We start from the raw sequence: 53634 nt of genomic DNA on the forward strand, positions 1-53634 counted from the left end.
CCGCCGTGGTGAACATCGAGCCGAGGAACAGCCACGACCCGAACGCGCGGCTGACGAGATTGGTATGCTTGCCCTGCCAGCCGAGCCCTGCCGCACCCGCCAGCGGCTTTTCCATGACCGGCGCGGTATCGACGAAGACTTTGACGTCCTCCTTCGAACGCGCGGCGAAGCGGGTGGCGATTTCCTTCAGCCGTCCCTTGATGACGTCGTGATAGTCGCGGTTTCGCGCATAAACGGAAATCGCGGCCTTGTCCTTTTTCTCCAGAATGGCACGAGGATCTTCGTCCGGGCCGTAGTTGAGGCCGAAGACGACGATGGAGCGGGTTTCGCTCCAGAGCACGCGCGGATCGCCCCTGCGGTCGCGCGTCTCCTCCATCCAGCTCATCGTGCCGTGACGGCCCCTGTCGAGAAACTGGCCGAGCCGGACGGCAGCCTCCGGAATGGCGCCCGGTGTCGTGATGCGACAGAGATCGAAGCCCTGGGCGCGTGCCTCTTCCCGCAGGAAAGCGGTCAACGCGCTTCGTCGCTTGTCAGCTTTTTCCGCTTCACGGTCATCGGGCATAGCGAGCCCTCGTCTGGGCAATTCCAGGAAAAATGCGTTCGCGGTTTTCCGTCCGGAATTGCGTGAAAAAAGATATAGGGCGCTTTCGCCGTTCGAAGAAAAGCGAAAGTGCTCTAGAAATCCAGATCGGCGTAGTGGGAGACCGGAGTGACGCCGCGCACGCGCTCCGCCAGGATCGGCCGGAAAGAGGGGCGCGATTTCAGCCGCTGATACCATTCCTTGGCGACCGGCGATTCCGTCCAGTCGATCTCGCCGAGATAGTCGAGGACGGAAACCGAGGCGGCCGCCGCGAGGTCGGCATAGCTCAGCCGCTCGCCCGCAAGCCATTGCCGCGATCCGGCAAGCCAGGACAGGTATTTCATGTGCTGGCGGATATTGCCGCGCGCCATGCGCATCACCTTGGAATCGGGCGCACCGCCACCCTGGTCGGCGGGCATCTGCAGTTTGAAGACCCGCTCGCGCGTCAAGGGCCGCGTGACATCCTGCTCCATCTTCTGCATGAACCATTCCGTCAGCCGGCGGATTTCGGCGCGCTGGAAGGGGTCTTCGGCAAGAAGCCGGCGGTCGCGCTTCAAAACACCATGGGTCTCGTCGAGATATTCGGAGATGACGGTCGCGCCGCACAGCGCCCGCATGCTGTCGTCGACATAGACAGGCAGGGTGCCGGCGGGATTGAGCGCCAGGAAATCGCGTCGCTTTTCCCAGATCTGCTCCTCTATCAATTCGGTCTGATAACCGTACTCGGTCAGGATCAGACGAACGAACCGTGAGGAAGATGACATCGGGTGGTGATACAGCGTCGGCATTGATACTCGGTGTTTTGATTGAGGCTACGGAGTTTCTGGAGTCGCGATCCTGCGGCCCTAGTCATGTGTCATCGGTTGAAGCTATAGGATCTTGGCCTAGTTTGCACAAGCGAATCGGGCCGCCCTGCCGTTTGACAAAGGACACGATATGGCTGAACAAATTATTATCGCGCTGGTTTTAGGCCTTGTGGAGGGGCTTACGGAGTTCATTCCCGTCTCCTCCACCGGCCATCTTATATTGCTCGGACATTTTCTCGGCTTCAAGGAAGCCGCCACTTTCGACGTTCTGATCCAGCTCGGTGCGATTCTCGCCATCCTGCTTGTCTATTTCAATCGCCTCGTTCAGATTGCCAAAGCACTCCCCGTCAGCGTCAAGGCCCGCCACTTCGTTCTCGCCGTCCTCTTCGGCTTTCTGCCGGCTGCCGTCATCGGCGCGCTGGCGCATGATTTCATCAAGACGGTTCTGTTCGACTCGCCGAAGGTCATCTGTATTTCGCTGATCCTCGGCGGCATCGTCCTGCTCGTCATCGACAGGATCGAGTTCAAGCCGAAATATAACAGCGCCTATGAATTCTCGTGGCCGATGGCGGTCAAGATCGGCTTCTTCCAGTGCCTGGCAATGATCCCCGGAACGTCGCGTTCAGGCTCCACCATCGTCGGCGCCCTGCTGCTCGGCGCCGACAAGCGTTCGGCCGCGGAATTTTCCTTCTTCCTCGCCATGCCGACGATGGCAGGCGCCTTTACGCTCGATCTCTGGAAGAGCCGCCACGATCTCAGCATGGACCAGGGCCTGCTGATCGTCATCGGCTTCGTCATGGCCTTCATATCGGCGCTGTTCGTCGTGCGCGCGCTGCTCGATTTCGTGTCGCGCCGCGGCTACGCCCCCTTCGCATGGTGGCGCATCATCGTCGGCGTGCTCGGCCTGATCGGCCTTTACACGATCGGCTGAGGCGGAACGCCTGCGTCGCGATGCTGAAGAAAGCGAAGGCCGGTGAAAACCGGCCTTTTCCATGCCCGATCAGTTCGGGGAGGAGGTGTCGATGGAACCGGTGGTGCAGGGATCGACGCCGTAGGTCGGCGCACATTCGCCCTTTATCGAGGCGATGCTGCCGCGGGCCACGAAAGAGCCGGCGAGAATCACCAATGCCGCGCACGCAAACAAAAGCGCGATAGACTTGCCCATCGAAGAATGCCTTTCCGCAGAAGTGTGAAGCGCGCCGCGGACCGGGTTCATTGTCCAAGCCTGAGACGCGCGGCTGTGTTAGTCAGTGGAATGAGCAATAGCAATAAATGTTCATATTAAATTTGACGTTAATGCTACTATTTCCGCAGTGCGTCTTTTGAGCAACGCTGAGCTGTGAATGACGGGGCTTTGCCGGCGTCTCGAGGGCTTCATTTCCCGTCTCTGTCGGACAATAAAAAACGCCGCTCGACATGGCCGGGCGGCGTGTGATTTCCGTGAGCTGCCGAATCGTCAGGCAGCCTTGCCGGAACCGGTGAACTGGCCTTGCGGACGATAGCGGACCAGATAGGACGGCAGCACCGAGACGAGCAGCGTCGGCAGCAGGCCGATGCCCTTCAGGGTACGTCCTTCGGCTTCGGCCTGCTTGGAAACGACGTTGTCGCTCTTCAGCAGCGTCACCTGGTCCGCGGTGATCGGCGGCTTGACGAGCGGCACCAGCGAGGCGACGGAGCCGATCAGCGAGGCAAGGCCGAACGGAATGGAGACGAGCGGCTTCTTCCGGTTGATGACGGACAGCGTGGTTTCGAGACATTCGCGGAAGGACAGCACTTCCGGGCCGCCCAGCTCATAGGTCGTGCCGGCCTTCAGCTTGCCGTCGACGCTGCGGGCAACCGCTTCGGCGATGTCTTCGACATAGACGGGCTGGAACTTCGTGTTGCCGCCGCCGATCAGCGGCAGGAAGGGCGCCGTGCGCGACATGTCGGCAAACTTGTTGAAGAACTCGTCTTCCGGTCCGAAGACGATCGAGGGGCGCAGGATGATGGCATCCGGCTTGATCGAGTGGATCGCCGTTTCGGCTCGGGCCTTGGTGCGGGCATAGGTCGAAGGGGAATTGGCATCGGCACCGAGCGCCGAAAGATGCGTCAGCGAAGCACCGACGCCGCGTGCCGCCTCAGCTATGGCCTTGGCGCCGAATTCCTGCACGGCTTCGAACGTGTTGCGGCCGCTTGCGGTCAGGATGCCGACGCAGTTGACGACATGCTGCGCACCTTCGACGGCGCGGTCGATGGAGTTGCGGTAGCGCACATTGGCCTGAACGATCGAAATCTGGCCGAGATTGCCGAGCGGCACCAGGAAGCCGGCAAGATCGGGACGGCGTACGGCGACACGGATGCGATAACCGCGCTTGGCGAGCGAACGCACGACGTGCCGCCCGATGAAACCTGATCCCCCAAACACGGTCACGAGCGGCGGGAGGTTGGACAGGGTCATGGCAGGCTCCTCGAAAGGCTTTGATTGGCTGATCTGGTTTCGTCTTAGCCGATCCGCGCGCCGAGGTGAAGTGCTATCGCGCTGCGTTGCAGCGTCGCGTTTTCGAAGGGCTCAGACCCCTTCGACGACGACCATTTCCGCATCCGCCACCTGCTGGCGGATTTTTGCGGCGATCTGGTATTCCGGCGAATTGTAGCAATCGACGGCATGCTGCAGCGACGGAAACTCGATGATGACATTGCGGCCGCGCGCCTGTCCCTCGAGCGGCGTGAACGCACCGCCGCGGGCAAGGAAGTTCGCGCCGTATTTCTCGAAGGCCGGCTTGGCGGCGGCAACGTAGTCCTTGTAGCGCTCCGGGTCGCGGACATCCACGCGTGCGATCCAATATCCCTTTGCCATACGTTCCTCCCTGCTTGTTCGAGTTTCTTGGAGCTTTTCCGCTTTTCTTCGAATCGCGAAAGCGCTCCGTCCTTTTGTCTTCACGCAATTCCGAACGGAAAACCGCTGCGCACTTTTCCTGGAATTGTTTTAGAGTGCGGCGTCCATCTCGGCGAGGATGGCGCGGGCAGCCTCTTTCGGATCGGCCGCCTTGACGATCGGCCTTGCGACGACGAGATGGCTCGACCCCGCCCTGATCGCATCGGCCGGCGTCATCACCCGTTTCTGGTCGCCCTTGTCGCTGCCGGCCGGCCGGATGCCGGGAGTTACCAGCGCCATCTCCGGGCCGATGATCTTGCGAACCGCGGCGGATTCCTCAGCCGAGCAGACGATGCCGCCCATGCCGGCCAGATGCGCCTGTTCGGCCCGGCGCAGCACCAGCGTATGCGGATCGTATTCATAGCCGGCGGCGATCAGGTCTCCCTCGTCCATCGAGGTCAGCACGGTGACGCCGAGCAGGCAGAGGTCCGAGCCCTTCGCAGCCTCGACGGCTGCCTTCATGGCCTTCGGATAGGCATGCAGCGTCAGCATCGACATGCCCATCTTGACGATGTTCTCCACGCCGGAGGCCACGGTATTGTCGATGTCGAGCAGCTTCATGTCGAGAAAGATCTTCTTGCCGCTGGCGGCGAGTTCGCGGGCAAACTCCAGGCCGCCGGCAAAGGCGAGCTGATAGCCGATCTTGTAATAGAGGATATCGTCGCCGAGGGCGCCGACCACTTTTTCGGCCTCCTGAAGGTTTGGAACATCCAGTCCAACGATCAAGCGGTCGCGTGCGGTCATATCAAGCCCATCCCATCCAGTCTTCCATCGCTGTCCAGTCGCATGAGACGGCGCGCTTCGCAAGATCGAAACAGAAAAGATTGCCGCCGCCCGGCGGTTGATCGCCCTGCCGCGCGATCGGCTTTCCTTCCAGATGGCATTTCAGCAGGGTGCCGACACCACCATGGCCGACGAAAGCAATCGGCACTTGCGAATCGTGCCGCGAAAGAACGGCCTCGACATGAGAGACGATTCTCGCCTGCGCGTCGATGGCGCGCTCCCAGCCCCTGAAGCTTTCATGCGGGTTGGCGAAGAACCAGTCCGCCGCCTTTTCGAATTCCGGCGGCGGCATAAAACCCGTGGCGCTGCGATCGTTTTCGTGCATGGCTTCGATGATATCGATCGGCGCATTGCTTGCTGCCGCCAGGATTTCGGCCGTCTCTATCGCCTTGCGCTCGCCGCTCGAAACGATCAGGCCAAGCTGATGCGCCCAGGGGCGGTTTGCCGCCACGCGCGCCCTCTTCGCGCCAATCTCCGAAAGCCCCCATTGCGGCACGGGGACATCGGCATCGATCCGTACCTGCGGGTGCGTAATATAAAGAGCGTACATGGATTGTCTCAGCCGCGGCTGTAGACCCAGAGCTGGGCCGGCGGAATATTGCGGACGATGAAATCGAAGTGGCGGATGTGGTAACGATCCGGCCGCGCGATGATCGGCGAAACCGGGCCGTAGGAAATCTGCACCACGGGCCGGCCGGGCGGCATGCGGTCCAGCAGGCTTTCCAGCAATGCGACGCGCGCCTTCATGGGGAAATTGAGAAGCGGAATGCCCGAGACCACCGAATCGAAAGTCTGGCCGCGCAGCACGCCGAGGGTCTTGTCGAGATCGAAAGCGTCGCCATTGATGAAATGCACGCCCGGATAGAGCTTGACGAGGTGATTGTAGAAATCGGTGGAATATTCGACGGCGACGAGGTTTTGCGGTTCGATGCCGCGTGCCAGGATGGCCTTTGTGATGGCGCCCGTGCCTGGCCCGAGCTCCAGGATGGGCAGGCCGGATTGGGTGTTGATGACGCTTGCCATCTTCCGGGCCGTGATCGAAGAGGTCGGGACGATCGACCCCACGGTCTTCGGCCCTTGCATCATGCCCTTGAAGAAACGGATCTCCTCGTCGAATTTCTTGCCAAGCCGTTCCTTGAGACGCAGCGCCATGCTCTCCCCCACCAGATGTTACGGTCGCGACCTACATACCGCTTAACTGAAAACTTGCAATGCAATGACGCAATAACAAGAGAAAATGTCGCAATCCGCAAAGGACCAAATAAAAGCGCCCTCGCCAGAAAAAAACGCATGAGAGGGCGCTTTGGTTTCGCCGGAGCCGGAGTGATTTTAGGCCGTACGGACCTCAAATCACTCCGGCTCCGGAATTGAAGAAGCAGAGCATGATGTCGTCCGAAAACCGCTCACGCGTTTCGGCATCATCCTCTAGACGCGCATCGGCATCAGCACGTAGAGCGCGTCGTCGCCGGCCGTGTCGCGGATAAGCGTCGGCGAACCCGCATCCGCCAGCAGGAACACGGCTGCATCGCCGGAAAGCTGCGCGGTGATGTCGAGCAGGTACTTGGCGTTGAAGCCGATTTCCATCGGGTCCATCTCGTAGCCGACGGCAACTTCTTCGGTCGCGCTGCCCGAATCCGGGTTGTTGACCGTCAAGAGCAGCTGTCCGTCCGACAGGGCCAGCTTCACGGCGCGGCCGCGTTCCGACGAGATCGTCGACACGCGGTCGACGGCCTGCGCGAAGGTCTGGCAATCGACGCGCATTTCCTTGTCGTTGCTGGTCGGGATGACGCGCTGGTAATCGGGGAAGGTGCCGTCGATCAGCTTCGAGGTCATGACGATGGAGCCGATCGTCAGGCGGATCTTGGCGTCGGAAACCTCGACGGTGACGATCGTATCCGGCGAATCCACCAGCTTCTGCAATTCACCCACCGTCTTGCGGGGAATGATGATGCCGGGCATGCCCTCGGAGCCGGAAGGCGCGTCGACATCGGCTCGGGCGAGGCGGTGGCCGTCGGTGGCGACGGCGCGCAGCTTCAGGTCGCCCTTGCTCTCGATCGTATGGAAGAAAATGCCGTTGAGGTAATAACGGGTTTCCTCGGTCGAGATCGCGAACTGCGTCCGGTCGATCAGCATCTTCAGATCGGCGGCCTTCAGCTTGAAAGAATGGCTGAAGCTGCCGGCCGTGAGATCCGGGAAGTCCGATTCCGGCAGGCATTGCAGCGAGAATTTCGAGCGGCCGGAGGCGACCGTCATCGAACTGCCGTCTGTATTGGTGGCAAGAAGCACTTCCGAACCGTCGGGCAGCTTGCGCACGATGTCGTAAAGCAGATGCGCCGGGACGGTGGTTGCTCCCGCCTGCTCGACATTGGCGGGCGTCGCCTCGGTGATTTCCAGGTCGAGGTCGGTCGCCTTCATGTCGAGGCTGGTGCCGTCGGCCTTCAGCAGCACGTTGGAAAGGATCGGGATCGTATTGCGACGCTCGACCACGCGATGGACGTGGTTCAGCGACTTCAGGAGGTTCGACCGCTCAATTGTTATACGCATGGATGCTACCGCTTTCGACCGTGACTTGCCGGGCGGCCCGAGGCGCCCGAGCGACATGTTTTCGGACGAGGCCCGAAAGATTGGACAGGCAACTTGGCAGACTTCTCCATCCGAATGCAAGAGGCATAGGCGATTTGCCGGACGTCAATTCGCCATTTCGGCGGCAATGCTCCACAGGAATTGCACCGCTCTTGCCGTCTGCCCGCGCCTCGCCCATAAAGGCGGAGAATCCGTGGCGAACTCAGGACCGGCATGAACGAAGACCAATCAGGCGGCGGGGCGCGCAGTTTCCGCCTGCACAACACCCAGATTCCGGCCCGGCCCCTCGAACCGGCGCTTTATCTCGTTGCGACCCCCATCGGCAATCTCGGCGACATCACTTTGCGCGCGCTCGAAACGCTTGCCGGCGCAGACGTGCTGGCCTGCGAGGATACGCGCGTCACCCGCGTTCTGCTCGATCGCTACGGCATCCAGAACAAACCTTACGCCTACCACGAGCACAATGCCGATGCGGCAGGTCCTCGGCTGCTGCAGGCTTTGGAGGCCGGGCGGTCGGTGGCTCTGGTTTCCGATGCCGGAACGCCGCTGGTCTCCGACCCCGGTTACCGGCTCGCGGTGCAGGCGATCGAGGCGGGATACAAGGTCGTTCCCATTCCGGGTGCCTCGGCGCCGCTTGCAGCCCTCGTCGGCTCCGGCCTGCCGAACGATGCCTTCTTCTTTGCCGGCTTCCTGCCCGCCAAGGACAAGGGCCGGCGCGACAGGCTTGCCGAACTCGCAGGCATCCCCGCGACCCTCATTTTCTTTGAATCACCGCATCGCATCGCCGCGACCCTTGCCGCCGCCGCCGATGTGCTGGGCGGCGAGCGAGCCGGTGCCGTGTGCCGCGAACTGACGAAGACTTTCGAAGAGTTCCGCCGCGGGACGCTTTCCGAACTCGCGGCATTCTATGATGCCGTTGATCATGTTAAGGGCGAGATCGTCTGGCTTGTCGGCCCGCCGGCGGAAAGCGTTGCGGCGGAGGCCGATGTCGATGCCGTCCTGGCCGATCTCGCCGGGACGATGCCGACCGCCAAGGCGGCAACGGAAGCCGCCCGTCTTACCGGACTGCCGCGAAAAGAGCTCTACCAGCGTCTGCTCGATATGAAGGGGCGCCATGCCTGATCCGGAGCCTGCGACGGGCGAGAAGCTGAAACGGCGAAAGGCCTGGCGGCGCGGCCATGTAGCAGAATATCTCGCAGCCGCCTTCCTGATGCTCAAGGGCTATCGCATCCTGGCCATCCGTCACCGCACCAAGCTCGGCGAAATCGACATCATTGCCCGCAAGGGCGATCTCGCCGTCTTCGTCGAGGTCAAATCGAGGCGCGGCGCGCAGGAGGCGATCGACGCGGTTTCCTTCTCGTCGCAGAATCGCATCCGCGCTGCCAGCGATCTCTGGCTCGCCCGGCAACCGGATTTCGTCCGCCTGTCGCAACGTTATGACATCGTCGCCATGCTGCCCGGCCGCTGGCCGCAGCATTTTCCCGATGCATTTTGAGGGCGGCGTTACAGCGCCGTCACAAAATCAGCCTATTGCCGGGCGACCGGCGCCTCCGATTTTTCCACCCGCGCGCATAATCTCGTTTCGACAGGCCACATCATGATCCGCAACACAGTTTCCGCCTTCACCATTCCCTCTCATGAACAGCGCAAGAGCTTCGTTTCGCTCGAAAAGACCCCGGCCGTTCATGCCGCCACGCTGACATCGCTCGTCTGCATGAATACGCTGCGTGTCGGCGGCGCCGAAGCCGAGGTGGAGGTATTGTCCTTCCCCTTCACGGTCGCCGCCTGGAATCTCGAACGTTGCCTGTTTCCCGAGGAAAGTGCCGCCAAGCTGCGGGCGACCGGCGCTCCGCTGGTGCTGCTGTCGGAAATGGACGAGGGCATGGCCCGCACCGAGCAGCGTGATCCGACCGCTGTCGTCGCCGGCGAGCTCGGCATGAACTACGCCTATGGTGTCGAGTTTCTCGAACTCAGCCTCGGTTCGGAAATCGAGCATTCCTTCTGCCGCGACGATTTCAACGAAAAGGGCTTTCACGGCAATGCGCTCATGGCTTCCGTCGCCTTGAAGGATGCCTTCCTTTTCCGCCTGCCGGGCGAAGCCGTTTGGTTCAAGGACAGCAACGAGCAGCCGCGCGTAGGCGAGCGCTGCGCCATCGGCGCCATCGTTGAAACCGAGGCCGGCCCTTTCGTTGCCGTTTCGGTTCACCTCGAAAGCGTCGCGACCGCTGCCTATCGCGAGCGGCAGATGGCGGCATTGATCGATGCCGTCGAAGCCTTCGCGCCCGGTCTGCCGATCCTGATCGGCGGCGATCTCAATACCGGCAACCACACAGGCGGCGATTTTTCGGCCGATACGCTGTTTGCCATGGTTGAAGCGCGCGGCTTCCGGTGCCACGGCGGACCGCTGGATCAGGCGAGCACGCGCCCGAGCCTGATCACGCGCTTTCCCGCGCGCGCCATGAAGCTCGACTGGTTCGTGAGCCGCGGCTTGGCGATCGGCGAAAGCCATCTTGTTTCCTCTCTGAATGAAGAGGGCAAGCCCCTGTCCGACCACGATATGGTCGTCTGCACAATCGAAGGTTTTTCCACCTGATTTTTGCAATCGTTAAAATGCGCGGGATTTCATGAACCCCGCCGTTACCCCTTCCATGCGATGAGGTGCCGGACTCGCATGGAATTTGGGGGATTGCATGGTCTTGAAAATGATGTTGGCGAGCATGGCGGCCTTTGCCGCGCGTGCCGTCCCGGTCGTCGTGGCGTTGCCGCAGTCGAAAAGCTTCGTGGCCGGTGCCAGCGACAAAATGGAAATGAAGCCGTCGCCGATCGAACCGTCGTGGATTCTGGCCGGCAATCCGGTGGCTCGTATCGCCGAGCATTCGCGCGGGCAGGACGATGCCGCGATGACCGCGCTGTGGGATTGCACGGCGGGCGAGTTCCGCTGGTATTTCGGCTGGGACGAAACGGTGATGATCCTCGAGGGCGAGGTGCATATCACCACGGAAGACGGCGTCGAGCGCACGCTGAGCGCCGGCGATGTCGCCTATTTTGCCGGCGGCACCTGGGCGACATGGCGCATCGACCGCTATCTGCGCAAGGTCGCATTCCTGCGCAAGCCGTTCCCCAAGCCTTTGACCATGGCTTACCGCCTGCGCAACATGGTCCGCCAGGGCGGCGCGCAGGGCCTTGCCGCCTGAGCGCGGCAGGCGGCTTGCCGGAAGTCCTTGAATAGCCGTTGCGTTTGCATGCGGGCCGACCTACATCTGTCCGCAAATTCGAGCGAGGGCTGATTATGGCTGGTATCAAGAACGTCGCGGTCCAGATGGACCATGTCCGGAGCATCAACATCGCGGGCGACTCGACCTTCGCCATGAGCCTGGAGGCGCAGAACCGCGGCTACAAGCTCTTCCACTATACGCCCGAGCGGCTGAGCATGCGCGACGGCAAGGTCTACGCCTCCGTCGAGCCGATGATCCTGCGCGACGTCAAGGGCGACCATTTCGAGCTCGGCGAGCCGGAGCGCGTCGACCTCTCGACCATGGACGTGGTGCTGCTGCGCCAGGACCCGCCCTTCGACATGGCCTATATCACCTCCACGCATCTGCTGGAGCGCATCCACCCGAAGACCCTGGTGGTCAACGATCCGGCCTGGGTGCGCAATTCGCCGGAAAAGATCTTCGTCACCGAATTTGCCGATCTCATGCCGAAGACGCTGATTACCCGCGATCCGGCCGAAATCCGCCGCTTCCGCGACGAGATGGGCGATATCATCCTGAAGCCGCTCTACGGCAATGGCGGCGCCGGCGTCTTCCATTCGACGCGCGACGACCGCAATCTCTCGTCCCTGCTTGAAATGTTCGGCCAGCTCTTCCGCGAGCCCTTCATCGCACAGCAATACCTGCCTGACGTGCGCAAGGGCGACAAGCGCATCATTCTTGTCGATGGCGAGGCCGTCGGCGCGATCAACCGCGTGCCGGCCGAACATGACGCCCGCTCCAACATGCATGTCGGCGGCCGCGCCGAAGCCACCGAGCTGACGGCGCGCGAGAAGGAAATCTGCGCCCGCATCGGGCCGGCGCTGAGGGAGCGCGGCTTCCTGCTCGTCGGCATCGATGTCATCGGCGACTACATGACCGAGATCAATGTGACATCGCCGACCGGCATCCGCGAAGTCAAGCGCTTCGGCGGCGCCGATATCGCCAGCCTGCTCTGGGATGCGATCGAAGCCAAGCGCGCCTGATCGGCAGGTTTGCCTTCGGCTTTACCTGAAAACACGGCATTCGCTTCGGCATATCGATGAATTTGATGTGTCGAAGGCGGTATTTGTTCGTTTATTGTTCTTGTTTCATTCCTTGTCCTGTGCCAGATTGCAACCCGAGGTTTGCCGAGCGTGACAAATAGCGGCAAGCGGGTTCGGTGACAGGGGCAGGGCATGGTGGCGCGCGTCAGTACGGTTGCGTTTCAGGGTATCGAGGGCGTTCCCGTCGAGGTTCAGGTGATGATCGCGCCGGGCAAGGTGCTGATGCATATCGTCGGCCTGCCCGACAAGGCCGTCGCCGAAAGCCGCGAGCGGGTTCAGGCGGCGCTTCATGCCTCGGGTCTCGCCCTGCCGCCGAAGAAGGTTACGGTCAATCTTGCGCCCGCGGACTTGCCCAAGGAGGGCAGCCACTTCGATCTTGCGATCGCGCTCGGCCTGATGGCGGCGCTCGGTGCGATCCCGGCCGATGCCCTGTCTTCCTATACCGTCATCGGCGAACTCAATCTCGACGGCACCATCGCGCCCGTTGCCGGAGCGTTGCCTGCGGCCATCGCTGCCAATGCCATGGGCAAGGGGCTGATCTGCCCGGCCGAAAGCGGACCGGAAGCCGCCTGGGCCGGCAGGGAAATCGACATTCTGGCGCCGCGCAGCCTGATCGCGCTTGCCAATCATTTTCGCGGCACGCAGGTCCTGTCGCGGCCGGAGCCGTCGGTTCGCGCCAATGCCGCCAATCTGCCCGATCTTGGCGACATCAAGGGGCAGGAGAGTGCCAAGCGCGCCCTGGAAGTGGCCGCGGCTGGCGGGCACAATCTGCTTTTCGTCGGGCCGCCGGGTTCCGGTAAATCGATGCTGGCTTCGCGCCTGCCGTCGATTTTGCCGCCATTGTCGACCAACGAATTGCTTGAGGTGTCGATGATCCATTCGGTTGCCGGCCAGCTTTCCGGCGGCAAGCTCTCCGATCGGCGGCCCTATCGTGCGCCGCACCACTCCGCCACCATGGCGGCGCTTGTCGGCGGTGGCCTGCGCGCCCGGCCGGGCGAGGTCTCGCTCGCCCATCACGGCATTCTGTTTCTCGACGAGCTGCCGGAGTTTTCGCCGCAGGCGCTGGATGCGCTGCGCCAGCCTCTGGAAACCGGCGAATGCGTGATCGCCAGGGCAAACCATCGGGTTTCCTATCCAGCCGGCATTCAGCTCGTGGCGGCGATGAACCCGTGCCGCTGCGGCATGGCCGGCGAACCGGGCCACACCTGCGCCCGGGGGCCGCGTTGCGCGTCCGATTATCAGGGTCGGATCTCGGGTCCCTTGCTGGATCGTATCGATATCCGCATCGACGTGCCGGCAGTGTCGGCCGCCGACCTGATTAGGCCCACGACGGCGGAAAAGAGTGCCGACGTCGCTTTGCGCGTCGCCCGCGCGCGCGAACGGCAGCGCGAGCGTTTCGAAAGCGCCGGCTTGAAGGACATCGCCACCAATGCCCGCTGCTCGACCGCGATGATCGAAGCCATCGCGGAGCCCGATGCCGCCGGGCTGCAATTGCTGCGTGACGCAGCCGAGAAGATGAAGTTCTCCGCCCGCGGCTATCATCGAATCCTCAAGGTGGCGCGCACGCTTGCCGATCTCGACGACAAGCCCACGGTCGGGCGCATCCATCTGGCCGAAGCCATTTCCTATCGCGTAGCCGGCGAACGTTTGGCAGCGCATGCCTGAACCGTATCGATCGTCACGTCTCCGGCTTGCCTGCCGGCCCCAGAGCCGGCAAGCCTGCGAGGCCGCCGATCGAACCGGAGTGTCGCTCACCGCATGGCTGCAGAACTGACCATCGATCCCGCTAGAGCAGTTCCTCGTTTCACGGAATCGATGAACCGCTCTATCCCTTTGTTTTTACGCGATTCCGGACGGAAAACCGCTGCGCACTTTTCCTGGAATTGCTCTAGTGGCGCGATATGTATCGGCGACAGGCTTCGCCTCGTGGCGTTGCAGGAAAAATCGAATATCGAGGCGCTCGCTTCACAATGGCTGGGCGGCTCGCGCGATTTGCAGAACGGCTATGAGTAGCTGAAGCTTCGTGACCCGACCTTCGGAAAGCAGCTTGCCGGGCTTTCGCTGTGCCTTCATGAGAGGAAATTGGTCAGCGCCCATTGGGGTGTCTCTCTTCCGGGCGCGGTCACGGAAGAGGGCTGGCCGACCCAGCAGGCGATCAATCAGGAGATCAAATTCGCGCGCCGTATTCTGGTTGCCATGTTCCAAACCGAGTTGACGGACGGTGGACTTGTGTTTCCTTGGGGCACGGTCTGGAGCAGGTTTGATCCGAAAGGTTTCTGCGCCAGCCATGGCGTGAGCTATCGTCAGACCTGAGCCGCGCCTGAATGAGAAAGGGGCGCGGCAGCACCCCTTTCCAGATCAAGCGGCGATCTGACGTCTCAGCCGCCCAGCCCCTCGAACAGCGCCGTCGAGAGATAGCGTTCGGCGAAAGATGGGATGATGACGACGATGGTCTTGCCCTCGTTTTCCGGCCGCTGGCCGACCTTGATGGCCGCCGCCAGCGCCGCGCCCGAGGAAATGCCGACCGGCACGCCTTCCAGCTTGGCGACGAGGCGTGCCTGCTGGAACGCCTCGTCATTGGTGATGGTGACAACCTCGTCATAGACATGGGTGTCGAGAACCTTCGGCGCGAAGCCGGCGCCAATGCCCTGGATCTTGTGCGGGCCGGGATTGCCGCCGGAAAGGACCGGCGAGTCCGTCGGCTCGACGGCAACGACCTTGATATCGGGCTTGCGGGCCTTCAGCACCTGGCCGACGCCCGTGATCGTGCCGCCGGTGCCGATGCCGGCAACGAAGATATCGACCTTGCCCTCGGTGTCGTTCCAGATTTCCTCGGCCGTGGTCTTGCGGTGGATTTCCGGATTGGCGGGGTTTTCGAACTGCTGCGGAATGATGGCATCCGGCAAGGTCGAGGCCAGTTCCTCCGCCTTGGCGATGGCGCCCTTCATGCCCTTCGGCCCCTCGGTCAGCACCAGCTCCGCGCCGAGCAAGGCCAGCATCTTGCGGCGCTCGATCGACATGGTCTCCGGCATGGTGAGGATCAGCCTGTAACCCTTGGCGGCGGCGGCAAAAGCAAGCGCGATGCCGGTATTGCCGGAGGTCGGCTCGATAAGCACGGTTCTGCCGGGCGCGATCTTGCCCTGCGCTTCCAGGCTCTCGATCATGGCGACGCCGATACGGTCCTTCACGGAGGCGATGGGATTGAAGAACTCGAGCTTTGCCAGGAGATTGGCCTTGACGCCCTTCTCCTTCGCCAGCTTGTCGAGACGGACGATCGGCGTGTCGCCGATGGTCTCGGTGATCGAGGCATAGACGCGGCCGCGGCCGGGTTTGCGGGTGTCGGACATGGGTAGCTCTCCCTACATTTGAATTGTGCGGTGACAATAGAATCAAACGCTTGCGGAAACCAGAGTGGGCGGGCATTCGCCGCCCGTGGTGCGTGAGAAAAGAATCTCACGAGGAGCCGCTTTATGGAAGTTTTTTTCAGGCGGTGCGTGCCGCGATGAAGGCGGCGGTGGCGGCAAGGATGCTTGCGGCGACCCTGTTCAATATCCGCAATGCTCTCGGCTTTTTCAGGAACTGGCGCGCACGCGAGGCAAGCAGCATGTAGGGGACGAGAACGGTCAGCAGAACGGCGAAAGTCGCCATCAGCAAAATGGCGTATTCGCGCAGGCCGATGCTGCCGATGTCGATCAGCGTCGGCACCAGCGCGATGTAGAAAAGCATGGTCTTGGGATTGCCGAGCGTCACCAGCAGGCCGGAGAGAAAGGACATGCCCGGGCTGTTGGTTTTCTTCGCCGCGATATCGGCCGCCAGCAGGCCCGTTGTCCAGAGTTTCCAGGCGATATAGCCGAGATAGAGGACGCCGGCGATCTTGACGACCAGAAAAACCTCGGTAAATGCCTGTGCCACGAAGGCAAGACCGAGAATGACGGCCGTCAGGTAGAGCGTGTCGCCGGCCACGAGGCCGAGGCCCATGAAGAAGGTTTCGCGAAAGCCGGAGCCGAGGGCGCGCGCCACGATCGCCGTAACGCCGGGGCCGGGAATGACCGCCGCGATGAAGAGGGCGCCGCAATAGGCAAGCAGGGCCGCAAGCGTCATGAAGGGTTCCTCCGCAGATGGTGGTTTTTCTATCGCGCCACCTTTAGGTTTTCAAGCGATTGCGCCGGCGGCGGGAACATATTACCAAGGTGTTAACGGCCCGTCGAAACCGCTTTGCCCAAGGATATCATGACGTCTGCATTGCTCCTGATCGATCTTCAGAATTCCATCCTGACCGGCCTCGGCACGCCGGATCGCCAGCCTGCCATCGATGCCGCGCTGGAGGCTGTCGTCGCCAGGCTTGCGGCGCTGAAGCACAGCGCCCGCGCCGCCGGCATCCCGGCCTTCATCGTCCAGCATGACGGCAGTCCTGTGCATCGCCTGGCAAAGCGCGGCGAGGGATGGCAGCTGCGCCGGGAAATCGCGCCCGAGGCCGGCGATGTCGTGGTGCACAAGACGAGCTGCGATTCCTTCTTCGAAACGGATCTGGAAGCACGGCTGCGGGCGCGCGGCGTCACCCATCTTTTCGTCGGCGGCTGCATGACACACTTCTGCGTCGATACGACCGTGCGCCGCGCCGTTTCGCTCGGTTTCGACGTGACGCTGATTTCCGACGGCCACACTACGGCCGACATGGGCAGGCTGAGCTTCGAGGACATTGTCTCCCATCACAATATGCTGCTTGACGGCTTCGATGCCGGGCCTCATGAAATCAGGATCGCTGCATCCAGCGAGATTGCTTTCTGATCTTCCCGCCGCCGGAGGACTTATGCCGCATCTGACCAGCATGATCGCCTTTGCCCTGATCGCTCTCGGCATGGTGCTGACACCCGGGCCGAACATGATCTATCTGGTATCGCGGTCGATCTCGCAGGGGCCGGCGGCCGGGTTGATCTCGCTCGGCGGCGTCGCCTGCGGCTTTCTTTTCTACATGCTCTCCGCCGCGCTCGGCATCACGGCTTTCGTTCTTGCCGTTCCCTTCGCCTATGATGCCTTGCGGCTGGCGGGTGCGGCCTATCTCGCCTGGCTGGCCTGGAATGCGCTGAAGCCCGGCGGCCGCTCCGCTTTTCAGCTGCGCGAGCTGCCGAAGGACAGCAAGCGCCGGCTCTTCTCCATGGGGCTCGTCACCAGCCTGCTCAATCCGAAGGTTGCCGTCCTCTATCTTTCTCTGCTGCCGCAGTTCATCGATCCTGCCGCCGGCAGCGTTTTCACCCAATCGCTTGTTCTCGGCTTTGCGCAGATCCTCATCAGCGTGACATTCAACGCCATTTTCGCGCTTAGCGCAGGCTGGATCGCGATGTTCCTCACCCGCCGCCCGTCCTTCGCGCTGCTGCAGCGCTGGCTGATGGGCACGGTGCTGGCCGGGCTTGCCGTTCGCATGGCTTTCGAGGCGCAACGTTGAGACGGAACGCTTCACAGGCGCTCGCCGCCGGCCTTCTGGCAATCGCCTCGCTTTCGGGCTCGGCGCCGATCGTTTCGGCGGCTGAAACCGGTGCGCGCACCATCGTTTTCCTGCGTCACGGAGAAAAGCCGGAGGCAGGGCTTGGCCAGCTCAGCTGCCAGGGCCTCAACCGGGCTCTGGCCCTGCCGCCGGTGCTGACACGGCTCTTCGGCACTCCTGCGGCCATCTTCGCGCCCGATCCGTCTAAGCGAAAGAAGGATTCCGGGGTTTCCTACGATTATATCCGCCCGCTCGCGACCATCGAACCCACGGCAATCGCTCTTGGGCTGCCGGTCGATACCAGCTTCGGCTATGACGACGTCGACGATTTGAAAGCCGAGTTGAAGAAGCCGGATTATGCCGGCAAGCTGATCTTCGTCGCCTGGGAGCACAAGCAGATCGTCGATCTCGCCCGCCAATTGATGAGCGAGAATGGCGGCGACGCAAAGGCGGTGCCGAAATGGCACGGCAAGGATTTCGACAGCCTCTATGTGCTGCATATCGGCGCCAGCAAGGCCGGCGCCGGCGCAACGTTCGAGCGAATGGCCGAAGGCCTCGATGGCCGGCCTGAAGCCTGTCCGAATCCGGCTAAGTAAGCCTTAGAAGACCGGTCGCATGAAGCTGCGCTCGTAGCTCACGATGCAGCGCGTTTCCTCGCCATAGGCAAATGCGGCGCGGCATTCCGCATCGTCGGCCATTCTGCTTCGATAGTCTTCGTAAGCGGCAAGGCTTGGAAAGCTGAAGAGCGCCAATGCGATGTTATTGGCGCCTTCATGCGGCAGAAAGTAGCCGTGATGCGTGCCGCCCAGCCGGTTGACCAGCGGAATCCAGAGGCTGGCGTAGTGCTCGAACTCGGCAAGCTTGTAGGGATCGATGACATAGCGCAGATAGCAGGTGATCATTCGGCGGTCTCCCTGGAAAGTTGCCCGTTCCTATGCCGGGGCAGGGCAATCGTCCAGCCGAGGTTCATGCCGGCCGCAGCTGCCAGGATGATGACGGCGCCGACGATTTGCGCGATGCCGAGCACATGGCCGAAAGCGAGGCGATCGACCACGATGGCGGCGATCGGGTAGATGAAGGACAACGCGCCGGTCAGATGCGTCGGCAGCTTCTGGATGGCGCCGTAGAGCAGCACATACATCAGGCCGGTGTGCACGACACCCATGGTCATGAGGATCGACCAGCCGCCGGCATCCGGCGGCACGGCAGAGAAATCGGTGAAGGGCGCCAGCATCAGGATGCCTGTCGAAACCTGGATGAGCGCGATCAGATGCGGTGGTGTGCCCTTCAGCCACTTTGCGGCCAGGGCGGCCAGCGCATAGAAGAAAGCCGCTCCCAGCGAAAGCAGGATGCCGGCCGCATAGCTTCCGGCACCCGTAGCCTCGGCCGGTTTGCCTTCCACGATGATCGCCATGCCGGCAAAGGCCAGGCCCAGCCAGAAGAGCTTGGCAAGGGTTATCCGCTCGCCGAGGAACAGCGTCCCAAGCCCCAGCAGCATGAAGGGCTGTGTGTTGTAGACCGTCGTGGCGATCGAGATGGAGGCGTGCGAATAGGCCGCGAAAAGCAGCAGCCAGTTGAGGACGATGGCAATCCCGCCGCCGACCGCGATGGAAAACGTCTTCCGGTTCAGGATGCCGGGGCGCAGCAGGCCCATGGCCGCGCAAATGACAAGCAGGGTTAGCGCGCCGAAGAAACAGCGCCAGAAGACGACGCCGGTGACGGCCTGTCCGGACATCAGCACGAACCAGCCGATCGTGCCCGAAATCAGCATTGCCGCCGTCATTTCCACCGTGCCGCGTCTTATCTCGCTCATCGCCTTGGCTCCCGTCTGTTGAAGCCAATTATATTGCGGTGTCACAAGCGGTGATATAGGTTTAATAAGGCGATTTGATTTCATGGCCTAATTAAATGAGGTTGAGCTATGGGTATCCCTAATGGCCCCTTGGGTCTTGATGACATCGATCAACGGATGCTGGAGGCACTGGCACGCAATGCCAGGATATCGCTGAAGGAGCTGGCGGAAGCGGCCGGCCTGTCGTCTCCGAGCGCGGCGGAACGATTGCGGCGGCTGGAAGAGCGTGGTGTCATCTCAGGCTTTACGGTCGACATCGCGCCCGAGGCGGTCGGCTACCCGTTGCAGGCGATCGTTCGTGTCCGGCCTCTGCCCGGCCAGCTGCATGTCGTCGAGCGGATCATTCAGGAAACGCCGGAATTCATCGAATGCGACAAGGTCACCGGCGATGATTGCTTCATCGGCCGGCTGGTGGTTCGCTCCATGGGCGAACTCGACAGTATTTTGGACAAGATCACCGAACGCGCCGAGACGAACACGTCAATGGTCAAGGCGACGCCGGTCAAGCGCCGGCTGCCGCCGCTGTCCCGTTAGATCCGTCAGGAAAAGTGCGCAGCACCGTCCGTCCGAAACGGGTGAAAACAGTCGCCGGTTCTAGAATTCCGCCATCGGCGACAGCATGAGAGGCCCGGCGATCTCGTCCGCCGCTTTGCCGCGCGCCATCAGCATCGTGTAACCCTCATAAGGCTCCAGCGATACGTCGCAATCCAGGCGATCCGGCGAAAAGCAGATCTCGATGCGATCGGGTTCCACATCGAGCGCGGACAGGATGGTCGCCAGCGGCGGAATGGCCGTTCCCGCTATATCGAGGAGCCACAAGGTCGCGCCATCGAACGTCCATGCAACGACGGCGTTCTCCGCAAGTGCCGTCAGGCGGATGGCGGAATTGAAGCAGGCATTCAGCAGAAACATCTCCATTTGCCCGACAACGGCAAATCGGGAGGAGACCGGCTGTCGGCTTTGCAGCAGCGTCTTGATCAGGCGCACGTCCCCCGGCGTTTCCAGGGAGAGCTGCCGAGCGGTTGAGCCGGATGCCTGAAGCTTCGGCATCCGCGCAACGAAGAGGTGCTGCGGCAGGATGCGAAAGCCGTAACGCTCGTAGAGCGCGGGCTTGTCGGTGAGCAGGATATCGAGCTCGTAGCCCTCCGCTGCCGTTCGCGCGAAAGCGCGCCGCATGAGATCGCGGTAGAGCCCGCGTCCGCGCCATTCCGGCCGAACCGCACCGGATTGATAGCCTGCGGCCTTGACGGCGCGGCCATTGACGAGCAGCGGCATGGAGAACGCGCTGAAATTGGCGACACAGCAGCCTTCGCCATCGAAATAACCGAACGGCATGCTGGTGGGATCGGGGCCGCCAAACCGGTCCTGAATGCCGATGTCGATCGAGAACGTGTCCTGCAGCAGGTCGACGAGGCCCTTCCACGCCGCGGGATCGCCGAAATAGTCGTGGCGTAGGGTCAGGCCGGGCGCATGTTCAAGCTCCGACATCAGACACCGGTCGAGCCGAAGCCGCCGGCGCCGCGCTTCGTCTCGGTCGCCTCCGTCGTCTCGATGATGCGGGCCTGGATCGCAGGAGCGATGATCATTTGCGCGATACGCATGCCGCGGGTGATTTCGAACGGCTCTTCGCCGAGATTGATCAGCAATACCTTCACTTCGCCGCGATAATCGCTGTCGACCGTACCGGGCGAGTTCAGGCAGGTGATGCCGTGCTTGAAGGCAAGACCGGAGCGCGGGCGGATCTGCGCCTCGAAGCCCTCGGGAATCTCGAAGATGAAGCCCGTCGGAACGAGCGTCCGCTTGCCCGGCGCGATCGTCAGCGTCGCGCCGTGGTCGATGGCGGCGCGCAGATCCATACCGGCCGCGCCCCTCGTCTCATAGGCGGGCAGTTCCAGGCCTGCGCCATGCGGCAGGCGGATGAGCTTCAGGGTCGGATTGATATCGGTGTGAATGGTCATGCGGTATTAGTTTGCGCCCGAACGCCGGAGGTCAATTGCAATCCGGGCTTTGAGTCGCTAGATACGGCCGCAATTCACAGGATTTACAAGCATGGCCGAAAGTCTCGCCGAGGCGGTCTCCCGCCGCCGCACATTCGCTATTATCGCTCACCCGGACGCGGGCAAGACGACGCTCACCGAAAAGCTGCTGCTTTTCGGCGGCGCCATCCAGCTTGCCGGCGAGGTCAAGGCGAAGAAGGACCGCATGCAGACGCGCTCCGACTGGATGAAGATCGAGCGCGAGCGCGGCATCTCGGTCGTCACCTCGGTCATGACCTTCGAATATGAAGGCAACGTCTTCAACATTCTCGATACGCCCGGCCACGAAGACTTCGCAGACGACACCTACCGCACGCTGACGGCCGTCGACGCCGCGGTCATGGTCATCGACGCCGCCAAGGGTATCGAGCCGCGGACGCTGAAGCTGTTCGAAGTCTGCCGCATGCGCGACATTCCGATCATCACCTTCATCAACAAGATGGACCGCGAAAGCCGCGATCCCTTCGAAATCCTCGATGAGGTGGAAGAGAAGCTGGCGCTGGATACGGCGCCGATCACCTGGCCGATCGGCCGCTCCAAGACCTTCTGCGGCTCCTACCATCTGGCCGCCAATACCGTGCGCGGCTCCGACACCGAGGTCAATGCGACGCCGGTGAATGGCCCGCAGGCGGTTGCCGACAGGTTGCCGGAAAACGAGCGCAAGGCCTTCATCGACGAGACGGAGCTGGCAATCGAAGCCTGCCGTCCCTTCGACAGGGAATCCTTCCTCGAAGGCCATATGACGCCGGTCTTCTTCGGTTCCGCGCTGCGCAACTTCGGCGTACGCGATCTCATCAACGCGCTCGGCGAATTCGCGCCGCCGCCGCGCGACCAGGTCGCCGATGTCAGGACGGTTCACGCCACCGACGACAAGATGACGGCCTTCGTCTTCAAGATCCAGGCCAACATGGACCCGAACCATCGCGACCGCATCGCTTTCGCCCGCATCTGCTCCGGCAAGCTGGAACGCGGCATGAAGGCGCGGCTGTCGCGCACCGGCAAGCAGCTTGGGTTGACCGCGCCGCAATTCTTCTTCGCTTCGCAGCGTCAGCTCGCCGATACCGCCTATGCGGGCGATGTCGTCGGCATTCCGAACCACGGCACGCTGCGCATCGGCGATACGCTGACGGAAGGCGAATCCCTGGTTTTCCAGGGCGTGCCGAACTTCTCGCCGGAAATCCTCCGCCGCGTTCGTCTCGAAGATGCGATGAAGGCAAAGAAGCTCAAGGAAGCGCTGCAACAGATGGCCGAAGAAGGCGTCGTGCAGCTCTTTTCGCCGGAAGACGGCTCGCCCGCTATCGTCGGCGTCGTCGGCGCCCTGCAGCTCGACGTTCTCAAGGAGCGGCTGATGGCCGAATACGGCCTGCCGGTTTCCTTCGAAATGTCGCGTTTCTCGGTCTGCCGCTGGATCTCGGCCGACCAGTCCGCCGAGCTTGAGAAATTCGTCACCGCACGTCGCGGCGATATCGCCCGTGATCTCGACGGCGATCCGGTCTTCCTCGCGCAGGATGGTTTCTCGCTGCGCTACGAGGCGGAACGTTACCCGGCTATCAAGATGGCTGCGATCAAGGAATATCACGCCGTCAAGGCGGCGTGATATCGGTGGCATCTAGCCACAGGTGACCGGCCTGTGGCTCATGCCGTTACCTCTCTGCTGAATTCATCAGCTCCGCATAGCGCGCCTCCGTGGCGTCATCCAGCGGAAACATGCATTCGACCCGCAACTCCTGGGTCGTGATCATTTGCGGCGTCCCGACCGTCGTCACCAGCGAGAAGAATTTCAGAACATGCCCGTCCTTCACGAAGGAGAGGGGAATGATCGGCGCATTCTCTATCGCCGGCGATGTCTGCCATTCGGCATTCACATCTGGGTAGGCGAGCAGACCGTCGACAAGCTCCTTCGTCCGCGCATCGATCACGCGGCCGACGGATTCGCGAAAGACGCGCCCCAGAAGGCTTTCGGCCGTCTTCTCCCAATCCGGAATGAAGGGCCGCATGCCCGAGGGATCGAACATCAGGTGCAGGAGATTGCGCGGTTTCGGGCGTGCGTCCATATCGACGAACTCGCCGAAGAAACGAAGGGTCGCATCGTTGGTCATCAGGACATTCCAGTAGCGGTCCATCACCACGGCCGGGAAAGGCTCGTGCTGACGCAGCATGCGCTTGAGCGCGCTGGTAACGCCCTGCATTTCCCGATCGTCGAAGCTTCCTTCGGAATAGATCGGCGCATAGCCGGCGGCGAGCAGCAGCGTGTTGCGCTCGCGAAACGGCACGTCCAGGGCATCGGCGAGCCGCAGGACATTCTGACGGCCGGGCGTGCTCCTGCCGCTTTCGATGAAGCTGATCTGCCGCTGCGAAATCCCGGTGTCGAGGGAAAGCTCGAGCTGGCTCTTGCCCCGCGTGTCGCGCCATGCGCGCAGCTGCGGGCCAAGTTCGTTTGGCAATCTCTGTTCGGCGCGAAGAGAACTCATCCTGCAAAGCCTCGCTTCGTTCGTTTGATGTGGTGGGGCCGCATTCGGCAACCCCGCCGGCATCGGCTTTTATGAGAAGGCAACCGGCCCGACTGCGCCGTACCAGTGGCGAACCTTCGTCGGATCGGCCTCGTCCATGTAGAAGAAATGCGTCATGACCGGTTTGACCACCGCCTGCGTGCGGTCGTTTGGGGTCATGGTCACGGTTCCGCGGAACACTTTCAGCGGTCCCGCGTCCCAATATTCGGTGACATCGTGCAATGCCGTGAAACCGGTATCGATGAAGGCGCGCAGGTTCCGGCGAATGGTCTCGCGCCCCTTCCAGTCGGCGATGCCGAGATTGCATGTGGCGTCTTCCGCGAGGCAGTCAAAGCCTTCGCCGAAGGTCTTGTCGTCGATTTCCCGCCAGAAGGCGAGCAGCCATTGCGGGGCTTCTTTTCTGGTGAATGACATGGTCGTCATGAAGTTCTCCCGAGCCTTCCCTTGCGATGATGTCGTGGCCATCGACGTCATGCCCGATACAGGCTCTTTTTCGTTGAAGGGCTGAAAAGCTCTTCCTGCAAGAAGATGGTCTCTAGATACGCCAAGGCGAATGTCGCTCTCAATTACATGCGATGTAATCAAGGCGGCTCGATCCCGCCCAAGCCGGTGTGATCGATTCGGATGCGTTTCATTTTGGAATAGTGCCTCCGCGATGTTCCATCCGATATAGCGCTATGCCATAGTGCCGCTCCGGGGTCCCCTCGATCAGAACGAGCAGCTTTCATGATGAAATTTCTTGCGGTTCTTGCTCTGGCCTTTGTCGGCCTGATGCCGGTCGCAGCCGAGGCGCGCATCGTCACCGATGCGGCCGGACGCACGGTCTTCGTGCCCGATAAGATCAACCGCATTCTGGTGGCCGGGCCGCCGGCAACCGCGCTGGTCTATGTGCTGGCGCCCGAGAAGCTCGTGGGCTGGGTTCACGCGCCGGACGAGGCGGCCAAAGCCTATCTGATGCCGTCGGTGCGGGCGCTGCCGACGATCGGGCGCCTGACGGGCAAGGACGGCACGATCAGCTCGCAGGCGGTCATGGACGCCAAGCCCGACATCATCCTCGATGCCGGCACGGTCGACCCCACCTACAAGGCGCTGGCCGACAAGGTGCAGGCGGAAACCCATATTCCCTATATCCTCGTGGACGGTAGTTTTGCCCGTACCGCCGACACGCTTCGCGATGTCGGCGCCCTGATCGGCGTCGAGGATCGGGCCAACAAGCTTGCGGACTATGCCGATTCTGCGATCAAGGACCTGAACGACAAGCTCGCGACGCTGCCGAACGATCCGCGCCCGCGCGTCTATTATGGACGCGGCGCCGATGGTCTGGAGACGGGGCTGTCCGGTTCGATCAATCTCGAAATCCTCGATGCGGTCGGCACGATGAACGTCGCCGCCGCTGCCGGCAAGGGTGGCCTGACCAAGGTGACGGTGCAACAGGTCGTCGGCTGGAATCCGGATATCATCATTGCCGACAATCCCGCTTTCGCCGCCTCGGTGAAGAGCGATCCGCAATGGGCCGGCATCAAGGCGGTCAAGGACGGCAAGATCTTCGTGCCGCCTTCGTTGCCTTTCGGCTGGTTCGATTCTCCGCCCGGCGTCAACCGGCTGCTGGGTGTGCGCTGGATGGAAAAGCTGCTCTATCCAAAGCTTTTCCGCAGCGATTTTGCCGAGGATGTGAAGGAATTCTACAAGCTGTTCTATCAGGTCGATCTGACCGATGATCAGCTGTCGGTCCTCCTGAAGGGCTTGAAGTAATCGGTACGTATCGGGAGTCTATCCATGGTTCGTGAGAACGAGATCCGCGAAAACGAGGTGGCCGTCGAGCCGCCCTCGGCATCGGACGCCGGCCTTACATTCATCGGCCGCATCTCCACGCCATGGACATCCCGCATGGAAACGCCGCGCCAGGGCCGGCATGACGGCCCGATCTGCCGGATCGAGATTTTCGAGCCCTGGGTGCCGGCCCTGACAGGGGTGGAGGTTTTCGAGCGGCTGGAAGTTCTTTATTGGCTGGATCGCTCCCGCCGCGATCTCGTGCTGCAGAGTCCGGCCCGCAACGGCAAGGTGCATGGCACCTTCTCGCTGCGCTCGCCGGTGCGGCCCAATCCCATCGGCACGTCCATCGTCAAGCTGGAAGCGGTCGAGGGCGCCGTGCTGCTGGTGCGTGGCCTCGATTGCCTCGACGGTACGCCGTTGCTCGATCTCAAGCCGGACAGGACGCTGTTCAAGCCGATCGCGCCGCCGCAGTCCGGGGATTTCCAGACCGGCGACGGCGAGACGGCGCATTACTGCCATAAGGCTTAAGGCGCTCCCGCGACGGGAGCATGTGCGCTGGAATATCAGTCGACCGCGACCATGACATCGGATGCCTTGATGACGGCATAGGCCGCCGCGCCGACCGTCAGGCCGAGTTCGTCCACCGCCTCGTTGGTGATCGAGGAGGTAACGATCGAGCCGTTGCCGATGTCGATGCGGACATGCGCGGTCGTCGCGCCCTTGGTGATTTCGACGACCTTGCCCTTGAGGCGGTTTCTTGCGCTGATTTTCATGGATATTTCTCCCTTGTGACCGGCGCGACAATACCGCCTCGGCCGGCGACGGGCTACCGAAATCCTGTTCGCCGTTATTCGCCTCGGGGGAAGCGCTGGTTCTCCTCCAGCACGTTGAGGTCCATGTGGTTGCGCATGTATCGTTCCGACGCCTTCTGCAGCGGCTGATAGTCCCAGGGATAATAGGCGCCGTTGCGCAGGGCCGTGTAGACGACCCACCGCCGCGCCTGGCTTTCACGCACGGCAGCGTCGAAGCTTGCAAGGTTCCAGCGCTCCTGCGCCTGTGCCGTCAGCCGGCTCAGGGTTTCGGCGTGGGCCGGGTCGCCGGCCAGATTGGTCAGCTCCTTCGGGTCCGCGTCGATGTCGAAGAGCATGGGCGGGTCCTTCTCGCAAAGGGTCAGCTTGTAGCGACCGTCGCGCAGGCCCACGAGCGGCGCCTCCGAGCCTTCCGCCGCATATTCCATCGGCACGGGGCTGCGGCTTCCTGTGCCGAGAGCGAGCGGCGTCAGGTCCTCGCCATCGGTCCAGCGGCGTAGCGATGCGATATCGATGCCGGCAAGAGCCGCCAGCGTCGGCGTCACGTCGAGCGTCGAGACCGGCTGGTCGACCCGCTTCGGCTGCCAGCCGGGGGCTGCGATCATCAGCGGCACGCGGGCCGAGCCTTCGAAGAAGTTCATCTTGAACCAGAGGCCGCGCTCGCCGAGCATGTCGCCATGGTCGGAGACGAAGAGGATGATCGTGTTGTCGGCCATGCGGCCGCGCTCCAGCGTCTCCAGGATCTCGCCGATCTTCTCGTCGACATAGGAGATATTGGCGAAATAGCCGCGCCGCGCCCGGCGGATCTGCTCCGGCGTGATGTCAAAGGCGGTGTGATCGCATGCCTTCATCAGCCGCTGTGAATGCGGGTCCTGCTGATCGAAGGGGATTTCGCCGACTTGCGGGTCGAGTGCCGGGCAATCCTCATAGAGGTCCCAGAAGCGGCGGCGCGCGACATAGGGGTCGTGCGGATGCGTGAAGCTGACGGTGAGGCACCAGGGCCGCTCGTCATGACCGCGCGAGAGATCGTAGAGCTTGCGGGTCGCGTGATAGGCAACCTCGTCGTCATACTCCATCTGGTTGGTGATTTCGGCCGTGCCGGCCCCCGTCACCGAGCCGAGATTGTGATACCACCAGTCGATGCGCTCGCCGGGCTTGGTATAGTCGGGCGTCCAGCCGAAATCGGCGGGATAGATATCGGTCGTCAGCCGCTCCTCGAAGCCGTGCATCTGGTCCGGGCCGACGAAATGCATCTTGCCCGACAGTGCCGTCTGATAGCCGGCGGCGCGCAGGTGATGGGCAAAGGTCGGAATATCCGAGCAGAATTCGGCCGCGTTGTCGTAGACGCGCGTGCGGCTCGGCAGCTGCCCGGACATGAAGGAGGCCCGTGCCGGAGCGCAGAGCGGGCTTGCCGTATAGCTGTTGGCAAAGCGCACGGAGCGCTTCGCCAGGGCTTTCAGGACTGGGGCATGCAGGAAGTCGGCCGGGCCGTCGGGAAAGAACGTCCCGTTGAACTGGTCGACCATGAGGATAAGGATATTCGGACGGGACATGTGAGGCTGTTCCTTGGGATCAGAGGCCGACGGCGGCTTTGACGGCGTCGAGGCCGGGCTTGCCGTCGATAGTGGTGACGCCGGCAAGCCAGGGCGTCAAGGCGTCCGGATGTGCCTTCAGCCAGGCGGTCGCTGCATCCTTGGCGCTCTCTCCGCCGAGGATCGAGCCCATCAGCGAGTTCTCCATGCCGATGTCGAAGGTGAGGTTATGGAAGAGCTTGGCGGCGTTCGGGCATTGTGCCGGCCAGCCGGTGCGCGCCAGCGTATAGACTTCAGCCCCGCCGTAATTCGCGCCGAAATAGGCATCGCCGCCGGAGAGATAGGCGATCTTGAAGCGCTCGTTCATCGGATGCGGCGCCCAGGCGAGGAAGACGATGGCCTGCTTGTCCTTGGATGCGCGCTCCACTTGCGACAGCATGGCCTGCTCGCTCGATTCGACCAGTTCCCAGCCCTTCAGACCGAAGTCGTTGGCATCAATCATCTTCTGGATATTGGCATTGGCCGGTGCACCCGGCTCGATGCCGTAAATCTTGCGGCCGAACTCGTCGGCATGCTTCTGCAGGTCGGCGAAGTCTTTGATGCCCTTGTCGGCAACATAGGTCGGCACCGCCAGCGTGAACTTCGCGCCTTCGAGATTGCGGTTCACCACCTCGATCGCCTTTGCCTTGTTGAGGTCATCGACGAAAGCCTTCTGCGCCGGCATCCAGTTGCCGAGGAAGACGTCGATCTCGCCGGTCTTCATCGCCTGATAGCCGATCGGCACCGAGAGGGTCTTGATATCGGGCTCGTAACCGAGCGCCGTCAGCAGCACGCCAGTCACGCCGTTGGTCGAGGTGATATCGGTCCAGCCCGGATCCGACAGGTGGATTGTCTTGCAGCTGTCGCCATCGGCCCGGGCAATGCCGGCGAAGGAAAGGATGGAAAGAAGAGCGCCGGCGGTCAACCGGCCCATAGCAGACATGCGCATGACGAAAGCTCCCTCTTGTTATTCGATTATTTTATTGAACATCACTAGCCTTCCAGCTGTAAAGCAGGCATTTTTCGATGAGTACCAAAAGGAATTTTTATGGCTGAGCGTTTGGTCGATCTTGGCTGGCTACGCATGTTTCTGGAGGTGGGGCGTGCCGGCAGCCTGTCCGCCGCGGCCTCGGCCCTGGGCCTGACGCAGCCGGCCGTCAGTTATCAGATCCGCCGCATCGAGGAGCAGATGGGCGTGCCTCTGCTTCGCCGCCAGCATCGCGGCGTCGAACTCTCGCCGGAAGGGCAGCGCCTGTTCGAGATCGTCGAAAAAGCGGTCGGCGGGGTCGACAATCTGGTGCGCAGCTTCCGCGTCGAGGCTGAGAGGCCCTCTGTCCGCCTGCGCACCGACTACGCCTTTTCCGCCCTCTGGCTGATCCCCCGCATGCACGCGTTCCGGCGTCTTCACCCCGAAGTGGATATCCAGATCGTCGCGACGCAGCGGCTCGACCGCGGCGCACCCGAAAGCGGCGATATCGCCGTGTTCTTCGGCACACGCGACGAATTGGGCCGGGCGGCGACGCTGCTTTTGCCGGAGACTGTCGTGCCGATCTGCACGAGGGGTTTTGCGGAGCGCCATGGCCCGTTCACGAATCCGGCGCAGCTCGCGGGCACTACGCTGGTTCATCTCGATTCGGAGATGCCTTCGCCATGGTTCGACTGGGAAAGCTACCTTTCCGCCTTCGGCGTCGCCCGGGATACCTATGCCGGCCGTGGCGACCTCAGTTTCAACACCTATTCGCTGGTCGTGCAGGCCGCGCTCAGCGAGCAGGGCGTCGCCATCGGCTGGATGGGGCTCGTCGATTCGCTGCTTGCCGCCAGAACGCTGGTGACGGCAGGCCCTGCGCTGGAGGCGCCGGAGCGCGGTTATTGGCTTCTGCCGCCCGCAGCCGCGAACCCGCATGCCGAGCAGCTGGCGCAATGGCTGCTGGCCGAAGCGGCCGTGGATCGGCCGCAATCGCTCACTCCGCCGTAAGATCGGCGAGAAAAGTCTCGCACCAGCGCGATACGTCGTTTTCCAGCAGGTGATCCATCATGCCGCGCCAGCGTTCCTGCCGCTCCTGCAGCGGCATGTTGACGGCTCGCGCAAGGGCGTTCGCCGTGCCGTCGACATCGTAGGGGTTGACCAGCAAGGCACCGTGCAGCTTGCGTGCCGCACCGGCAAAGCGCGACAGCACCAGCACGCCGGGATTTTCCGGGTCCTGCGCCGCGACATATTCCTTGGCAACGAGGTTCATGCCGTCCCGCAGCGGCGTCACCAGGCCGACTTTCGCGAGTCTGTAGAGCCCGGCCAGTATCGGGCGGCTGATCGAGCGGTTGATATAGCGGATCGGCACCCAGTCGACCGTGCCGATCGCGCCGTTGACCCGGCCGGCCTGCTCGGCGACGGCATGCTGCATCGCCTCGTATTCCGGCACTTCCGAGCGCGATTTCGGCGTGATCTGAAGATAGGTGACGCTGCGCTGGTGAGCGGGATTGTTGGTGATGAAGCGCTCGAAGGCGTCGATGCGCTGCGTGATGCCCTTGGAATAGTCGAGCCGGTCGACGCCGAGGATCAGGTCGCGCCCCTCGATGCTCTGTCGAACCTTCTGCACCATGCTGTGCGAGGCAGCCTTGCGCGCGAAGGCGGCGAAGGCGGCCGTCTCGATGCCGATCGAATAGGCGCCACCGCGAAAATCGTGGCCGTGGGCGCTGAAATGACCGGGGCTTTTCTCGATGCCTATGCCCTCGCGCTTCAGGCAGCCGGCGAAGTTTTCAAGGTCGTGATCGGTCTGGAAGCCGAGCAGATCGTAGGAGGAGAGACCGCGCATGATCTCTTCGTGCACCGGCATGGCCAGCACGACGTCGGCAGGCGGCCAGGGAATATGCAGGAAAAAGCCGATGCGGTTCTTCAACCCCATCTGCCGCAGCTCGGCCGCCAGCGGAATGAGATGGTAGTCGTGGACCCAGATGATGTCGTCCGGTTCGATCAATGGCGCAAGCCGGTGGGCAAAGAAGCGGTTGACGCGGAAATAGCCGGCCATTTCCTTGCGGCCGTATTCGGCAAGATCGAGCCGGTAATGGCAGATCGGCCAGAGCACGCGGTTGGCAAAGCCCTGATAATACTCCTCGACATCGGTCTGGGTCAGATCGGTGAGAGCATAGGTGATATTGCCGTCCTTGGTCATCTGCAGCGGCTCGGGCTCGACCTCGCCGCTCGATTTGCCGGACCAGCCCATCCAAATGCCGCCGCGCTCGGCAAGCGCTGCCTGCAGCGCCACGGCAAGGCCGCCGGCCGCTGCGGCGCCCTTGTGATCGGGCACGGAAACACGATTGGAAACGATGATGAGACGACTCACGGATTCTTCCTTTCGAGAAGGCTGGGAGGGCGCCGTATTGACAGACGAATTACTTGACGAGCGTTCCCAGCACGTCCCTTAAACGCGCAGGTGAGCCAATGGATGCACGCGCCAGCGTTTTTCCATTGCCATCGCCGACGCGCACGGATTGACCGCCGAGACGGTTGGCGGCGGCAAACATCGTCTCATCCGTCACGTCGTCGCCGATCGCGACCGGCCGCCGCCCCTCGAACGGAGTTTCGGCAAGAAACGCCTCGATGGCATGTCCCTTGCTGGCGTGGGCCGGGCAGATTTCGATCACCATCTTGCCGTGCTGAAGGTTCCAGTCGGACCCGGCTTCCTCGAGATGGCGGTTCATGGCTTCGCTGATGGCGGCCTCGCTTGCCGGCGCATGCCGAAAATGAACCGCGACCGCCGCGCCCTTATCCTCGACGATCGCGCCGGGCCAGGCCATGGCCTCACGCCGGATGAGCTGCTTCATCTCCTGGAAGGCGGGCGGAACATGCGCGCGCCGCAGCCGGCCGGCCGCATCGCGCCGTTCCGCGCCATGCAGGCCGGCAACGGGGAAGCGGAATGGCGCAAAGAGGGGGTCGACGAATTCGATGGCGCGTCCCGTCACCAGCGCCAGCGCGCCGCCGAGCTGGCGGGAGAGCGCGTGCAGTGTGCCGGGCAGATAGTCGGGTACGACGATCGCCTCAGGCCGTTCGGCAAGGTCGAGCAGGGTTCCGTCGATATCGAGGAACAGGGCCCAATCCTGAGGATACAATGAGAGTGCGGTGAGTGCCGGCTCGTTCAGCGGCCTCGGTTTGGCTTCACCCTGTCCGGGCTGTTCCTGAGAAGACATGCGGGTTTAGCTAAGGCGCTCTTCCCGTTTGGCAAGGCAAAAAATGATCGGGTGAAGCGCATAGCGCGGTTTCGGCCTTGCGCGGCAGCTCCCGGCCTTTCGCATGTCGCCGTCGCCACGCGGATACGTGTCTTGCGCGTCAGGCCCTGAAAATCAAAAGGGGCCGCCTTAAGCGACCCCCCATGAGCTTTGGCCCGTAACTGGCCTGAAGCGGCAAGCGCTTCGGGAAGGTGTTGATCAGAGCGAGGGCTGCCTCGCAACGTTCACGACCATTTCCATGCCAGGTACAAAGACCGAAATCTCACTAGACATTGGATCACCTTCCTTTCGTTACGTTTCAGACACGATAAACGTAGCTCAAATTCGATCCGATGCAAGAGCTTCGATGTCGGGACGCTTCACACTTCTTGTCGCAGTGAAATGCCGGGCTCTTCGATTTCCGCGCCGAAAGCCCTGTCCCCGCGGGCTCACGAAGAAAATGTCGCGATGCCAAACGTGATCGGACGAGGCGTCAAATATCTGTCATCCTGCACCTCGCGAGTGGGAAAATTAAGACTTTATTACCCATTCCGCATAAACAATCGTCCAAGATTTGCCATTCTCCCGCGGGACTGGAAGACGGCGGGAATCGGAGTGAAAGACGCATGTGTCGCTGGGCAGCCTATCGCGGAGACCCCCTCTATCTGGAGGAGCTGGTGTCCTCGCCTGCCCACTCCCTGATCGAACAATCCCATTGCGCCACGCGCGCCAAGACGGCCACCAACGGCGACGGCTTCGGCATCGCCTGGTACGGCGACCGGCCGGAGCCCGGCCGCTATCGCGATATCCTGCCGGCATGGTCGGATTGCAATCTGAAGAGCCTGGCGCGGCAGATCCGCTCGCCGCTCTTTCTCGCCCATGTCCGCGCCGCCACCGGCGGCGGCACGCGCCGCGACAATTGCCATCCCTTCGTCTTCGAGAACTGGTCGTTCCAGCACAATGGCCAGATTTCCAATTTCGACCGCCTGCGCCGGCCGATGGAAGCCATGCTTGATGACGGCCTGTTCCATGCCCGCAGCGGCACGACCGATTCCGAGCTGCTCTTTCTATTGGCGATGCAGTTCGGCATGGCGACCAATCCGATCGCGGCGGTGGCGGAAACCATCGGCTTCGTCGAGGGTCTTTCGCTGCATCTGACCGGCTCGGTGCTGGTGCGCTTCACCGCCGCCTTCTCCGACGGCAAGTCGCTCTACGCCATCCGTTATGCGACCGACCGCAAGGCGCCGACGCTCTATGCCTCGCCGGTCGGCACCGGCAACTGCCTCGTGTCAGAGCCGTTGAACGATGACGTCGACGCCTGGCGCGAAATTCCCGACGGCAGCGCCGTCACGATCGACGACACCGGCCTCCACGTCACACCCTTCCAGCCGGAAGAGCGCGCGCGTGTCGAGCGCCAGCCGGCAACCGCTATCCCGGCCTGAATTGCTCGGCGATGAGGGCTGCGAGCCGTACCGCCACTTCATCCTTGTCGAGGTCGGGCCACTGCTCGACGCCATGATGGCTGATGATCTTCACGCGGTTTCGGGTGCCGCCCATGATGCCGGTCGCGGGTGAAACATCGTTGGCGACGATCAAGTCGGCGCCCTTGCGCTCCAGTTTCGCGCGCGCATTGCTCTCGACATCCTGCGTCTCGGCCGCAAAGCCGATGACCAGTCGCGGCCGCTGCGTATGATGGCCGACGGTTTTCAATATGTCCGGGTTCTCCGTGAGCGCCAGCGTCGGGATCGACTCGCCCGGATGCTTCTTGATCTTCTGGTCCGAAGCGGAGGCGACGCGCCAGTCGGCAACCGCGGCCACCATCACCGCAATGTCCGCGGGAAGAGCCGCAAGCACCGCATCGCGCATTTCGTCCGCCCGTTCGACATGAACGACATTGAGGCCGGCAGGATCGGGTATGGTGACGGGGCCGGAAACGAGGGTGACGTCGGCGCCGAGTGCGGCAAGTGCAGCAGCGATGGCATGGCCCTGCCGTCCCGAAGAGCGGTTGGCGATGTAGCGCACCGGGTCGATCGGCTCGTGCGTCGGCCCCGAGGTGACGATGGCCTTCCTGCCGGCAAGCGGCTTGGCGCCGTCATCCAGCCGCAGTTCGGCGGCGGCGACGATTTCGAGCGGTTCGGCCATGCGGCCCGCGCCGGCCTCACCGCTTTCGGCCATTTCGCCTTTCATCGGTCCGATGAAGGCAATTCCATCGCCGCGCAGCGTCTCGATATTCCGCCTGGTCGCAGCATGCGCCCACATTTTCGGGTTCATGGCCGGTGCGGCCAGTACGGGCCGATCCGTGGCGAGCAATATGGTCGAGGCAAGATCGTCGGCCAGCCCGTTCGCCATCTTGGCGAGAAGATCGGCCGTTGCCGGCGCGATCAGCACGAGGTCGCAGTCACGCGCCAGCCGGATATGGCCGACATCCTGCTCGTCCTGCCGCGAAAAGAGATCGGTGAAGACATGATCGGCAGCAAGCGCACCGACGGCAAGCGGCGTGATGAACTGCTGTGCGCCAGCCGTCATGACCGGCCGCACGCTCGCGCCGCGTTCGCGCAGCCGGCGGATGAGATCGAGGCTCTTATAGGCCGCGATGCCGCCGGAGATGATGAGAAGGATGCGCTTTCCTGCGAGAACCATGCCCTGACCCGTCGTCCGTTCTTTTGCTCACGAGCCTAAGCCTTTGGCGGATAATAGGCAATCGCGGCGTTCTTCGTGCCGGCCATTCGCGGCTGCCCGCAGGCGGGCGAACGATCACATCGGCATCAACTACTTGTCATTTGCAGGCGCTTTCCAGCTCGATAAAACTGAACATGTTAACAATCGAAGGAGTACCGCTTTGAAATTGATGAAAGTCGCGATGATCGCTCTGCCGATCGTGGCCGCAGCCGTCCCGGCGTTTGCCGAGCGCTCCTATTCGCCGCAAGAGCAGAAGAACAAGGAGATCGTTCTGGATTTCTACCAGAAAGCGCTGAACGACAAGGATTTCGACGCGGCTTCCAAATATCTCGGCAAATACATCCAGCATAACCCCCTGGCCGCCGATGGGCCGGAGGGACTGCGCGGCTTCCTCGATTATCTGAAGAAAAATTATCCGCAGTCGAAAAGCGAGATCAAGCGCGTGATGGTCGATGGCGATTACGTGATCCTGCGCGTCCATGCCGTTCGCCAGCCGGGCGACCGTGGCAGCGCCATCGTCGATATCTTCCGCGTCGAGGACAACAAGATCCAGGAGCATTGGGATTCGGTGCAGCCGATCCCCGAGACGTCGAAGAACAATAATACGATGTTCTGAGTGGAAAGGCCGCAAGGGGGCAGTATCCACTGCCACCCTTGCCCATTCAAGACACTTTAGCGGCATGATCCCGCAAGCAGTTCATGTTTGCGGAATCATGGTCGCGTTCCGAGGATTGTCGATGCCCGCGACGATAATTGCGACGCGAAAAGCGGCGGTCAGGTGCGCGTGATCGACAGGCCGCCGTCGATGAGCGAAGCCGTGCCGGTGACGAAGCTTGCGTCATCGGAGGCGAGGTAGAGGACCGAGCGTGCAATCTCTTCAGGGCCGGCGACGCGCTTCAGCGCATGCAGATTGGTTATGAAAGCCTGCTTGTCGGCTGTGTCGTTCATTTCGCGATACATGTCGGTATCGACCGCACCCGGAAGGACGGCATTGACGCGCACATTCTGCGGGCCAAATTCCGCGGCCAGCGTCTGTGTCAGGCCGATAAGGCCGGATTTGCTGGCGGCATAGGCGGCAACGCCGGGGAAGCTGACGGTATGGCCGACAAAGGTCGACGTGAAGATCACCGAACCGCCGCCATGCTTGACCATTTCGCCAATCTGGTGCTTGGCGGCGAGGAACGACGCGGTGAGGTTGATCGCCAGCGCGTCGGCAAAACCTGCCTCCGAAACCTCGGTGCTGGGGCCGGCCTCGCCGAGCGTGCCGGCATTGTTGAAGGCGATGTCGAGCTTGCCGTAGCGCTCGACCGCAAGGGCGACCAGCGCCTTGTGATAGTCTTCCGAGCGGACGTCGCCGGCCAATACGGCTGCTTCGCCGCCGGCTGCTTTGATCTCGGCGGCGAGGCTTTCCAGTTCCGCGGCGCGGCGGGCGCCAACGACTACCTTGGCGCCTTCGGCGGCGAAGAGCTTTGCCGTGACCCGGCCGATGCCGGAACTGGCGCCGGTGACGATTGCAACTTTTCCATTCAAGCGGTTCATTGTTCCATCTCCTTGGTCGGAACGTGTCTTTGGGTTTGTTCGATACGTGGAAGATGGTCTTTTTCGATCGTTCGGATTAGTCTGCGAATGGTGGAATTCGAATTCGGAGTTTCCGAACGATGCTGAAGATTGACGGGATCGTCGCCTTCGTGGCCGTTGCCGAGGCCGGATCGATCAGCGAGGCGGCGCGGCGCCTGCGGCTGTCGAAATCCGTCGTCAGCGAGCGCCTGTCGGACATGGAGAAGGCATTGGGGGCGACCCTGCTGCATCGCACGACGCGCAAGCTGACCCTGACGGAGGATGGCGCCGCCTTTCTGGAACGGGCAATTCGTATCGCACAGGAGGTTCGCGAGGCGGCCGCCGATCTCGCCGAGCGGCGCGGCACGCTGATGGGGCCGCTGCGCATTGCGGCGCCCGTCACCTTCGGGCGCATGCATCTTGGTCCCGCTCTCTATCCGTTTCTCGCCGATCATCCGGAGATCGAGTTGACGCTCGATCTCGACGACCGCCGGGTCGATGCGGCCTCGGATGGTTACGATGCGATCATCCGCCATGGCCTGATTGCCGACTCGGCCTTGTCGCATGGAAGCTTGCGCGCAGCCGCCGCTTTCTCGTGGCATCGTCGGATTATCTGAGCCGCCACGGCGTGCCTGCTTCGCTGTCCGATCTCGAAAGCCACCGTGGTATCTTCTATACCAATCGCGGCGTGGCGGATTGGCGGTTCGAAGGGCCGGACGGCGCCGTCGTCGTCCGGGGAAAACTGGCCTTGGGCGTCAATAATGGCGATATTCTCCATGACGCAGCCATGGCCGGCCTGGGAATCGCCCTGTTGCCGGCCTTCATCGCGGGACCTTCGATCAGGGAAGGGCGGCTTGTCGTGATCGATGTCGGCTATCGGCCGCAGCAGGAGTTCATTTTCATGGCGCATCCCGAGGGGCGCAATCCGTCGGCAAAGCTCAGAGCCATCGCCGATCATCTGAAGAAAGCATTCGGCGATCCGCCTTATTGGGAGCGGGAGTAAACTCGGCAAACGTGTGAAGCGGCCTTGCGTCCGCAATTGCGTGAAAACGAATAGCTGCCTGACTAAGCAATCAGGCTCGTGAGGTTGGCGACGACAGGCGACCGCTGCGCCTTGAGGCTGGCAAGACCGAGCCTTGCCACGACCGGCGGCCCGTCGATCGGCCGATAGGCGACGCCATCGAGCTTGATCTGCGCGATCGAAGCCGGAACGATGGAAACGCCGAGGTTTGCGGCGACGAGATTGACGACGGAGGGGATCTGCGGCGCCTCCTGCGTCACAACAAGCTCGAAGCCCGCTTCGCGGCAAGCCCCGACGATATCGTCATAGAGGCTGAGCCCGACCATGCGGGGGAAGAGAATGAAAGGCTCGCCGGCCAATGCCTCGATCGGCACACGCTCCTTCGTCGCCAGCGCATGATGCGCCGGCAGCGCGATCAGCATCGGCTCGTCGGCAAAGCGTTTCAGGCGAACGTCGCGCGGATCTTCCAGGCCGGGCCGAATGAAGGCCGCATCGATCTCGCCGCGCACCAGCCGTTCCATCAGCGCATTGGTGTTCATTTCCGTCAGTGACAGCCGCACTTCGGGCCAGTGGCCGCGAAACTCGCGGATGGTGGCCGTGACGATGGTGTTGAAGGCGGAGGAGGCGGTGAAGCCGAGCGACAGGCGGCCGATTTCGCCGCGATTGGCACGCTGGGCGGCAAGCTTTGCCTTTTCCGCGGCATCGATGGCGGTCCTTGCCTCGGTGAGGAAGGCCTCGCCGGCAGCCGTCAGCTCCGCCCCGTGCGGTACACGGTGAAACAGTTGCGCTCCCACCTCGTTTTCCAGGTCCCGGATCTGCTGGCTGAGCGGCGGCTGGCCGATGCCGAGATTGGCGGCGGCACGGGTGAAATTTCCCTCCTCCGCAAGCGCCAGAAAATAGCGGATATGTCGCAATTCCATCGCTATCTCCAAAAGCTATTGAGATCGCCTGTTCCATATATTGGACTAATGAAGCTGACCTGACTAGATTCCAACGCAAGAAAGGTTGGATGCCCCATGTTCCGCGTCGCCAGCAAGCAGAAAACCACTGCTTTCGAAGTCCCCTCACGTCCCGAATTGACACTCGTCCGGAATGAGCAGCCGGCTGAGCCTCGCCAATTCCTCACGCGTGGCACGCCTGCCTTTCGCCGCGCGACCATAGCGCTGTTCCTCTCGGGTTTTGCCACGTTCTCGCTGCTCTACTGCGTGCAGCCGCTGATGCCGATCTTCTCCGAGGATTTCGGCGTCACGCCTGCCGCAAGTTCGCTGTCGCTGTCGCTTTCGACCGGGTTCCTGGCCTTTGCGATCTTCGGAGCCGCCGCCGTTTCCGAAGGCCTCGGCCGCCGCAGCCTGATGTTCATATCGCTGCTGGGCGCGGCCATCTGTACGCTCGTCTGCGCGGTGTCGCCGAGCTGGCATATGCTGCTTGTCGTCCGTGCGCTCGAGGGCTTTCTTCTCGGCGGCGTGCCGGCTGTCGCCATGACCTATCTGGCCGAGGAGATTGAGCCGCGCGGCCTTGGCGGCGCCATGGGCCTCTATATCGCCGGCAACGCTTTCGGCGGCATGGCCGGCCGCGTGGTGACGGGCACGATCGCCGAATCCTTAAGCTGGCGGCCGGCACTGGCCGCCATCGGCATTCTCGGCCTGGTCGCCGCCATCGGCTTCCTCTACCTTCTGCCGCCATCGCGCAATTTTACCCCGCGCAAGGGCTTCGATGCCGCCTTTCATGTAAAGGCATGGGGCGGGCACTTCGGCAATGCGGCGCTGCCGCTGCTGTTTGCCATCGCATTCCTTGCCATGGGGTCCTTCGTCACGGTTTATAACTATGCCGGCTTCCGCCTCGTTGCCGCGCCTTATAACCTCAGCCAGACCGAGCTCGGCCTCATCTTCACCGCCTACCTCTTCGGCATCGTCGCCTCCTGGGCAGCCGGTCTCCTCGGCGATCGCATCGGCCATTTCGTCGTGCTGCCGGCGGGCGTGCTGATCGCGGCGCTCGGTGCAGCGGTGACGCTCTCAAGCTCGCTGCCGTTGATCATCCTGGGCATTGTGCTGGTGACGATCGGCTTCTTCATGACCCATTCGGTCGCCAGCGCGCTGGTGGGACGGCTCGCCTGCGGCTTCAAGGGTCACGCCTCCTCGCTCTACCTGCTGGCCTATTATCTCGGCTCCAGCATCGCCGGCTCGGTTGGCGGTTACTTCTGGCTTGCCGATGGCTGGAATGCCGTGGTTGCCTTCATCCTCGTCATGCTGGCACTATGCCTCGCGAGCGCCCTTGCCGTTGCCAGGCTGGCGCGTCGGTAAGGCCGGAGGCTGTCATGATCCGCATCGACCATCTCGATCATCTTGTGCTCACGGTCGCGAGCATCGACGAGAGCTGCGATTTCTATGCCCGCGTCCTCGGCATGGGTATCGAAACCTTCGGCGAGGGCCGCAAGGCTCTGACCTTCGGCAACCAGAAGATCAATCTGCATCGCGCCGGGCATGAGTTCGAACCCAAGGCCGAACGGCCCACGCCGGGTTCGGCCGATCTTTGCTTTATCAGCGACACGCCGCTCAATGACATCATCGCTCACCTGAAAGCCGAGGGTGTTGTGATCGAGGAAGGTCCCGTTCGCCGCACCGGCGCGACCGCCCCCATTCTCTCGGTCTATTTTCGCGATCCGGACGGCAATCTGATCGAAGTGTCCAATATTCTTTCCTGAGATCGTACCATCCGGCTGCCGGATCGCTTCAGCGCTTGCCGTCCAACTCGCTCCTTTCGTATTGACCCGAGACATTGCCGCGCCGCGTGCGCTGTTGTTTCGCCTTTGGACGGAGCCGGAGCATCTGGTGCGCTGGTGGGGGCCGCAGAACATGACGGCGCCATCCGTTTCGGTAGACCTGCGTGAGGGAGGTGCCTGGCGGCATTGCATCCTCTTCGATCGTGCGCCGGAGGAAACGCGTTATCTCTAGGGAAATGGTCTAGAGCGGTTCCTCGTTTCACGGAATCGATGAACCGCTCTATCCCTTTGTTTTTACGCGATTCCGGACGGAAAACCGCTGCGCACTTTTCCTGGAATTGCTCTAGCCTTTGGTGGCAAGCCAGATGACGTGCCGCGCGCCTGTCTTGCCGTTGGCGCGCGTGTTGACCACTTCGGCCGTAAAGCCGCTGTCGCGCAGGCGTTTCGTAAAGCGCTCGTCTGGTCCCGAAGACCAGACCGCGAGCACACCGCCGGGCCGCAGCGCATCGCGCGCCGCCTTCAGGCCCTGATAGTCGTAGAGTCCGTCATTCGCCTCTGACGTGATGCCATCGGGGCCGTTGTCTACATCGAGCAGGATGGCGTCGTAGGCCGCCTTGCGAGCACGGATGAGCGGGCGCACATCGCCCTCGTGAATGGCGACGCGCGGGTCATCGAGGCAGCCGTCGAAAACCGTCGCCATCGGCCCGCGCGCCCATGAAACGACAGCCGGAACCAGTTCCGCCACCGTAACCTTGGCATCCGCACCGAGTTCGCCGAGTGCTGCGCGCAGGGTAAAGCCCATGCCGAGGCCGCCGATCAGGATATGCGGAGCCTTTCGACCCTTGATCTTCTCGCAGGAAAGCGTGGCGAGCGCGCGCTCGGAGCCGCTCAGGCGACTGTTCATCAGCTCGTTGGTGCCGAGCATGATGGAAAATTCCTGGCCGCGCTGCTTCAAGCGCAGCTCGCGGCCGCCGGGGATTTTCGCAGTGTCGAGCAGGGTCCAGGGGATCACGGGCAACTCTCCAGAGCAATTCCGGGAAAAGGGTGAAGCGGTCTTCCGTCCGGAATTGCGTGTAAAACAGGTCGGTTTGAATTGCCCGGACCATAGTCTTTCAATGTCGCCAAGAACAGACGCGCTTATCCCAAACGGATATAGGGCACATCCTTTTTCGCAACTTCGTCCAGCGCTTCCTCGTAGCCGGCATCTGCATAGCGCATGACGCCGAGCGCTGTGTCGTTGGTCAGCGCATGATCGAGCCGTTCGTCGGCCGCAGCCGTGCCGTCTGCAACCACGGTGACGCCGCAGCTCGTCATGTAGCCGGCATAGCCGCCGCCGCCGGAATGGACGACGACGAGATCGGCCATGGACGAGCAGAGCATCATGGCGTCGATCAGCGGCCAGTCGGCGATGGCGTCGGAGCCGTCCTTCATGCGCTCGGTCATGATGTTCGGATGCGCCATGGCGCCGGCATCGAGATGGTCGCGCGAAAATGCGATCGGCCCCGTCAGCTCGCCGCTTGCCACAAGCTCGTTGACGCGGCGGGCCAGCGCCGTGCGCTCGCCATGGCCCAGCCATGCGATCCGCGCCGGCAGCCCTTCGAAGGGGACATGCTCGCGGGCAAGCTTGATCCAGTTGGTGATGATCTTGTTGTCCGGGAACATTTCCAGCAGCAGATCGTCGATGCGGGCTATATCGCTTTCCTCGCCCGAAAGCGCCATCCAGCGGAACGGGCCGATGGCACGGCAGAAGAGCGGCCGCAGATAGGCTTCGGTAAAGATCGGGATATCGAAGGCGTTGGCGACGCCGCCTTCCTTCGCCTGGGTGCGGATCAGGTTGCCGTTGTCGAAGACTTCGGAGCCCTTTTTCTGGAAGTCCAGCATGGCCTTCACATGCTCGACGATCGAGGCGCGGCTGGCCGCCATCAGCTGGCCCTGGCCGTCGTCGCGAAGATCCTTGACTTGGCTGAGGTTCATGCCCTTCGGGACATAGCCATAAACGAGGTCGTGCGCGGAGGTCTGGTCGGTGACGATATCGGGCACGATGCCGCGTCGCGCGATCTCGGGATAGATCTCGGCGGCGTTGCCGACGAGGCCGACGGAAAGCGCCCGCTTCTCCTTGACGGCAGCATCGATCATCGCCAGTGCGGAATCGAGATCGGGTGCGATTTCCTGCAGATAGCCGATTTCCTGGCGCTTCCTGGCGCGCTCCGCATCGATATCGACGCAGAGGATGGCGGCACCCGCCATGCGGCCGGCCAGTGGCTGCGCGCCGCCCATGCCGCCGAGACCGGCGGTCAGCACGAAGCGGCCGAAGAGATCGCCGCCGAAGCGGCGCTCGGCGATGCGCATGAAAATCTCGTAGGTGCCCTGGATCACGCCCTGGCTGCCGATATATTGCCAGGCGCCGGCGGTCAGCCCGCCCCAGCAGATCAGGCCCTTGCGCTGCAGCTCGTAAAATACCTCGGCCTTCGCCCATTGCCCGACGATGTTGCAGTTCGCCATGATGACGAGCGGCGCCTTGTCATGCGTGCGGACGAGGCCGATCGGCTTGCCGGACTGGATGAGCAGCGTCTGGTCCTCATCCATCTCGGTCAGCGCCTTGACGATGCCCTTGTGCGCCGCCCAATTGCGCGCCGCCTTGCCGAGGGCGGCGTAGACGACGAGATTGTCCGGGTCTTCGCCGACCGAGAGCACGTTTTCGAGCAGGCGCAGCAGCGCCTCCTGCCGCCAGCCCTTGGCACGCAGCTCCGGGCCGCCCGGAATGGGGAATTTCGGATGGCGTGGATTGGCTTTAGGCATCGTCCTCTTACCTCTCGTTTGATGGTCTCCCTTCTCCCCAGCGGGGAGAAGGTGGCCCGAAGGGCCGGATGAGGGGGTAGCGCGGCGTATGCCGTCTTCGCTCACCTCTCAGACGTTCGCTCCTTTGTCGCTCACCCCCTCATCTGTCCTGGCGGACATCTTCTCCCCGCCGGGGAGAAAAGGAGTGCTCTTCAATACTCGTTCATTTCGGCGGCAGGCCTTCGACAAAGTCCAGCGCGGCCAGAAGCAGGCGTTTGCGCAGCATGTCGTTGCCATAGGCCTCCGGCCCGGCGCGGACCCATCCCTGTATTTCGCGGCTGCCCGACAGCATGGGTTTGATATCGGGCAGTTCCAGCGCCCAGGCATCGTTGCCCTTACCGAGGCGGATCAGCATCCCGTCGTCACGGGCGCCGCACAGCAGATGGCCGTTGAGCAGAAAGGCCCAGCCGCCGAACATCGCTTTTTCGCTGAGCCCGGGTCGTTCCCCAAGCTCTTCTCTCAGCAATTCCTCGAGACCGGCGTCACGGGCCATTCTAGCCTCCCGCGCTTCTCAGCCCTTCTTGCCGGCCAGCGCGTATTTCGCGATCTCGATCCCCATCGCCTTCTCGACGGAGGGATAGACCGTGGGGTCGAGCACGCTGGCAGAGAGCGGAATGATGTCCATCGGTACATGCAGGATGAAAACCTTCATGCCCTCATGCAGCTGGCCGACGCTCAAGGGCTCGCCTTCCGGCGACAGCGTGGTGATGACGGAGGGGAACGTCGCGAGCCGCTTTCCGCCGATATCCTCGACGGCCATGTACTCGTTCATCACATGCATGACGACGGCCTTGTCGCTGCTGCCGACCGTGATGGTGCCGATGTCGAAGGCTTCCTTCGTGTAGACGACGTCTTTCCTGGTGATCGTGCCTTCGGCGAGGATATGGCCGCCGGTGGTCTTGCAGATGGCGTCGATGACGGCGCTGCCTCCCTTCTTCTCCGCCTCGATGATCGCCTCGCCGAGCGAAAGCGCCATGGAGATGCCGCCGAGCGCCGCATGCGTGCGGACATAGGAGGCGCGCAAGGGGTTGCGGCATGAGGCGATGAAGCCGCCGGACTGGTCGGATGCCGCGCGCAGGATCGGCGAAATCTTCGCCGTCGCGCCCTTCACGACCAGCTCGATATAGCGGTTTTCGGCGCGGTTGCCGCCGACGGCGGTCTGGATCATCTGCTCGGGCGAACCGGCCATGCCGATCGAGCCCATGTCGCCCGTCGGATGGGCGCGGATGTCGCCCACGGCGTCCACCACCTTCGTTCCGAGGATGGCCGACGGCAACCAGCCATTCAGCGTCGAGGACCTGCCGTTCTGGCCGATGATCAGGCCGGAAAGCTTCTCGCCAAGCTCGTCCTGCAGCAGCTGCGCGGCTTTCACGTAGTCGATGCCCTGCATTTCCCACGGGGTCGTGGAGGCCGGCGCGCCGATGGCGGCGGCCGTGGCGATCCAGTCGTTGTCGTTCAATTCCTCGATCGACACCAGCTCCGGCTTGCCGACATTGACGGCCGCATAGCCGAGCATGCGGCCGTGATCGGCCCAGCCGCCACCGCCTGCGGCGTAAACGGAGCCGCCCTTGACGGCCGCTTCCACATCCTTGGCAACGAGTACGCGTCCCATTGACTACTCCCGGTTCTGTTTGAGGTTCTTGTCCATGTCGCGCACCGCTTCGAAAAGAACGGCCGCGCCCATGGCGATGTCGTCATTCTCCGCCCATTCCTCGGCGCAATGGCTGCGGCCTTCCTTGCAGGGCACGAAGATCATGGCGGCCGGCGCGACCTTGGCGATCCAGGCCGTGTCGTGGCCGGCGCCGGAGGCCATGCGGCGATGCTTGGCGCCGACCGTGTCGCAGGCGCGCTCGAGCGTTTCGAGCAACACCGGCGCGCCGGGTGTCGGCATGTTGTCGGAGACGCGCACCGGCGTGTTGATCGTCACGCCGTAATCGGCGGCGATGGTCTTCACTTCGCCGTCGATCCAGGCGAGGAAATCCTCCATGTCGCTGCGGATTTCGGCGCGGCCGTCGATCAGCAGCACGACTTTCGAGGGTACGACGTTGGCGGCATTCGGCTCGATGCGGAATTCGCCGACGGTGGCGGCGAAATGGCCCGGCGTCTTTGCCTGTTCAGCGGCGCGGCTCCGAATATCGAGCACCAGCTGCGAGGCGGCCACCAGCGCATCCGCGCGGCGGTCCATCGGCGTCGTGCCGGCGTGATCGGCGCGGCCCTCTACGGTGATTTCGATGCGGGTGATGCCGGCGATCGCGGTGACGATGCCGATATCCTTGTTCTCGGCTTCCAGCACCGGACCCTGCTCGATATGCAGCTCCAGGAAACCAGCGAGATCCGGGCGCTTCTGCGCAAGCAGCACGGAAGGATCGCCGCCGACCTCGGCAATGCCCTGCGACAGCGTGCGGTCGCCGCTCACGCGGCTAAGCCATGCCTCGGGGATCTGCCCGGTCATGCCGCGGCTGCCGATGCAGGAGACGCCGAAGATGCTGACTTCCTCGGCCAGGAAATCGACAATCTCCAGATCGTGGTCGAGTTCGATGCCGCGATCTTTCAGGGAGCGCGCGACTTCAAGTGCCGCGATCGTCCCGGCAATGCCGTCGAAACGGCCGCCATCGGGAACGGTGTCGGAGTGCGAGCCGACAAGGATCGTGCCGAGGCCGGGCTTTGCGCCCGCGCGCCGGCCGATCAGATTGCCGGCGGCGTCGATGCGGGTCTCAAGTCCAGCCGCCTTCATCCGCGCGTCGATGTAGGCGCGCCCTTCCAGGAAGAGCGGCGAAAAGGCGCGGCGGGTCCAGGGATGGCCCGGATCGGTGATCCTTGCCAGCGCATCGATATCCTCGGCGATGCGGTCGGCGTTGACGGGAAGGTTGTGGCGCGTGGGGTCGGTCATCAGGCTGCATCTCCGGCAAGGATTTGGCGAGGCAAGGGACGGACGAAGCTGCCGGAGCCGGGTTCGGCCAACACCTTCTGTCCCTCGGTGATCTGCTTGCCTCTAAGGTAGGCGGCCGAAACCGTCCAGGGCAGGCGAATGCCGTTATAGGGGCTCCAGCCGACGACGTTGTTGCCGCTCGCCGCTGCGTCGTAGACCATTTCGCGCGGTTCCAGCACGACGATGTCGGCATCCTTGCCCGGTGTCAGCGCACCCTTGATATGATCGAGGCGGAAATGCCTGGCCGGGTTCTCCGCCATCAGCTTCGCGGCCCAGGTGAGCGGCACGCCGCGTTCCAGGGCGCCTTTGACGAAGAGCGGCACCATGACCTCCAGTCCCGGCACGCCGGAGGCGTTCGCCAGCATGTCCGGATTGGTTTTGCGGTTTTCCGACCAGCTGACGTGGTCGGTCGAGACGAGCCAGACATTGCCTTCCGCCACCTTGCGCCACAAGGTTTCCACTTCGGCGCGGGGACGGATCGGCGGATTAATTTTCGCCTTGCCGCCGAGACGCCGCACATCGTTTTCCTCGTCGAGCGTCAGGTAGTGGATGCAGCATTCGACGGTCGCTTCGAAGCCGTCGCGGCGATAGGCGCGGGCGATGTCGTAGCCGCGCCCCAGCGAGCAATGCACGACATGCGCCGGGCAGCCGGTATCCGCGCCCGTCTCGAAGATCGTGTGCATGGCGAGCAGTTCGGTGATCGGCGGGCGGGAAAGGCCGTGGGCGCGATAATCGGTGACGCCGCTTGCCTTGACCTGCTCCATATAGGTGCACACTGCTTCGTCGTCCTCGTTATGAACGCCGGCAGTGAGGCCGGTCGGGGCGATCGCGGCAAAGCAGGCGTCGAGCAGGGCGGGCGGAATGCGCGGAAAACGCTTCGGATCGGTGCCGAAGGTGGAGAATTTGAAGGCCGCGACGCCGGCCTCGACCATCTCGGCGATGCGTGCCGGGCCTTCTTCCGGATCGACCGTGCCGTAGAGGGCGAAATCGACGCGCGATTGCGGTCCGGCGTGGTCGATCTTCTTCTTCACCGCCGATGCCGAGCAGACGAGATTGCCTTCGTCATAGGGCATGTCGACAATGGTGGTGACGCCGCCTGCCGCTGCCGAGCGCGTCGACCAGATGAAATCCTCCTGGTCCTTCTGCGAGAGGGAGTGGACCTGCGCGTCGATGGCGCCGGGCAGGATCAGCGCCTTGCCGAGCAGATGCCGCTCGCGTGCGGCCGGCGGCACGCCGATGCCGACCTCGGCGATCTTGCCGTCGCGCACGGCGACATAGCCGGCTTCCACGATGCGTTCGGGCAAAACCATGGTGCCTTGCAGAACAAGATCGAAATCGGCCATGTGCATTCTCTCCGCTTGTCGGTTGGGCTCGTCGGTTGGTTCAGATGGCAACGGTGTCGTGATAAAGCCGCTCCTCGACCCGCTCCAGCGAGCCGAGCGCGAAGAAATCATCATAGGCGAGGATCGGCTTGTGGGCGATCATTTCCGAAACGAAGGCTTCGGAGGCAAGCTCCTCCTCGATTGCTTCGACCTCGGCCGAAAGGGGACGGTCGACGACATAGAAGTCCGCATGCTTGCGCACGACGTCGTAGAGCATGCGCGCCACACCTTCCGGCTTGTCGCCGAGAATGTCGATCGCTTGCGCCGAGAGCAGGGCTTCCAGCGCCGCCAGACGCTTCAGCGCGCGCATTTGCCGTTCGAAGCGCTCGATGACGAGCGGCAGGAAGGCGGCTTCGTCCTCCATGCCTCCGGCGACGACGAGCGATTGCGCCGAGACCGGGTTGGACATGGAGAGCACGCGCGAGAATATTTCGCCGGCAAGCTTGATGATCGGGCCGAAACCGGTGGCGATCCGGCCATCCGGCACCAGATTGACGGGCAGGCCGCGCCGCTGGCCGTTGCCGAGCAGGACGCAGCGATTGAAGGCGTTGCGGGCGGCATGGGCCATGCAGATGACGGCGGCTTCCAGAAGCACGGTAACATCGAGCGGAAGCGATCCGCCCGAGGTCATGACGCGGCCGTCGACGATGACGGGGTTGTCGTCGGAGCGGCCGGTGGCGGCAAGGATCTTGTGGCCGGCGGTCAGGAGGTTTTCGATGACGGCGCCGAAGACCTGGGCGATCATGCGCAGGCTCAGCGGGTCCTGCACATGGGTCGCGACCGGCCAGGGCCATTCCTCCGAGGCGTTGCAGAGCCACGCGCCGATCAGGGCTTCGCGGGCGGTGCCGACATGGCGCACCGAAATCCAGGGGTCGCGCGAGGCGCCGAGCGCGCCGGCGGCCATCATGCCCGTCGCCAGCAGCACGCGGATCGAGGAGGCGGCATTGCGGGTGGTTTCCGCGGCGGCGGCAAAGCTGACGGCGTTGACGCTGAGCGAGGCCAGACTGTCGCGCGGCAGCATCTTTACGGGGGCGATGCCGGCGGCGGCGAAGGCATCGGCGGCCTGCATGCGGCGGCCGCGATAGACGGCCTCGCCGACGCCCGTCAGAACCGCGCCGATCTGACCCATCAGACCGATATCGGCGCAGCCGATCGAGCCGGTGCGGCGAACGACGGGAATGACATCGGCGCCAAGCAGTTGCAGATAGGCCTGGATCAACTCCTGCGAGCACCCGACCTGACCCGTCAGCGCGGTATTGACGCGGATCGCCATGGCGTTGCGGACGACCGACATGGAAAACGGCGCGCCCGTGCCGAAATGATGGGCGCGCACCAGGCCGAGATTGAAGGCATCGAGATCTTCGGGAGACCACTCGACATCCTTCATGGCGCCGACACCGGTCGTAGAGCCATAGACGGGCATGCCGGACTGGATCGTGCTTTCGAGAACGCCGCGCGCCAGGCGCACCCGGGCCATGCCGCTTTCCGATGCCGAGGGCAAGGCGGCGCCCGCGCCGATCCGCACCAGGTCGCTGAACCCCAGGGGTTGCCCGGTCAGTTCGATGCCGGCTTTCTGACGCTCCATGTCTGTTGCTCTCCTTTTTCGCAAGGCTATGCGAGCCTTATCGCCAATGGGATATCCCAAATGGTGAACACCTCGGCAGGTGGCATGCCGCTGAATTCTGGGGCGAGTCAGGCCGCGGCGCAACTCTGTGTTTGTCGCGTCATATAGCGTCGCGGAGGCGAAAGGCGGGCATGGAAAAATCCGTGCGTCGGCGTCGGCGGCACGCGCGATTCCAGGAGAGATACATAGCGGTTTTCCGTTCGGATTTGCGTAAAGACAAATCGCTCGTGGATGCAAGGAGGTTCTGAGGATCAGCCCAGATGCCAGGCTATGTAGAGAAGCGTCAGCGCGATTATCCATAGCGCGAAACGGCCGGAGCGGCTGTGCTTGGCCTCGGACCTGCCGATTGCCTCTGCCGTCTGCGGGTCGAAGCGCAGCCCGTTTTCGCTCATATGCAAAAGCTCGTGATGAAACTTCTCTGTCTTGGCGGCGATCTCGGGCGCTGCTTCGGCAAGCTTCACGGCTGCTTTCAAGCCATCCCGCAGATCGGTCATGATCCGCTTCGGGCCGAGATTGGTGCGAATCCAGTCGCCGACGACCGGTTCCGAAGCCTTCCACATGTTGAAGCGCGGATTGAGCATTCGCGACACGCCTTCGACCACGACCATGGTCTTCTGCAGCATGACGAGTTCCGGCCGTGTTTCCATATCGAAGAGCTCGGTCACTTCGAAGAGCAGCGTCAGAAGCTTGCCCATGGAGATGGTTTCGGCAGGCTGCCCATGGATCGGCTCGCCGATCGCGCGGATGGCCTGTGCGAAACTTTCCGTATTGTGATGCGCGGGCACATAGCCGGCCTCGAAATGCACCTCCGCCACCCGGATATAGTCGCGGGTGATGAAACCGTAGAGGATTTCGGCAAGGAAGCGGCGTTCCTTCCTGCCGAGGCGCCCGACGATGCCCATGTCGACGGCGACGATCGTGCCTGCGGGATCGACGAAGAGGTTGCCGGGATGCATGTCGGCATGGAAGAAGCCGTCGCGCAGCGTGTGGCGCAGGAAGGATTGGATCAGCGTGTCGGCAAGCGCGTTGAGATCGTGCCCGGCAGCCTTCAGCCCCTCGACATCGGACATTTTTACGCCGTCGATCCACTCCATGGTGATGACGTCGCGGCCCGTGCGTTCCCAATCGACCTTCGGAACGCGGAAGCCCGGGTCCTTTTCGGTATTTTCGGCAATCTCGGAGAGCGCGGCCGCCTCCAGCCGAAGATCCATCTCGACCTTGGTGGTCTGCTCGAGCGTCTTCGTCACCTCCACCGGTCGAAGACGCCGGCTGGAAGGCATGAAGCGTTCCTGCATCCCCGCGACGAGATACATCGCCTTGATGTCGTTGGAGAAACGCTGGCGCACGCCCGGCCGGACCACCTTGACGGCAACACGCTTGCGCCCCTCGGCCGTATCGATCTCCGCCGGATGCACCTGCGCTATTGAGGCGGCGGCAATCGGCTCGCCGAAACTGACGTAGAGGTCGTCGATCCGCCGGCCAAGCGAAGACTCGATGGCCGCGGTTGCGGTCTCATGCGGAAAGAAGGCCATGCGGTCCTGGAGCTGCGAAAGATCGTTGGCCATGTCGACGCCGACGACATCGGGCCGTGTCGCCAGGAATTGGCCGATCTTCACATAGGACGGCCCGAGCCGTTCGACCGCCTTGGCAAGCCGGTCGCTGCGGGCCTGGCTCTTTGCCTTCCTGCGGGCGAAGATGCCGACGAAGGATTTGGCGAGGCTGACGGAGGGCGGCAGCCCTTCGGATGGCAGCGCCATGACCACGCCTTCGCGCACAAGCACCCAGCCGACCCGGATCAGGCCGAAATATGCGCTGAAAGCACTCATAGCGTCTCAAGGTCTCGGAGGGCGGAGGCCGTCAGCCGCATCGCATGGCTCGACATCATGCTTCAGAGCTTCCAGCCGGAGTGCAGGGCGGCGATGCCGCCGGTGTAGTTGGTGAAGCTCACGCGCGAGAAGCCGGCCTCGCGGATCATCGTGGCGAAATCCTGCTGGTTCGGGAACTTGCGGATCGATTCCACCAGATACTGATAGGGCTCGGCGTCACCGGTGATCGCCTTGCCGAATTTCGGAATGGCGTTGAAGGACCAGGCGTCGTAGACGCGGTCGAGCAGCGGCAGGTCGACTTCGGAGAATTCGAGCACCAGCAGCCGGCCGCCGCGCTTCAGCACGCGATAGGCTTCCTTCAGCGCGACATCGATATGCGGCACGTTGCGGATGCCGAAGGCGATCGTATAGGCGTCGAAGGAGTTCGGTTCGAAGGGCAGTTCCTCGGCATTCGCCTCGACGAAGGTGAGATTGTCGGAAATCTTCTTCTTCTCGGCACGCTCGGCGCCGACGGCAAGCATCGAGCCGTTGATGTCGAGCACGGTCGCATGCGCCAGCCGGTTGGAAGCCTCCACGATGCGGAAGGCGATGTCGCCCGTGCCGCCGGCGACATCGAGGGTCCTGTAGGATGGATCCTTGCGCGGGTTGAGCGCGGATATCATCGCATCCTTCCAGGCGCGATGCATGCCCATGGACATGACGTCGTTCATGACGTCGTAGCGCTTGGCGACCTTGTGGAACACCTCGTTGACGAGGCCCTGCTTTTCGCCATCGGCCACTTCGCGGAAGCCATAGGATGTTTCCATGCCGCCATCGGCGGAGGTGCGGCTTTCTGCCATCGGCTCAACTCCGTTACATTCCAGCGCCGCGCGTCATTCGGGATGCGCAAAGGTCGCTGCAGCACTTTAAATCCGCTGCATGATTTTATCCCTATATCGATTCCGATTTCAGGAATTATGCAGTATTCAACGGCGGACCATAGCGAAATCGCGTTTGCCACGCTATCTCATCAGCCAGATCCCCAGCCGCAGTGTCCTGGGCTATAGCTCAGATCGTAAGCGGTTGAAACATAAAGATGGATAGCCATGCCGGAATTACCAGAGGTCGAAACCGTCAAGCGAGGCCTGGCGCCTTCCATGGAAGGCGCTGTCCTGAAGGCGCTGGAGCTGCGGCGCACCGATCTGCGCTTTCCGTTCCCGGCCGATTTCGCCCGGTCCGTTTCGGGGCGCGGCATCACGTCGCTGTCCCGCCGTGCCAAATACCTGCTCATCGATCTCGACGACGGCATGACGATCGTCTCCCATCTCGGTATGTCCGGTTCGTTCCGGGTCGAGGCCGGTCCGCCGGCGGGAACGCCGGGCGCCTTTCACCATCCCCGCTCGAAGGACGAAAAGCACGATCATGTCGTTTTTCATCTGGTGGGCAGCGGCGGCGATGCGCGCGTCATCTATAATGATCCGCGCCGCTTCGGCTTCATGGATATCGTCAAGCGGGCCGATATGGTCAGCCATCCCTTTTTCCGCGATCTCGGCCCGGAGCCGACCGGCAACGAACTCGATGCCGATTACCTGGCTAAACGTTTCGCCGGCAAGGCCCAGCCGCTGAAGAGCGCATTGCTGGATCAGAAGAACATCGCCGGTCTCGGCAATATATATGTCTGCGAGGCGCTTTGGCGCTCGCATCTGTCGCCGCTGCGCGCGGCCGGCACGCTGGTCACGGATTCGGGCAAGCCGAAAGAGGCGCTGATGGGGCTGGTCGGCGCTATCCGCGACGTCATTGCCGATGCGATTGCGGCGGGCGGCTCGTCGTTGCGCGACCACATCCAGACCGATGGTTCGCTCGGCTATTTCCAGCATTCCTTTTCCGTCTACGATCGTGAGGCGCAGCCTTGCGGTACGCCCGGTTGCGGCGGTACGGTCAGCCGCATCGTCCAGGCGGGGCGCTCTTCTTTCTATTGTGCTGCCTGCCAGGGCTGATTGAAGGGCTAAAGCGGATTAAAGGGCCAAGGCTGGTTAAAGGGAGAGACAAATGGCTTACGAAACCCTCATCGTCGAGACACATGGGGCAGTCGGCCTCATCCGGCTCAATCGGCCGCAGGCGCTGAATGCGCTGAATTCCACCGTCCTGGCCGAGCTGAAGCAGGCCTATGCCGCGCTTCATCTCGATGACGCCATCGGCGCGATCGTGCTGACGGGCTCGGACAAGGCCTTTGCCGCCGGCGCCGATATCAAGGAAATGCAGTCGCTCGATTTCGTCGATGCCTACACGAAGGATTTCTTCAGCGGCTGGGAAGAGATCGCCAAGGCGCGCAAGCCGGTCATCGCGGCGGTCGGCGGTTTCGCCCTTGGCGGCGGCTGCGAGCTGGCGATGATGTGCGATTTCATCATCGCCGCGGAGACGGCCAGGTTCGGTCAGCCGGAAATCACGCTCGGCATCATCCCCGGCATGGGCGGTTCGCAACGGCTGACGCGCGCCGTCGGCAAGGCCAAGGCGATGGATCTGGTGCTGACCGGCCGGATGATGGATGCTGCCGAGGCGGAACGTTCGGGCCTTGTGGCGCGCGTGGTGCCGGCCGACAAGCTGCTCGACGAGGCGCTGGCCGCCGCTGCCAGGATCGCCTCGCATTCCCGTCCTTCCGTGCTCATGGCGAAGGAAGCGGTCAACCGCGCCCTGGAAACCACGCTCGACGAAGGGCTCCGCTTTGAGCGCCGCCTGTTCCATAGCCTGTTCGCCACGGAGGATCAGAAGGAAGGGATGGCTGCCTTCGTCGAGAAGCGCAAGCCGGCCTTCAAGAACCGGTGACGGCAATATTCCGGAATTACGCGGCTTTGACGAGAATCCGCGTTGACGCAGCGGCTCATTC

At 62.8% G+C, this 53634-nt stretch carries 58 protein-coding genes and 1 pseudogene (1 of these 59 running past the window's edge); 25 read left to right on the top strand and 34 right to left on the bottom strand.

Annotated features, from left to right (window positions below; translation table 11 throughout):
• Window positions 1–562, bottom strand: partial view of a tRNA epoxyqueuosine(34) reductase QueG gene (queG, locus tag ACJJVH_RS17900; protein ID WP_113359212.1) — the 5' end (the start) only. It extends 596 nt beyond the left edge of the window; the window shows 562 of its 1158 coding nt (coding positions 1–562); it begins with the start codon at window positions 560–562; its stop codon lies beyond the left edge, outside the window.
• A 113-nt stretch (window positions 563–675) separates the two neighbouring features.
• Entirely contained in the window at window positions 676–1368 is a 693-nt protein-coding gene (locus tag ACJJVH_RS17905; RefSeq protein WP_112801213.1) for a glutathione S-transferase family protein, read from the bottom strand.
• 148 nt (window positions 1369–1516) lie between these two features.
• Here ACJJVH_RS17905 and ACJJVH_RS17910 point away from each other — a divergent pair, with 148 nt between their 5' ends.
• On the top strand, window positions 1517–2317 hold the full coding sequence (locus tag ACJJVH_RS17910; RefSeq protein ID WP_112801211.1) for an undecaprenyl-diphosphate phosphatase: 801 nt from the start codon (window positions 1517–1519) through the stop codon (window positions 2315–2317).
• A 69-nt stretch (window positions 2318–2386) separates the two neighbouring features.
• On the opposite strand, the gene ACJJVH_RS17915 is transcribed toward ACJJVH_RS17910, so the two are convergent.
• The 7 genes from ACJJVH_RS17915 to dnaN form a co-directional block, all read right to left on the bottom strand.
• Window positions 2387–2551, bottom strand: a complete 165-nt coding sequence (locus ACJJVH_RS17915; protein ID WP_167459855.1) for a hypothetical protein — start codon at window positions 2549–2551, stop codon at window positions 2387–2389.
• A 291-nt stretch (window positions 2552–2842) separates the two neighbouring features.
• The gene (locus tag ACJJVH_RS17920; protein ID WP_113359214.1) at window positions 2843–3823 is read right to left on the bottom strand and encodes a complex I NDUFA9 subunit family protein; all 981 of its coding nucleotides are present in this window, start codon (window positions 3821–3823) and stop codon (window positions 2843–2845) included.
• A gap of 111 nt (window positions 3824–3934) precedes the next feature.
• On the bottom strand, window positions 3935–4222 hold the full coding sequence (locus ACJJVH_RS17925; protein WP_112801205.1) for a DUF1330 domain-containing protein: 288 nt from the start codon (window positions 4220–4222) through the stop codon (window positions 3935–3937).
• A gap of 129 nt (window positions 4223–4351) precedes the next feature.
• The gene (gene pyrF / locus ACJJVH_RS17930; RefSeq protein ID WP_112801203.1) at window positions 4352–5044 is read right to left on the bottom strand and encodes an orotidine-5'-phosphate decarboxylase; all 693 of its coding nucleotides are present in this window, start codon (window positions 5042–5044) and stop codon (window positions 4352–4354) included.
• Window position 5045: 1 nt separating this feature from the next.
• A complete protein-coding gene (locus ACJJVH_RS17935) occupies window positions 5046–5633 on the bottom strand; it encodes a histidine phosphatase family protein (protein WP_412064469.1) in 588 nt (195 codons plus the stop codon).
• A gap of 8 nt (window positions 5634–5641) precedes the next feature.
• Window positions 5642–6235: a phospholipid N-methyltransferase PmtA gene (gene pmtA / locus ACJJVH_RS17940; protein ID WP_113359218.1), complete on the bottom strand. Its 594-nt coding sequence runs from the start codon at window positions 6233–6235 to the stop codon at window positions 5642–5644.
• Window positions 6236–6508: 273 nt separating this feature from the next.
• Window positions 6509–7627 (bottom strand): DNA polymerase III subunit beta, encoded by a 1119-nt coding sequence (gene dnaN / locus ACJJVH_RS17945; protein WP_112801585.1) that lies wholly within the window; start codon window positions 7625–7627, stop codon window positions 6509–6511.
• A gap of 252 nt (window positions 7628–7879) precedes the next feature.
• Between dnaN and rsmI the strand changes: the two genes are divergently transcribed.
• From rsmI to ACJJVH_RS17985, 8 genes are all read left to right on the top strand, one after another.
• Window positions 7880–8788: a 16S rRNA (cytidine(1402)-2'-O)-methyltransferase gene (gene rsmI, locus ACJJVH_RS17950; protein ID WP_412064470.1), complete on the top strand. Its 909-nt coding sequence runs from the start codon at window positions 7880–7882 to the stop codon at window positions 8786–8788.
• A complete protein-coding gene (locus ACJJVH_RS17955) occupies window positions 8781–9161 on the top strand; it encodes a YraN family protein (protein WP_412064471.1) in 381 nt (126 codons plus the stop codon). The genes rsmI and ACJJVH_RS17955 overlap by 8 nt, the downstream gene beginning before the upstream one ends.
• A gap of 102 nt (window positions 9162–9263) precedes the next feature.
• Window positions 9264–10259: an endonuclease/exonuclease/phosphatase family protein gene (locus tag ACJJVH_RS17960; protein WP_412064472.1), complete on the top strand. Its 996-nt coding sequence runs from the start codon at window positions 9264–9266 to the stop codon at window positions 10257–10259.
• 97 nt (window positions 10260–10356) lie between these two features.
• Window positions 10357–10860, top strand: a complete 504-nt coding sequence (locus tag ACJJVH_RS17965) for a cupin domain-containing protein (RefSeq protein WP_112801192.1) — start codon at window positions 10357–10359, stop codon at window positions 10858–10860.
• A gap of 95 nt (window positions 10861–10955) precedes the next feature.
• Entirely contained in the window at window positions 10956–11903 is a 948-nt protein-coding gene (gene gshB / locus ACJJVH_RS17970) for a glutathione synthase (protein ID WP_412064473.1), read from the top strand.
• Window positions 11904–12095: 192 nt separating this feature from the next.
• Window positions 12096–13628, top strand: a complete 1533-nt coding sequence (locus ACJJVH_RS17975) for a YifB family Mg chelatase-like AAA ATPase (RefSeq protein ID WP_113392459.1) — start codon at window positions 12096–12098, stop codon at window positions 13626–13628.
• Between the two features lie 93 nt (window positions 13629–13721).
• Window positions 13722–13976, top strand: coding sequence for a hypothetical protein (locus ACJJVH_RS17980; RefSeq protein ID WP_412064474.1), 255 nt, complete (start codon window positions 13722–13724; stop codon window positions 13974–13976).
• A 69-nt stretch (window positions 13977–14045) separates the two neighbouring features.
• Entirely contained in the window at window positions 14046–14276 is a 231-nt protein-coding gene (locus tag ACJJVH_RS17985; RefSeq protein ID WP_412064475.1) for a hypothetical protein, read from the top strand.
• A gap of 65 nt (window positions 14277–14341) precedes the next feature.
• Here the strand turns inward: ACJJVH_RS17985 and cysK are convergent, their stop codons facing one another.
• Together cysK and ACJJVH_RS17995 are read right to left on the bottom strand one after the other, a co-directional pair.
• On the bottom strand, window positions 14342–15310 hold the full coding sequence (cysK, locus tag ACJJVH_RS17990; RefSeq protein ID WP_112801184.1) for a cysteine synthase A: 969 nt from the start codon (window positions 15308–15310) through the stop codon (window positions 14342–14344).
• Between the two features lie 136 nt (window positions 15311–15446).
• Complete coding sequence (locus tag ACJJVH_RS17995) at window positions 15447–16064, bottom strand: LysE family translocator (protein ID WP_113372047.1); 618 nt, start codon at window positions 16062–16064, stop codon at window positions 15447–15449.
• 129 nt (window positions 16065–16193) lie between these two features.
• Between ACJJVH_RS17995 and ACJJVH_RS18000 the strand changes: the two genes are divergently transcribed.
• The 3 genes from ACJJVH_RS18000 to ACJJVH_RS18010 are packed head-to-tail and all read left to right on the top strand — an operon-like array spanning window position 16194 to window position 18041.
• Window positions 16194–16751, top strand: a complete 558-nt coding sequence (locus ACJJVH_RS18000) for a cysteine hydrolase family protein (protein WP_412064476.1) — start codon at window positions 16194–16196, stop codon at window positions 16749–16751.
• 22 nt (window positions 16752–16773) lie between these two features.
• Window positions 16774–17406, top strand: a complete 633-nt coding sequence (locus ACJJVH_RS18005; protein WP_112801178.1) for a LysE family translocator — start codon at window positions 16774–16776, stop codon at window positions 17404–17406.
• Entirely contained in the window at window positions 17403–18041 is a 639-nt protein-coding gene (locus ACJJVH_RS18010) for a hypothetical protein (protein ID WP_113392457.1), read from the top strand. The genes ACJJVH_RS18005 and ACJJVH_RS18010 overlap by 4 nt, the downstream gene beginning before the upstream one ends.
• Before the next feature lie 3 nt (window positions 18042–18044).
• On the opposite strand, the gene ACJJVH_RS18015 is transcribed toward ACJJVH_RS18010, so the two are convergent.
• Both ACJJVH_RS18015 and ACJJVH_RS18020 read right to left on the bottom strand, forming a co-directional pair.
• Entirely contained in the window at window positions 18045–18347 is a 303-nt protein-coding gene (locus tag ACJJVH_RS18015) for an NIPSNAP family protein (RefSeq protein ID WP_112801176.1), read from the bottom strand.
• A complete protein-coding gene (locus ACJJVH_RS18020; RefSeq protein ID WP_412064477.1) occupies window positions 18344–19258 on the bottom strand; it encodes a DMT family transporter in 915 nt (304 codons plus the stop codon). The genes ACJJVH_RS18015 and ACJJVH_RS18020 overlap by 4 nt, the downstream gene beginning before the upstream one ends.
• Before the next feature lie 108 nt (window positions 19259–19366).
• Between ACJJVH_RS18020 and ACJJVH_RS18025 the strand changes: the two genes are divergently transcribed.
• Window positions 19367–19831, top strand: a complete 465-nt coding sequence (locus ACJJVH_RS18025; protein ID WP_112801172.1) for an Lrp/AsnC family transcriptional regulator — start codon at window positions 19367–19369, stop codon at window positions 19829–19831.
• 60 nt (window positions 19832–19891) lie between these two features.
• On the opposite strand, the gene ACJJVH_RS18030 is transcribed toward ACJJVH_RS18025, so the two are convergent.
• On the bottom strand, window positions 19892–20785 hold the full coding sequence (locus ACJJVH_RS18030; protein ID WP_412064478.1) for a GNAT family N-acetyltransferase: 894 nt from the start codon (window positions 20783–20785) through the stop codon (window positions 19892–19894).
• Window positions 20785–21255 carry a dUTP diphosphatase gene (dut, locus tag ACJJVH_RS18035; protein WP_112801168.1) on the bottom strand — a complete coding sequence of 157 codons (471 nt, stop codon included), beginning with the start codon at window positions 21253–21255 and terminating at the stop codon, window positions 20785–20787. Before dut ends, ACJJVH_RS18030 begins: the two co-directional genes overlap by 1 nt.
• A gap of 91 nt (window positions 21256–21346) precedes the next feature.
• Between dut and ACJJVH_RS18040 the strand changes: the two genes are divergently transcribed.
• Window positions 21347–22930, top strand: a complete 1584-nt coding sequence (locus ACJJVH_RS18040; protein WP_112801166.1) for a peptide chain release factor 3 — start codon at window positions 21347–21349, stop codon at window positions 22928–22930.
• A 46-nt stretch (window positions 22931–22976) separates the two neighbouring features.
• Here ACJJVH_RS18040 and ACJJVH_RS18045 read toward each other — a convergent pair whose 3' ends face one another.
• Together ACJJVH_RS18045 and ACJJVH_RS18050 are read right to left on the bottom strand one after the other, a co-directional pair.
• Complete coding sequence (locus ACJJVH_RS18045) at window positions 22977–23804, bottom strand: helix-turn-helix domain-containing protein (protein WP_412064479.1); 828 nt, start codon at window positions 23802–23804, stop codon at window positions 22977–22979.
• Between the two features lie 69 nt (window positions 23805–23873).
• Window positions 23874–24266, bottom strand: coding sequence for a nuclear transport factor 2 family protein (locus tag ACJJVH_RS18050; protein WP_412064480.1), 393 nt, complete (start codon window positions 24264–24266; stop codon window positions 23874–23876).
• Window positions 24267–24569: 303 nt separating this feature from the next.
• On the opposite strand from ACJJVH_RS18050, the gene ACJJVH_RS18055 reads away from it, so the two are divergent.
• Together ACJJVH_RS18055 and tsaA are read left to right on the top strand one after the other, a co-directional pair.
• Entirely contained in the window at window positions 24570–25595 is a 1026-nt protein-coding gene (locus tag ACJJVH_RS18055; protein WP_412064481.1) for an iron ABC transporter substrate-binding protein, read from the top strand.
• Window positions 25596–25619: 24 nt separating this feature from the next.
• Window positions 25620–26144 carry a tRNA (N6-threonylcarbamoyladenosine(37)-N6)-methyltransferase TrmO gene (gene tsaA, locus ACJJVH_RS18060; RefSeq protein ID WP_412064482.1) on the top strand — a complete coding sequence of 175 codons (525 nt, stop codon included), beginning with the start codon at window positions 25620–25622 and terminating at the stop codon, window positions 26142–26144.
• A 35-nt stretch (window positions 26145–26179) separates the two neighbouring features.
• Here tsaA and ACJJVH_RS18065 read toward each other — a convergent pair whose 3' ends face one another.
• From ACJJVH_RS18065 to ACJJVH_RS18075, 3 genes are all read right to left on the bottom strand, one after another.
• Window positions 26180–26389 (bottom strand): TOBE domain-containing protein, encoded by a 210-nt coding sequence (locus tag ACJJVH_RS18065; protein WP_112801157.1) that lies wholly within the window; start codon window positions 26387–26389, stop codon window positions 26180–26182.
• A 74-nt stretch (window positions 26390–26463) separates the two neighbouring features.
• Window positions 26464–27978 (bottom strand): choline-sulfatase, encoded by a 1515-nt coding sequence (gene betC / locus ACJJVH_RS18070; RefSeq protein WP_412064483.1) that lies wholly within the window; start codon window positions 27976–27978, stop codon window positions 26464–26466.
• Window positions 27979–27997: 19 nt separating this feature from the next.
• Window positions 27998–28945: a choline ABC transporter substrate-binding protein gene (locus ACJJVH_RS18075; protein WP_412064484.1), complete on the bottom strand. Its 948-nt coding sequence runs from the start codon at window positions 28943–28945 to the stop codon at window positions 27998–28000.
• A 99-nt stretch (window positions 28946–29044) separates the two neighbouring features.
• On the opposite strand from ACJJVH_RS18075, the gene ACJJVH_RS18080 reads away from it, so the two are divergent.
• Window positions 29045–29971 carry a choline sulfate utilization transcriptional regulator gene (locus ACJJVH_RS18080; protein WP_113501878.1) on the top strand — a complete coding sequence of 309 codons (927 nt, stop codon included), beginning with the start codon at window positions 29045–29047 and terminating at the stop codon, window positions 29969–29971.
• Here the strand turns inward: ACJJVH_RS18080 and otsA are convergent.
• Both otsA and otsB read right to left on the bottom strand, forming a co-directional pair.
• Window positions 29958–31334 carry an alpha,alpha-trehalose-phosphate synthase (UDP-forming) gene (gene otsA / locus ACJJVH_RS18085; RefSeq protein ID WP_112801149.1) on the bottom strand — a complete coding sequence of 459 codons (1377 nt, stop codon included), beginning with the start codon at window positions 31332–31334 and terminating at the stop codon, window positions 29958–29960. The genes ACJJVH_RS18080 and otsA overlap by 14 nt on opposite strands.
• 49 nt (window positions 31335–31383) lie before the next feature.
• The gene (gene otsB / locus ACJJVH_RS18090; RefSeq protein WP_112801147.1) at window positions 31384–32178 is read right to left on the bottom strand and encodes a trehalose-phosphatase; all 795 of its coding nucleotides are present in this window, start codon (window positions 32176–32178) and stop codon (window positions 31384–31386) included.
• Between the two features lie 644 nt (window positions 32179–32822).
• Here otsB and ACJJVH_RS18095 point away from each other — a divergent pair.
• On the top strand, window positions 32823–33638 hold the full coding sequence (locus ACJJVH_RS18095; RefSeq protein WP_112801146.1) for a class II glutamine amidotransferase: 816 nt from the start codon (window positions 32823–32825) through the stop codon (window positions 33636–33638).
• Here the strand turns inward: ACJJVH_RS18095 and coaBC are convergent.
• Complete coding sequence (gene coaBC / locus ACJJVH_RS18100) at window positions 33625–34836, bottom strand: bifunctional phosphopantothenoylcysteine decarboxylase/phosphopantothenate--cysteine ligase CoaBC (RefSeq protein ID WP_113372018.1); 1212 nt, start codon at window positions 34834–34836, stop codon at window positions 33625–33627. The genes ACJJVH_RS18095 and coaBC overlap by 14 nt on opposite strands.
• Window positions 34837–35044: 208 nt before the next feature.
• On the opposite strand from coaBC, the gene ACJJVH_RS18105 reads away from it, so the two are divergent.
• A complete protein-coding gene (locus tag ACJJVH_RS18105; protein WP_412065192.1) occupies window positions 35045–35491 on the top strand; it encodes an ester cyclase in 447 nt (148 codons plus the stop codon).
• A 158-nt stretch (window positions 35492–35649) separates the two neighbouring features.
• On the opposite strand, the gene ACJJVH_RS18110 is transcribed toward ACJJVH_RS18105, so the two are convergent.
• A complete protein-coding gene (locus ACJJVH_RS18110; protein ID WP_113406132.1) occupies window positions 35650–36414 on the bottom strand; it encodes an SDR family oxidoreductase in 765 nt (254 codons plus the stop codon).
• Window positions 36415–36533: 119 nt separating this feature from the next.
• On the opposite strand from ACJJVH_RS18110, the pseudogene ACJJVH_RS18115 reads away from it, so the two are divergent.
• A pseudogene (locus ACJJVH_RS18115) lies at window positions 36534–37435 on the top strand (LysR family transcriptional regulator).
• A gap of 62 nt (window positions 37436–37497) precedes the next feature.
• Here the strand turns inward: ACJJVH_RS18115 and ACJJVH_RS18120 are convergent.
• Window positions 37498–38373, bottom strand: coding sequence for a LysR family transcriptional regulator (locus tag ACJJVH_RS18120; protein WP_412064485.1), 876 nt, complete (start codon window positions 38371–38373; stop codon window positions 37498–37500).
• 96 nt (window positions 38374–38469) lie between these two features.
• Here ACJJVH_RS18120 and ACJJVH_RS18125 point away from each other — a divergent pair, with 96 nt between their 5' ends.
• The 3 genes from ACJJVH_RS18125 to ACJJVH_RS18135 all read left to right on the top strand — a co-directional run bounded on the left by ACJJVH_RS18125 (window position 38470) and on the right by ACJJVH_RS18135 (window position 40404).
• Window positions 38470–39753 carry an MFS transporter gene (locus tag ACJJVH_RS18125; protein WP_412064486.1) on the top strand — a complete coding sequence of 428 codons (1284 nt, stop codon included), beginning with the start codon at window positions 38470–38472 and terminating at the stop codon, window positions 39751–39753.
• A gap of 14 nt (window positions 39754–39767) precedes the next feature.
• Window positions 39768–40154 (top strand): VOC family protein, encoded by a 387-nt coding sequence (locus ACJJVH_RS18130; RefSeq protein WP_113392438.1) that lies wholly within the window; start codon window positions 39768–39770, stop codon window positions 40152–40154.
• Window positions 40155–40215: 61 nt separating this feature from the next.
• Complete coding sequence (locus ACJJVH_RS18135) at window positions 40216–40404, top strand: SRPBCC domain-containing protein (RefSeq protein ID WP_412064487.1); 189 nt, start codon at window positions 40216–40218, stop codon at window positions 40402–40404.
• A 111-nt stretch (window positions 40405–40515) separates the two neighbouring features.
• On the opposite strand, the gene ACJJVH_RS18140 is transcribed toward ACJJVH_RS18135, so the two are convergent.
• From ACJJVH_RS18140 to ubiE, 9 genes are all read right to left on the bottom strand, one after another.
• Window positions 40516–41184 (bottom strand): spermidine synthase, encoded by a 669-nt coding sequence (locus tag ACJJVH_RS18140; RefSeq protein WP_412064488.1) that lies wholly within the window; start codon window positions 41182–41184, stop codon window positions 40516–40518.
• A gap of 125 nt (window positions 41185–41309) precedes the next feature.
• On the bottom strand, window positions 41310–42971 hold the full coding sequence (locus tag ACJJVH_RS18145; RefSeq protein WP_113501872.1) for a urocanate hydratase: 1662 nt from the start codon (window positions 42969–42971) through the stop codon (window positions 41310–41312).
• 202 nt (window positions 42972–43173) lie between these two features.
• Complete coding sequence (locus ACJJVH_RS18150; RefSeq protein WP_112801127.1) at window positions 43174–43503, bottom strand: TfoX/Sxy family protein; 330 nt, start codon at window positions 43501–43503, stop codon at window positions 43174–43176.
• Window positions 43504–43521: 18 nt separating this feature from the next.
• The gene (locus ACJJVH_RS18155) at window positions 43522–44622 is read right to left on the bottom strand and encodes a DUF917 domain-containing protein (RefSeq protein WP_412064489.1); all 1101 of its coding nucleotides are present in this window, start codon (window positions 44620–44622) and stop codon (window positions 43522–43524) included.
• A 3-nt stretch (window positions 44623–44625) separates the two neighbouring features.
• Window positions 44626–45900, bottom strand: coding sequence for a Zn-dependent hydrolase (locus ACJJVH_RS18160; RefSeq protein ID WP_412064490.1), 1275 nt, complete (start codon window positions 45898–45900; stop codon window positions 44626–44628).
• Window positions 45900–47282, bottom strand: a complete 1383-nt coding sequence (locus ACJJVH_RS18165) for a dihydroorotase (RefSeq protein ID WP_412064492.1) — start codon at window positions 47280–47282, stop codon at window positions 45900–45902. The genes ACJJVH_RS18160 and ACJJVH_RS18165 overlap by 1 nt, the downstream gene beginning before the upstream one ends.
• Window positions 47283–47322: 40 nt before the next feature.
• Window positions 47323–48906 (bottom strand): aromatic amino acid ammonia-lyase, encoded by a 1584-nt coding sequence (locus tag ACJJVH_RS18170; RefSeq protein ID WP_112801119.1) that lies wholly within the window; start codon window positions 48904–48906, stop codon window positions 47323–47325.
• 290 nt (window positions 48907–49196) lie between these two features.
• Window positions 49197–50771, bottom strand: coding sequence for a 2-polyprenylphenol 6-hydroxylase (gene ubiB, locus ACJJVH_RS18175; RefSeq protein ID WP_113392432.1), 1575 nt, complete (start codon window positions 50769–50771; stop codon window positions 49197–49199).
• 62 nt (window positions 50772–50833) lie between these two features.
• Window positions 50834–51610, bottom strand: a complete 777-nt coding sequence (ubiE, locus tag ACJJVH_RS18180; RefSeq protein WP_112801114.1) for a bifunctional demethylmenaquinone methyltransferase/2-methoxy-6-polyprenyl-1,4-benzoquinol methylase UbiE — start codon at window positions 51608–51610, stop codon at window positions 50834–50836.
• Window positions 51611–51856: 246 nt separating this feature from the next.
• Here ubiE and mutM point away from each other — a divergent pair, with 246 nt between their 5' ends.
• Both mutM and ACJJVH_RS18190 read left to right on the top strand, forming a co-directional pair.
• Window positions 51857–52747 (top strand): bifunctional DNA-formamidopyrimidine glycosylase/DNA-(apurinic or apyrimidinic site) lyase, encoded by an 891-nt coding sequence (mutM, locus tag ACJJVH_RS18185; RefSeq protein WP_412064493.1) that lies wholly within the window; start codon window positions 51857–51859, stop codon window positions 52745–52747.
• Between the two features lie 52 nt (window positions 52748–52799).
• The gene (locus tag ACJJVH_RS18190) at window positions 52800–53573 is read left to right on the top strand and encodes an enoyl-CoA hydratase (protein ID WP_113359276.1); all 774 of its coding nucleotides are present in this window, start codon (window positions 52800–52802) and stop codon (window positions 53571–53573) included.
• The last annotated feature ends 61 nt before the right edge of the window (window positions 53574–53634 follow it).

It is taken from the genome of Rhizobium sp. SYY.PMSO (assembly GCF_046840415.1).
Taxonomy (GTDB): Bacteria; Pseudomonadota; Alphaproteobacteria; order Rhizobiales; family Rhizobiaceae; genus Rhizobium.

What these genes read in the sequence shown, in the direction of transcription:
- ACJJVH_RS17905 (WP_112801213.1), bottom strand. Translation starts at nt 1,368, where the DNA reads ATGCCGACGCTGTATCACCACCCGATGTCATCTTCCTCACGGTTCGTT.
- ACJJVH_RS17910 (WP_112801211.1), top strand. Translation starts at nt 1,517, where the DNA reads ATGGCTGAACAAATTATTATCGCGCTGGTTTTAGGCCTTGTGGAGGGG.
- ACJJVH_RS17915 (WP_167459855.1), bottom strand. Translation starts at nt 2,551, where the DNA reads ATGGGCAAGTCTATCGCGCTTTTGTTTGCGTGCGCGGCATTGGTGATT.
- ACJJVH_RS17920 (WP_113359214.1), bottom strand. Translation starts at nt 3,823, where the DNA reads ATGACCCTGTCCAACCTCCCGCCGCTCGTGACCGTGTTTGGGGGATCA.
- ACJJVH_RS17925 (WP_112801205.1), bottom strand. Translation starts at nt 4,222, where the DNA reads ATGGCAAAGGGATATTGGATCGCACGCGTGGATGTCCGCGACCCGGAG.
- pyrF (WP_112801203.1), bottom strand. Translation starts at nt 5,044, where the DNA reads ATGACCGCACGCGACCGCTTGATCGTTGGACTGGATGTTCCAAACCTT.
- ACJJVH_RS17935 (WP_412064469.1), bottom strand. Translation starts at nt 5,633, where the DNA reads ATGTACGCTCTTTATATTACGCACCCGCAGGTACGGATCGATGCCGAT.
- pmtA (WP_113359218.1), bottom strand. Translation starts at nt 6,235, where the DNA reads ATGGCGCTGCGTCTCAAGGAACGGCTTGGCAAGAAATTCGACGAGGAG.
- dnaN (WP_112801585.1), bottom strand. Translation starts at nt 7,627, where the DNA reads ATGCGTATAACAATTGAGCGGTCGAACCTCCTGAAGTCGCTGAACCAC.
- rsmI (WP_412064470.1), top strand. Translation starts at nt 7,880, where the DNA reads ATGAACGAAGACCAATCAGGCGGCGGGGCGCGCAGTTTCCGCCTGCAC.
- ACJJVH_RS17955 (WP_412064471.1), top strand. Translation starts at nt 8,781, where the DNA reads ATGCCTGATCCGGAGCCTGCGACGGGCGAGAAGCTGAAACGGCGAAAG.
- ACJJVH_RS17960 (WP_412064472.1), top strand. Translation starts at nt 9,264, where the DNA reads ATGATCCGCAACACAGTTTCCGCCTTCACCATTCCCTCTCATGAACAG.
- ACJJVH_RS17965 (WP_112801192.1), top strand. Translation starts at nt 10,357, where the DNA reads ATGGTCTTGAAAATGATGTTGGCGAGCATGGCGGCCTTTGCCGCGCGT.
- gshB (WP_412064473.1), top strand. Translation starts at nt 10,956, where the DNA reads ATGGCTGGTATCAAGAACGTCGCGGTCCAGATGGACCATGTCCGGAGC.
- ACJJVH_RS17975 (WP_113392459.1), top strand. Translation starts at nt 12,096, where the DNA reads ATGGTGGCGCGCGTCAGTACGGTTGCGTTTCAGGGTATCGAGGGCGTT.
- ACJJVH_RS17980 (WP_412064474.1), top strand. Translation starts at nt 13,722, where the DNA reads ATGGCTGCAGAACTGACCATCGATCCCGCTAGAGCAGTTCCTCGTTTC.
- cysK (WP_112801184.1), bottom strand. Translation starts at nt 15,310, where the DNA reads ATGTCCGACACCCGCAAACCCGGCCGCGGCCGCGTCTATGCCTCGATC.
- ACJJVH_RS17995 (WP_113372047.1), bottom strand. Translation starts at nt 16,064, where the DNA reads ATGACGCTTGCGGCCCTGCTTGCCTATTGCGGCGCCCTCTTCATCGCG.
- ACJJVH_RS18000 (WP_412064476.1), top strand. Translation starts at nt 16,194, where the DNA reads ATGACGTCTGCATTGCTCCTGATCGATCTTCAGAATTCCATCCTGACC.
- ACJJVH_RS18005 (WP_112801178.1), top strand. Translation starts at nt 16,774, where the DNA reads ATGCCGCATCTGACCAGCATGATCGCCTTTGCCCTGATCGCTCTCGGC.
- ACJJVH_RS18015 (WP_112801176.1), bottom strand. Translation starts at nt 18,347, where the DNA reads ATGATCACCTGCTATCTGCGCTATGTCATCGATCCCTACAAGCTTGCC.
- ACJJVH_RS18020 (WP_412064477.1), bottom strand. Translation starts at nt 19,258, where the DNA reads ATGAGCGAGATAAGACGCGGCACGGTGGAAATGACGGCGGCAATGCTG.
- ACJJVH_RS18025 (WP_112801172.1), top strand. Translation starts at nt 19,367, where the DNA reads ATGGGTATCCCTAATGGCCCCTTGGGTCTTGATGACATCGATCAACGG.
- ACJJVH_RS18030 (WP_412064478.1), bottom strand. Translation starts at nt 20,785, where the DNA reads ATGTCGGAGCTTGAACATGCGCCCGGCCTGACCCTACGCCACGACTAT.
- dut (WP_112801168.1), bottom strand. Translation starts at nt 21,255, where the DNA reads ATGACCATTCACACCGATATCAATCCGACCCTGAAGCTCATCCGCCTG.
- ACJJVH_RS18040 (WP_112801166.1), top strand. Translation starts at nt 21,347, where the DNA reads ATGGCCGAAAGTCTCGCCGAGGCGGTCTCCCGCCGCCGCACATTCGCT.
- ACJJVH_RS18045 (WP_412064479.1), bottom strand. Translation starts at nt 23,804, where the DNA reads ATGAGTTCTCTTCGCGCCGAACAGAGATTGCCAAACGAACTTGGCCCG.
- ACJJVH_RS18050 (WP_412064480.1), bottom strand. Translation starts at nt 24,266, where the DNA reads ATGACGACCATGTCATTCACCAGAAAAGAAGCCCCGCAATGGCTGCTC.
- ACJJVH_RS18055 (WP_412064481.1), top strand. Translation starts at nt 24,570, where the DNA reads ATGATGAAATTTCTTGCGGTTCTTGCTCTGGCCTTTGTCGGCCTGATG.
- tsaA (WP_412064482.1), top strand. Translation starts at nt 25,620, where the DNA reads ATGGTTCGTGAGAACGAGATCCGCGAAAACGAGGTGGCCGTCGAGCCG.
- ACJJVH_RS18065 (WP_112801157.1), bottom strand. Translation starts at nt 26,389, where the DNA reads ATGAAAATCAGCGCAAGAAACCGCCTCAAGGGCAAGGTCGTCGAAATC.
- betC (WP_412064483.1), bottom strand. Translation starts at nt 27,978, where the DNA reads ATGTCCCGTCCGAATATCCTTATCCTCATGGTCGACCAGTTCAACGGG.
- ACJJVH_RS18075 (WP_412064484.1), bottom strand. Translation starts at nt 28,945, where the DNA reads ATGCGCATGTCTGCTATGGGCCGGTTGACCGCCGGCGCTCTTCTTTCC.
- ACJJVH_RS18080 (WP_113501878.1), top strand. Translation starts at nt 29,045, where the DNA reads ATGGCTGAGCGTTTGGTCGATCTTGGCTGGCTACGCATGTTTCTGGAG.
- otsB (WP_112801147.1), bottom strand. Translation starts at nt 32,178, where the DNA reads ATGTCTTCTCAGGAACAGCCCGGACAGGGTGAAGCCAAACCGAGGCCG.
- ACJJVH_RS18095 (WP_112801146.1), top strand. Translation starts at nt 32,823, where the DNA reads ATGTGTCGCTGGGCAGCCTATCGCGGAGACCCCCTCTATCTGGAGGAG.
- coaBC (WP_113372018.1), bottom strand. Translation starts at nt 34,836, where the DNA reads ATGGTTCTCGCAGGAAAGCGCATCCTTCTCATCATCTCCGGCGGCATC.
- ACJJVH_RS18105 (WP_412065192.1), top strand. Translation starts at nt 35,045, where the DNA reads ATGAAAGTCGCGATGATCGCTCTGCCGATCGTGGCCGCAGCCGTCCCG.
- ACJJVH_RS18110 (WP_113406132.1), bottom strand. Translation starts at nt 36,414, where the DNA reads ATGAACCGCTTGAATGGAAAAGTTGCAATCGTCACCGGCGCCAGTTCC.
- ACJJVH_RS18120 (WP_412064485.1), bottom strand. Translation starts at nt 38,373, where the DNA reads ATGGAATTGCGACATATCCGCTATTTTCTGGCGCTTGCGGAGGAGGGA.
- ACJJVH_RS18125 (WP_412064486.1), top strand. Translation starts at nt 38,470, where the DNA reads ATGTTCCGCGTCGCCAGCAAGCAGAAAACCACTGCTTTCGAAGTCCCC.
- ACJJVH_RS18130 (WP_113392438.1), top strand. Translation starts at nt 39,768, where the DNA reads ATGATCCGCATCGACCATCTCGATCATCTTGTGCTCACGGTCGCGAGC.
- ACJJVH_RS18145 (WP_113501872.1), bottom strand. Translation starts at nt 42,971, where the DNA reads ATGCCTAAAGCCAATCCACGCCATCCGAAATTCCCCATTCCGGGCGGC.
- ACJJVH_RS18150 (WP_112801127.1), bottom strand. Translation starts at nt 43,503, where the DNA reads ATGGCCCGTGACGCCGGTCTCGAGGAATTGCTGAGAGAAGAGCTTGGG.
- ACJJVH_RS18155 (WP_412064489.1), bottom strand. Translation starts at nt 44,622, where the DNA reads ATGGGACGCGTACTCGTTGCCAAGGATGTGGAAGCGGCCGTCAAGGGC.
- ACJJVH_RS18160 (WP_412064490.1), bottom strand. Translation starts at nt 45,900, where the DNA reads ATGACCGACCCCACGCGCCACAACCTTCCCGTCAACGCCGACCGCATC.
- ACJJVH_RS18165 (WP_412064492.1), bottom strand. Translation starts at nt 47,282, where the DNA reads ATGGCCGATTTCGATCTTGTTCTGCAAGGCACCATGGTTTTGCCCGAA.
- ACJJVH_RS18170 (WP_112801119.1), bottom strand. Translation starts at nt 48,906, where the DNA reads ATGGAGCGTCAGAAAGCCGGCATCGAACTGACCGGGCAACCCCTGGGG.
- ubiB (WP_113392432.1), bottom strand. Translation starts at nt 50,771, where the DNA reads ATGAGTGCTTTCAGCGCATATTTCGGCCTGATCCGGGTCGGCTGGGTG.
- ubiE (WP_112801114.1), bottom strand. Translation starts at nt 51,610, where the DNA reads ATGGCAGAAAGCCGCACCTCCGCCGATGGCGGCATGGAAACATCCTAT.
- mutM (WP_412064493.1), top strand. Translation starts at nt 51,857, where the DNA reads ATGCCGGAATTACCAGAGGTCGAAACCGTCAAGCGAGGCCTGGCGCCT.
- ACJJVH_RS18190 (WP_113359276.1), top strand. Translation starts at nt 52,800, where the DNA reads ATGGCTTACGAAACCCTCATCGTCGAGACACATGGGGCAGTCGGCCTC.